Origin of the sequence: Marinobacterium ramblicola (assembly GCF_019084545.1) — a bacterium.
Classification (GTDB): Bacteria; Pseudomonadota; Gammaproteobacteria; order Pseudomonadales; family Balneatricaceae; genus Marinobacterium_D; species Marinobacterium_D ramblicola.
The window spans coordinates 1-55,412 of sequence record NZ_JAHREP010000029.1; the positions used below are offsets into that span (position 1 = coordinate 1).

Below are 55,412 nucleotides of genomic sequence, written 5' to 3' on the forward strand. Positions count from 1 at the left end.
AGTCGGTTTATTGATGCCTCGGTGGAGGGGACATCTCAAGTTGCGATTTTGGGGACTTTAGCAACCGGCACTGACATCGGCTTGGGTAAGCCGATCAGAAAACTCATACAGCAAGCCAGCTTTCACCTGATCCAAGGTGAAGGCCGCTCCCGGCATTCTTTCTCGTGCAGCTTCAGTCAGTTCCTTTCGGAATTCTTCAACATCCATTTTCACTACCCTTTCATTCCTGACTAACAGGTCATACCGAAGCTTTAGATGCTAAGACGGTATCAACAGGCCTCGCCTAACACCCTAAAATGCCATTTTCTCTGTCTCAGGGCCATAGACTGAGCACTTTCCACCCATTTTAGCCGACTGCAACTGCCTTTTCAGGCAGTGTAGGCAGATCCACCCTCTGCTATCAACATCTGATCCACGCGCACTTTGGCCAGAGCGAACAACGGTAAGCGCCGTTAAATCGACACACTTCCCCTAATCGTACTGCGCCACATTTTTTGCAGCTGGCTCCAGCGCCACATTCCACGGCAGGAGGGCTTGAGAAGCACACTTAACGCTGGTCCTGACCGCCGATCAGGCGACGGATACCGAGTGGGTTGCCGTCCTTGATCGATGCGGGCAGCATCGCCTGCGGTAGCTCCTGGTAACACACCGGGCGCAGAAAGCGGTTGATTGCCGCGGAGCCAACCGAGGTAGTGCGGCTGTCGGAGGTGGCCGGTTTCGCCCATCGCCCGCTGTTGAAGCAAGGGTTGTCGGCAGCAGGCATCGACACGTTCCGCATCGAAACCAACGGATCTATGGTTACCCCGTTGGAGGTGAATTATGAATCCAGGTATCAGAGATTTACCCATCGATCAGCGTATCAGGCTGGTTGAAGAGGTGTGGGACAGCATTGCTGCCGACCAGGGTAGTGTCGGACTCACCGAGGCTCAGCGGATTGAGCTGAATCGTCGGCTTGATGCGTATGAAGAGGATGGCCAAGCCGGAGCAGACGTACAATCGGTGCTGGAAGGGATCCGTAAAAGACGGAATTCGGAACTCGGGGGTCAGAAGGGACATGTCACTCGACAAGTTTCTTGGCGACTTCGTTCAAACGATCCAAAGTACCGGCCGCTTCTTTGAGCAGTGAGGCCCAATTGTCTGGTGGATGGCCTGTCTTGAGCATTTTTTCAAAGACGCGATAGGCATCCTTTTTACTGTCATAGGCACGTTTATTTTTTTCGTCATTGACCCAGGCAAATACAATAATTTTTGATGCTGAATCAAAGCGAAAAAACAGCCGGTACTGCTGAAAGAATTTCGCGCGAAACCAATGCTTATGGTCGTTTCCTAATGTATCGCCCTGGCGATATTCCGGAAGTGATGGATCCTGAGGTATGACCTCAAATGCCAACCTGGCAATAGCGGCGAGGCGTTTGGTAGCGTTTTTCTTCCCAAAATTCTGAGGATCTTTTTCTTTAAGCGCTTCGACCTGATCAAGGAGTGAATCAAGCTCATCGAGAAATAGCGGGTGGCAAAAGACCGTCCACCCGTTGATAACGAGACTGGTTTGATCCGGCAAAATCATTCGTCCTCGTCATCTAACGGTGCATCCAGATCGACTTCGATGCCGCCAACGAGACTTTGGATACGGGAGGCGAGTTCAGGTGTTGCAGCCTTCAGTCTTTGGGGGTTGGCTTGAATGTCATTTGCCAGAAAGGTCAGAAAGCTACCCAGTACCGGGTCAGCTTCATCCTGATCAGCGCGTGACAATAGAACATTGCCATCAGGCTGTATGGTGTAGCGAATCTTTTCCCGCTTGCCTAAATGCAATGCTTTGCGAACGGCGTCAGGGACGGTGGTCTGATACCGGTCGGTCAGAGTCGATTCCGTGATGAGTATGGAGTTCGCCATGGTGAACCTCTCTGTACGTAAAATAAAACCTACCCGAATAGTAATGCAATTGCATTACCACATCAAGAATCATCAGACCTCGCTACCTGCGGTAGCTGGGTCACACCCTCTCTGAGCTTATATCCAGACATTCGGGATGAAAAAAACCCCTGCTCCATCGCTGGAGGCAGGGGCCAAACACCAAGCCAAAGGCGAATGGCTTGAGAAGCACACTGGAGAGAACTTAACGCTGGTCCTGACCGTCAACCAGGCGGCGGATGCCGAGCGGATTGCTGTCCTTGATCGCCTCGGGCAGCAGCGCCTGTGGCAGGTCCTGGTAGCACACCGGGCGCAGGAAGCGGTTGATCGCCGCGGAGCCGACCGACGTGGTGCGGCTGTCGGAGGTGGCCGGGAAGGGGCCGCCGTGGACCATGGCGTGGCACACTTCGACGCCGGTCGGGTAGCCGTTGCAGAGGATGCGGCCGGCCTTGCGCTCCAGCACCGGCAGCAGTGCACGCGCGGCTTCGATATCGGCGTCCTCCAGTTGCAGCGTGGCGGTCAGTTGCCCTTCCAGATGCTCCGCCACGCGGACGAAGTCGGCGACGCTCTTGCACTCGATCACCAGCGAGGTGGAGCCGAATACTTCGTCGCCCAGCGACTCATCGGCGATAAAGGCTTCGGCGCTGGTCACGTAGAGACCGGCGCGGCACTGGTTGGGCGCATCGCTGCCCTGCCCGACCGCCACTTCGCGCACACCGGCATTGCCCTTCAGCCGATCCACACCGCTGCAGTACGCGGAGAAGATCCCCGGTGTCAGCATGGTCTGGGTGGCCACCTTGGACAGCTCGGCGGCAGCCACTTCAAGGAAGGTGTCCAGTTCGGCGCCGGACTGGGCGATCACCAGTCCCGGATTGGTACAGAACTGGCCGGCACCCATGGTCAGCGAGCCGACGAAGCCCTTGGCGATCGCTTCGCCGCGCGCGTTCAGCGCTTGCGGCATCAGGAACACCGGGTTGATCGAACACATCTCGGCATAGACCGGAATCGGCTCGGGACGTTTGGCCGCCTGCTCCATCAGCGCGGTACCGCCGGCACGGGAGCCGGTAAAGCCCACCGCCTTGATCCGCGGATGCTTGACCAGCTCAACCCCGACTTCGTTGCCGGAGCCGAACAGCAGGGAGAACACGCCTTCCGGCAGTTGGCACTTGGCCACTGCGGCCTGGATGGCACGGCCGACCAGCTCCGAGGTGCCGGGGTGTGCCGAGTGCGCCTTGACCACCACCGGGCAGCCGGCCGCCAGCGCGGAGGCGGTATCGCCACCGGCGACGGAGAACGCCAGCGGGAAGTTGCTGGCGCCGAACACGGCCACCGGCCCGAGCGGAATCATGCGCAGGCGCAGGTCGTTGCGCGGCAGCGGCTGACGCTCCGGCATCGCCGGATCGATACGCACATCCAGATAGTTGCCGCTGCGTACCACCGAGGCGAACAGGCGCAGCTGGTTCATGGTGCGACCGCGCTCGCCCTCGATACGCGCCTGCGGCAGGCCGGTCTCGGCCATGGCACGCTGCACCAGTTCGTCACCCAGCGCCAGAATCTCGTCGGCGCAGGTTTCCAGGAAGCGGGCACGGGTTTCCGGGTCGGTTTCGCGGAAGCTGTCGAACGCGGCCCAGGCCAACTCGGCCGCCGCGTCGACGTCCTCTTTGCTACCGCCGCCGAACAGCGGTTCCAGATTTTCGTTGGTGGCGGGGTTGATCGCCTGTATCGCTTTGCTCGTGCCCTTGACGGTACGCGAGCCGATCAGCATTTCGCCGAGAATAGTCATCTGCATAATCCTCCAGTAAAGAGTGTCTGGCCCAGGCTACCGTACATCCTGTACATAACCGGGCACCGTTCAAACCAGCAATGTCTTGTGAAGCAGCAGTCGAGCGGCGCAGCTATGCCTTACTCGAACTGCTGACTGGTCCTGTACTTCTCGTACAGGTGATAGGCACGGTAGAGGTGCGTATGCATCGCCTTGCTTGCCTTTTCGGGCTCACCTTCCCGGATCGCGTCAAAGATAGCGCGGTGCTCCTGACGCACCCGCTCGAGATACTCCTCGGTGGCGGGGCGATCCAGGTTGGTGTTGACGATCTTCGCTCTGGGGATAATGTTTTTGTTGAACTGCTCGTAGAACTGTCGGAAGAAGTGGTTGCCGGTCGCGCTTGCAATTGCAAGGTGGAAGGCCAGATCCTCCTCCCGCGCCAGTTCCCCTTTTGCCAACGCCGCATCGAATGCGGACAGGCTCTGTTCGAGACGTTCGATATCCTGCTCGGTGCGGCGCATGGCCGCCATCTCCGCCGCCTTCTCCTCCACGCACATGCGCAGTTCGAGAATATTGAGGATATCTTCCACGGCCGTGGGATTGATGGTGTAGGCAAACAGCGTTTCCGCCGGCTGACTGCGCATCACCGTGGTGCCGACACCGCGCCGTGTCTCGACCAGACCCAGCGACTTGAGCTGAGTGATCGCCTCACGAATGACGGTGCGGCTGACGGCGAACATGTCGCACAGCTGCGCCTCGGTCGGCAGTTTGTCGCCCACCGGGATATGGCCCTGGGTAATCATCTGCTCCAGCTGCTTGGCGACATGAGAGGCGAGGCTCTCCGAGCGCCGAACCGGCTCGACGTTAAAGCTGCCGCCGGCGGCAGAGGGGTTACCCATGGATCGATCCTTTCATCAATTGTTTTTGGCCTGCCACATTATCCCATAAAGCTTGGGTGTTTCTACTTATCTCACCTGCTTACCTAACCTGCTTACCTAATTCGTTTATCTAACCAGGGCCGGACGTTTCGGATCGAAGCGCCAGCCCGGGATCAGGTACTGCATCGCCATGGCATCGTCGCGCCGGCCCAGGGTCAGCGTCTTGTACAGCGCGTGTGCCTCGTCCAGCTTGTCGCGATCCAGTTCGATCCCCAGACCCGGCTTGGTCGGCACTTTCAACTTGCCTTCGCGAATCTTCAACGGATCCTTGGTGATGCGCTGACCGTCCTGCCAGATCCAGTGGGTGTCGATCGCGGTGATCTCACCCGGACAGGCCGCCGCGACATGGGTCATCATCGCCAGCGAGATGTCGAAGTGGTTGTTGGAGTGCGAGCCCCAGGTCATGCCCCACTCGTTGCACAGCTCGCCCACCGCCACCGCGCCCTGCATGGTCCAGAAGTGGCAATCCGCCAGCGGGATGTCGACCGAATCCAGCCGCACCGCGTTGCGCAGTTGCTGCCAGTCGGTGGCGATCATGTTGGTGGCGGTTTTCAGGCCCGTGATGCGCTTGAACTCCGCCAGGGTTTCGCGACCGGACCAGGCGCCCTCCTGGCCGCAGGGATCCTCGGCATAGCTGAGCATATGCTTGATCGGGGTGAGGTACTCCACCGCCTGCTTCAGTGTCCAGGCACCGTTCGGGTCCAGTGTCAGGCGCGCCTCCGGGAAAGCGTCGTAGAGTGCCGCGATACACTCCGCTTCCTGATGGCCATCCAGCACCCCGCCCTTGAGCTTGAAGTCCTTGAAGCCGTAACGCTGGTAAGCGGCTTTCGCCAGGCGCGCGATCGCATCCGGGCTCAAGGCCTCCTGAGTGCGTACCAGATCCCAGTCGTCGACCGGATTAAAGCAGCTCGGATAGGGCAGATCTGTCTTCTTGGGATCACCAAGCTGAAACAGGTAGCCCAGCGCCTCGACCTCGTCACGCTGCTTGCCGAACTGACCGAGCAGTTCCGCCACCGGCAGCCCCAGGTTCTGACCGGCCAGGTCCAGCAGTGCCGATTCGATACCGGTGATCACATGCACCGCGGTGCGCAGATCGAAGGTCTGGTTGCCGCGCACGTCGTCGGCCTGCCCGGAGGTGGTGGCACGGACACGGCTGATGATCGCCTTGTAATGCCCGACGCTCTGCCCCTCCACCAGCTCGCGGCAGCGCTCCAGCGTATCGATGATGGCGGAGGTCGCCGGGATCTCGCCCAAGCCGATATTGCCGTCGTTGTCTTCGAGTACCACGACGACGCGGATGAACCAGGGCGCATGACCGCCGCTGAGGTTCAGCAGGAAGCCGTCATACCCGGCCACCGGCACCACGGTCATTTTCTTTACAGTCGTGAACATGCTCTGACCTCTGGAGAAAAGGGGATCGGACGCTAACCCCTTCGCTTCCGTCCGACCCCAAGGGGTGCTCGTTGCTTATCGGTTGGCGTTGATGATTGCCGCCAGCTCCTCTTTCTCCGCTGCGCTCGGCATGGTCAGCGGCGCACGCACATCACCGGCCGAGCGCCCGACAATGTCGGCACCGGCCTTGATCAGGCTGACCGCGTAGCCCTTCTTGCGATCGCGCAGGCGGCAGAACGGGATGAAGAAGTTCTTGATGATGGCAGTTACGGTGGCCTGATCGCCGCCACGCAGCGCGCTGTAGAACTTCATCGCCATCTCCGGCATGAAGTTGAACACCGCGGATGAGTAGGTGTTGACGCCGATCGACAGGTAGGCCTCGGCAAAGATCTCGGCCGTCGGCACGCCACCGATATAGACCAGACGGTCGCCGACGGTCTTGATGGTGTCGTTCAATGCGGCGATGCTGCCGACGCCGTCCTTCAGGCCGATCAGGTTCGGACAGGCCGCAGCCAGCGCCTTGACACTCTCGGCGTCGAGGATGCCGTTGCCGCGGTTGTAGTAGACCACCTGCAGCGGGGTGCTGTTGATCACCGCCTTGGCGTACTCGACGACGCCGTCGGCCGGACACTCGGTCAGGTAGGGCGGCATCAGCAGAATCGCATCGATACCGGCCTCCTCCGCCGCCGCGCAGTAGGCCCTGGCATCCGGGATGCTCTTGCCGGCGCTGGCGATCACCGGCACACGACCGGCGACGGTCTCCACCGCGATCTTGCAGATCTGCTTGTATTCATCCATCGACAGGGAGAAGAACTCCCCTGTGCCGCCGGCAACGAACACGCTGGAAACGCCCTGCTGCACGAACCACTCGATACGCTCGCGGTAGGTGTCGGCGTTGAACTGGCCATTGGCATCGAAATCGGTGATCGGGAAGGAGAGCAGGCCGTCGCTGAGCGACTGGCGAATACGTTCTACGGAGAGTGCCATCTTTACTTGTCCTCTAGTCAACCTGTCGTTGCGTAGCGATACACCGGCCCGGGACAGGATGATCTGCAGCCGGTTAAGTTGTAATACATCATACAACATACAACTCGACCTGCAACAGTTATATTTCGCATCGCTCAATGCCATAAGCGTTGTTTATGGAAGCGCCCCGGTGCTATTCCCTTGTCACCGGGTTAAAGGCATAGTGCAGCGACAACTCCAACGACACGCCAGCCACCCCCTTCCGCACCCGACAGCGACATAAACAGGGCAATTTCCGGTTCAACGATGCAGCAAGCAAGGCAACAACCCAGGCAAGGCACAGGGCAACGCGTAGGGCAGCAGATAGGTACCGAACTATCGGGATGGTTGCTGATGTGCACCGTTCTGCTTGCGCTGATATCGGCCCTTGGCGACACCCTCCCCGGTTACATGGCGGGCATTCCGATCTGGATATCGGCACTGATGCTGGTCGACCGCGTCAAGCCTTCGCAGCGTCGTCAGATCCTGCTGCTGTTTCTGATCGGGCTGGTCGGACTGGTGTTCGGTACGCTCAACGGCGCCGATCATCATTATCTGCTGCGCGCCCTCTCGGCCAATCAGATGGTGGTGGCGATGCTGATCGGTGTCAGCTTCCTGCGTATCGTCGCCCTGGCCGGGATCCGCTCCGACGAGACACTGCCCAGAGGCAAGCGCGCGCTGTTGAAGACGCTGCTCGGTACCCATCTGTTCGGTTCGGTGATCAACATCTCCTCCACGCTGATCGTCGGCGACCGCCTCAGCGCCCATCGGCCGATGCAGGCGGTGCAGGGGCTGACGCTGCTGCGCAGTTTTGCGGCCTGCGCGTTCTGGTCGCCCTTTTTTGCCGCCATGGGTCTGACGCTGGTCAGCGCCCCCGGTGCCCGCCTCGAGACCCTTGTGCTCTATGGCTTGCCGCTGGCGATTCTGGCGTTGGCATTGAGCGCCTGGGAGATCCATCGCCACCCCGATGCCGACTCGGCCGGCGGTTATCCGATGCATTTGGGCGCTTTATGGATGCCGCTGCTGCTGGCGGCACTGGTGATCGTCAGCCATCTGATCTGGCCTCGTGTCAGCGTACTGACGCTGGTAACGCTGATCTCGCTGCTCTTTACGCTGGCCTGGCTGACGCTGAAGCGGGGAGGCGCAGGGCTGTCGGAGGCGGTGAATCACGTCCGGGTCGGGCTGCCCAACCTCAGCGGCGAAGTGCTGCTGTTCGCGGCGGCGTCGATGCTGGCCGCCGGTGTCGCCGCCACGCTGTCGTCGCTCGATCTCAATCTGGCGCCTGCTCACTTCGGTCCTCTGCAGGCGTGTATCGTGCTGCTGATACTGGTCGCGCTGGCCATGGCGGGGATGCATCCGGTCACCAGCGTGGTGCTGGCCGGCAGCATATTGGCGCCGTCGGTGAACGACCCGAACCTGCTGGGCCTGACCCTGTTGATGGGCTGGTCGCTGGGTGTCGCGCTGTCGCCCTTCTCCGGCATACAGCTAAGCCTGCAATCCCGCTACGGCATCAAGGCGACCGAGCTACTGAAGCTGAACCTGCTGTACGCCCCGGTGATGCTGGTGATCTGCTCTCTGGTGATCTGGCTGTACGGGATGCTGCACCCGCTCGCCTAACAGATCCGCGGTAGCAGCTCACCATTGAGCCAGTCCACCATGCGGTTGCCGCCGAACACCGTCTCCATCTGCACGAAGTGGTGCGGGTCCTCGATCACCCGGCCGATGATCGCCGCCTCCCGCCCCTGCGGGTGGACCCGCATCGTCTCGAGCAGTTGTTCTGCACGGTCCTGTGGGCAGATCGCGATCAGCTTGCCCTCGTTGGCGACGTAGAGCGGATCCAGCCCCAGAAACTCGCAGGCGGCGCGTACCGGCTCGCGCACCGGGATCCGTTTCTCGAACAGCTGCATGCCGACCCCGGATTGTTTGGCCAGTTCGTTCAGCGTATTGGCCAGGCCGCCGCGGGTGGGGTCGCGCATGCAGCGGATCTGCGGCACCACCTCCACCATCGCTGCGACCAGGGTGTGCAGTGCCTGGGAGTCGGACTGGATATCGGCTTCGAAACCCAGGCTTTCGCGCAGCGACAGGATGGTGACGCCGTGATCGCCGATCGGCCCGGAGAGCAGGATCGCATCGCCCGGCTGTGCTTTATCGCCTGAAAGATCCAGCCCCTCGGGCACCACGCCGATACCGGTGGTGTTGATGAACACGCCGTCGCCCTTGCCGCGCTCCACCACCTTGGTGTCGCCGGTGACGATCGGCACGCCTGCGGCTTTCGAGGCTGCCGCCATGGAGTCGACGATGCGCTTCAGATCGGCCAGAGGGAAACCCTCCTCCAGGATAAAGCCCGCCGACAGGTAACAGGGCCGGGCGCCGGACATGGTGATATCGTTGATGGTGCCGTGCACCGAGAGCGAGCCGATATCACCGCCGGGGAAGAACAGCGGCGATACCACATGGCTGTCGGTGGCCATCACCACTCGCCCCGGCGGCAGGCTGAAGCGCGCCTGGTCGTTGCCCTGTGCCAGCCACTCGTTGTCGAACGCCTGGGCAAACAGCCGGTCGATCAACTCGGCCATGGCACGACCGCCGCTGCCGTGGACCATTTCGACGCGGCCGGTTCTCAGGTTTAAGCCAAGGCTCGGACGGCTCATGCGCTGACCTCCTGTGCCGGAATCCGGCTCTCGCCTTTTGTTGAATCGCTGAGACGACCATAGCTGTAGTAGGCGGCGCAGGCGCCCTCCGAGGAGACCATGCAGGAGCCGAGCGGGTTGTCCGGCGTACAGGGGTCGCCGAACAGCGTGCAGTCGCGCGGGTTCTTCACCCCACGCAGGATCGCCGGACACTCGCAGGCCTTATTCTCGCGGCCCTCCAGCTGGGTCAGCGCAAAGCGCTTTTCGGCATCGAACTCGGCGTAGTCGGCGCGGATCTGCAAGGCGCTCTCAGGGATCGCCCCCAGGCCGCGCCACTCAAAGCTCTTACGCAGTTCGAACACCCGCGCCACCAGTGCGTTCGCCTTGGCGTTGCCCTCGCGGGTGACGGCACGGGTGAACTCGTTCTCCACCTCGCAGCGGCCGTCGTTGAGTTGGCGGATCAGCATCAGAATCGCCTGCAGCACGTCGAGCGGTTCGAAGCCGGCGATCACCACCGGCTTGGCATACTGTTCCGGGAAGGGCTCATAAGGCGCGGAACCGATCACGGTGCTGACATGGGCCGGGCCGATAAAGCCATCCAGTTGCAACGCGCCGCTGTCCGCCTCCGGCGTGTTCAGGATCGCGTGCATCGCCGCCGGGGTCAGCACATGGTTGCAGAACACGGAGAAGTTGGTGAGGCCGAGCTTTTTCGCCTGCTCCAGCACCAGCGCCGTCGGCGGCGTGGTGGTCTCGAAACCGATGGCGAAGAACACCACCTGCCTGTCCGGGTTCTGCTGCGCGATCCTGATCGCGTCGGCCGGTGAATAGAGCATCCGCACGTCGGTGCCCTCGGCGCGCACCTTCATCAGGCTGACGCGGCCGGAGCCCGGCACTCGCAGCATATCGCCGTAGGTGCAGAGGATAAGGTCGGGCCGCCGTGCCAGTTCCACCGCCATATCCAGCCGCCCGATCGGCAGCACGCAGACCGGGCAGCCGGGGCCGTGGATCAGCTTGACGTTGTCCGGCAGCAGCCCGGGGATGCCGTAACGGAAGATGGCGTGGGTATGGCCGCCACAGAACTCCATCAGGTGGTAGGTGCGTGCCGGATCCGCTTCGACCCGGATCTGACCGGCGATGGCGCGCGCCTTGTCGCCGTCACGGAACTCGTCGACATATTTCATGCCTTGCCCTCCGATGAAAGCCCCTCTTCCGCCATGATCGCATCGCGTGCCGCCTGCAGCTGACCCAGCTCCTCGAACAGGGCCAGGGTCCTGGCCGCCTCCTCCGGATCCAGCTTGTTCAGTGCGTAGCCGACATGCATGATCACATAGTCGCCGACGGCCAGATCATCCACCAGGGCGGTGTTGATCTCCTTGCGTACGCCGCCGATATCGGCCAGCGCCCGCTCCTCGTCGATCAACGCTTCTATCCTTACCGGGATCGCCAGACACATGGGCTTACCTCTACTTGCTTCTATGTTTTTATTCGTGTGTGCCGGATAGCTTCATCCGCACCGCCCAGACCTGCCCCAGGCTGATCGCTGCATCGTTGGCCGGCATCTCTACCGGCAGCAGCACGTTCAACCCCGCCGCCTGCAGTTGGCGATGCAGGCCATCCCGCAGTGCCAGGTTCAACAGACAGCCACCGGCCAGCGCGACCTGTTTCCGTCTGCTACGTTTGGCAGCCTGGATAATCCAGTCGCTCAACGCCAGGATCAGCTCCTGCTGGAAACGCGCGGCGCCCCGTGCGGGATCGGGCTCATCCAGCAACGAGGCCAGCAACGGCAGCAGATCCAGCTGCAACCCACCGGCTACCTGATCGATCCGGTATCGGCCCTGCGCCTTTGGTGTTACGACTCCGGCAGCCAGTGCCTCCAGGCGCATCGGCGCTTCCGCTTCGTAGGATTGCCGCTGGCAGATCCCCAGCAGCCCGGCGGCGGCATCGAATACCCGACCAAGACTGGAGGTCGGCGGGCAGTTGAAACCCCGCTCCAGCATACCTGCCAGCGCGGCCGCCGCCGGTTTATCGGCAAACCGCGTCTGAATCAGATCACCCCTGCCCATGCGGTGCAGTGCGGCACAGGCCATGCGCCAGGGCTCCTTAGCCGCGGCATCGCCACCGGGCAGAGGCAAGGGTGACAGCTCGCCCAGCGGACTGAAACCCGCGCTATCGACCCGCAACAGTTCGCCGCCGCGCAACTGGCCATCCCAGCCCAGTCCGACGCCATCCAGCGCCACGCCCAGCACCGCCGAGTGGAGCCGATGCTCGGCCATCACCGCAGAGATATGGGCGTGGTGGTGCTGCACCCGATGCAAGGGCAGATCAAGACGCTCAGCCAGTTCGGCAGCCAAACGACTGGCGTGGAAGTCGGGGTGCAGGTCGCAGGCGATATGCTCAGGCTCCACCTTCAGCAGGTCGCACAGTTCGTCAACCGTGCGTTCCAGCGTGCGGCAGTTGTCCGGGTTGTTTAGATCGCCGATGTGGGGCGAGACAAACGCCCTGTCACCGTGGGCCAGGCAAAGGGTGTTTTTCAGGTAGCCGCCCAGCGCCAGTACCGACGGTCCATCATCTGCCAGGCGGACCTCTCGCGGCGCCATGCCACGCCCCAGCCGGATCAGTGCCGGTGGTTCGGAGAGAGCGTTGATCAACGAGTCATCGCAGCGGTGCTCGATCTCGCGATTGTGCAGCAGCAACAGATCGGCGATATCGCCCAGCTTCGCCCGTGCCTCATCATTCGAGGTGATCAGCGGTTCGCCGCTGCGGTTGGCACTGGTCATCACCAGCACGAGCGGATGAGCATTTTCGGTCCAGGCCATGCCCTCGGGTCGTCCCGCCGCCTCATGGAACAGCAACCAGTGCAGCGGACCGTGGGGCAGCATTCCCCCCAGCCGATCCAGCCCCGGTGCCAGGCTCGGTGCCAGCGCGTTATCGGTGGTGGCACGCTTGCGCTGCAGGACGATGGGCGCGCTGCGATCGCTCAACCAGCCGCGCCCGGCGCCGGTCAACTCCATCAGTGGTTCCAGCGAGGCGCTGTTCAACGCCATGACCGCGAAGGGTTTGGCCGGCCTGTTCTTGCGCTGACGCAGACGCGCAACGGCGGCCTCATTGCGAGCATCGCAGACCAGATGGAAACCACCGATACCGCGCACGGCCAGTATCTCGCCACGCTCCAGCGCGCCCACCGCCTGCTGGATGGGATCCAGCTCGATACGCTCACCGGTGCTCGTTTCCAGCCAGAGGGTCGGGCCGCACTCGGCACAGGCGTTGGGCTGAGCATGGAAGCGTCGATCGCTCGGTGCTTCATATTCGGCTTGGCAGGCGGGACACTGAGCAAACTCGGCCATGCTGGTGTTGGCTCGATCATAGGGTAGCGCGCGGATCAGTGTGTAGCGGGGGCCGCAGTGGGTGCAGTTGATAAAGGGGTAGCGATAACGGCGATCCCGCGGATCGAACAGTTCCGCCAGGCAGTGTGGACAGACGGCAGCGTCCAGAGTTAGCGACAGGTCCAACGCCCCCTCGCCCTGCTCGCTGGCGAGGATGCGGAAGTCGACGAACTCAGCTGAGGTGGCCAACGTCTCTTCGGTAAGCCAGTCGATGCGCGCCAGCGGTGGCAGCTCGGTGGTTAGCCGATGACGAAAGTTGGCCAGTTGTTCAGGCTCCCCCTGCAGATCGATCTGCACCCCGCGTCCGGTGTTGCGAACCGCCCCGGTCAGATGCAGTTCGGTCGCCAGCCGGTGGACAAAGGGGCGAAAGCCGACACCCTGTACCAGGCCACTGACCAGCAGCCGCACGGCAGGCATCACATATTCTCCAGCTCATAGCGTTCGATCTTTGCCCTCAGGCCGACCCGGGATAGCCCCAGCTCCTGCGCGGCGCGGCTCTTGTTCCAGCGGTGGCGGATCAGGGTTTCACGCAGAATCTGTTTCTCCAGCTGCTCCACCCGCTCCTTCAGTGTGCCACTCAGGTCCGCCACCTGGGCCAGCATCGGGGCCGGCTCTCCGTCTACGCTGCTGCGCAGTACGCGCGGGTTGAGCAGGTCCGCACCCAGATACGGCTCTTTTGCCATCACCAGCATGCGGCGGATCTCGTTCTGCAGTTCGCGCACGTTACCGGGCCAGGCATAGCTTTGCAGACACTCGATCGCCTCATCGCTGAAACCCTCCACCGGCTTGTCGAACGCTTCGACTGCGCGGTCGAGAAAGGCGTTGGCCAGCACGGGTATGTCCTGCTCACGCTGCGCCAGCGGCGGCAGCTCCAGCGTTACTTCGGCCAGGCGATATTACAGATCCTCGCGGAAGCGACCGGCACGCACCTCATCCTCCAGACTGCGGTTGGTGGAGGCGATCACCCGCACATCGATCGGCCGCCGCTGAGCATCGCCGATACGGCGCACCTCCCGCTCCTGCAACACGCGAAGCAGTTTGACCTGGAACGCCGGCGAGATCTCGCCGATCTCGTCGAGGAAGATGGTGCCACCATCGGCCTGTTCGAACAGGCCGACATGGTCATTGATGGCGCCGGTAAATGCACCCTTGCGGTGACCGAACAGCTCGGACGCAAGCAGCTCGTCCGGCATGGCGCCGCAGTTTTCCACCACGAACGGCTTGTCCGCGCGCAGGCTGTTGTAGTGCAGCGCACGGGCGAACAACTCCTTGCCGCTGCCGGAGGGGCCGGTCACCAGCACCGATATATCGTAGGGGGCCACCTGCGCCACCTGATGGCACAGCGCGTTGAGCGGACTGTCTTTGGCGCGCAGTATCTCGCTGAAATCGAAGCGCTGCCGCAGACGCGCCTTCTTTGCCTGCAGCTGCGATTCGACCTGTGGGGTGGTCAGCCGCATCTCGGTGGCAAGCAGCTCGTTTTCCGATTGCAGCGCCACCATCCGACAGGCGTTGCGCAGTGTCAGCAGCAGATGATCGGGGTGCCAGGGCTTGGTCAGGTACTGGAATATACCCGCCTCGTTGAGGCCGCGGATAATATCCTCCGAGTCGGTATACCCGGACAGGATCAGCCGCGCGGTCTGCGGCCAGCGCTCACGCACACGGATCAGGAACTCGACACCGGTCTCACCCGGCATCCGCTGGTCGCACAGCACCGCATGCACCCGCTGCTGCTCCAGCAGCTGCCAAGCCTGCTCGGTGCTGCTGGCGGTCAGAACGTCGAACTCCTCGTCGAGTGTACGCTCCAGCGTCTCCAGCGAGCGGATCTCGTCATCGATACAGAGTACGGTGGCACGCGGGTAGGACTGCATCATCAATTTCCCTTTCGGCTCCGTTCGATTCTGGACTCAGAGCAGCGCTTCAAGCGCTTGTGCCTGCTGTTTCAACGCCTCGATCCGCTCCCGAATGCGAGCGCTTCTCCGCGTCTCCATCCATGCCAACCAGGCCTCCATCCCCGCACCGGAACGAGCCGACAGCTGGATCACCTCAATATTCGGGTTGACCCGGCGGGCGTACTCGATACAGGCGTCGACATCGAACTCCAGATGGGGCAGTAGGTCGATCTTGTTCAGCAGCATCAGATCGGCAGCATGGAACATATCGGGATACTTGATCGGCTTGTCCTCACCCTCGGTCACCGACAGGATCGCTACCTTGTGCGCTTCGCCCAGATCGAACGCGGCCGGGCAGACCAGGTTGCCCACGTTCTCGATAAACAGCACGCCGCCCTCGAGATCGTCGAGTCGCTCCAGCGCGTGGCCCACCATGTGCGCATCCAGATGACAGCCCTTACCGGTATTGATCTGCACCGCCTGCGCGCCGGTGGCGCGGATACGGTCGGCATCGTTGGCGGTCTGCTGGTCGCCCTCGATCACCGCCAACGGCAGTCGCGTGCCCAACAGCTCGATGGTGCGGGTCAGCAGCGTGGTCTTGCCGGAGCCGGGGCTGGAGACCAGATTCAGGGCAAACAGCGACAGCGCATCGAATCGGGCACGGTTCTGCGCCGCATAGCGGTCGTTCTTGCCCAGGATATCCTGCTCGATCTGCACCATACGGCTCTGGCTCAGGCCCGGCGCATGGGCATGGGCTGGACCCCGACCGTAGTGCAGGTTCTGCCCCTCGGCGAGCAGTGGCGAATGACCCTGCCCTTGGTCATGGTCATGGTCATGGTGATGTGCATGACTATGAGCATGAGGATGATCCTGACCATGGTCATGATGGTGGTGGTGCCCCTCGATATGGGTTTCACCCTCGCCGCAACCGCAAACGGTACACATAACTACTCCACCTCCAGCTCTTTTATTCTCAGTTCGTCGCCCCTGGTCACCTGCAGCTGATAGCTGCCGCATCGGCTACAGCTGTCGTAGCGCTGGGTAATCGGCACCGTCGCCGCACAGGCCAGACACCAGGCTTCGCCCGGCAGCTCGATAATCTCCAGTTGCGCCTGCTCGGCCAGAGTACCGCGGGTCACCGCATCGAAGCAGAAGCGCAGCGACTCCTGCTCCACCGCCGCCAGCGGGCCGATCTCCAACCAGACCCTCTTGACCCGGCTATAGCCCTGAACCAGGGCCTGCTCCTCAAGCGTCTGGACTATACCTTCGGCAATCGACATCTCATGCATCGTGTCGCGTCACTCCAAAGCCAACGCAGGGATCGATCGACAATATCAGATCCCGGGCCAGCGCTTCGGCCCTATTGCGCTCGATTTTGACTCCCATCAGCCGTTGCCGCACTATCCCGTCAGTATGGAAGTTCCAATCGGTGGGGGCCAGTATCTGCCAGCGCCCAACCCGCTCGCCATCCAGCTCAACCCGGTGCAGCAACCAGCCACGGGCGGTCAGCGCCCAGCCGTACCCCACACCATCCTGACCCCGGTTGGCGCTTGGCGTGCTCTCCAGCCCGGGTTCGGCCAGCTGTGCCAATGCCTGGTCGGTCTGCGCCAGCAACGCCCCTAACGCCTTGCCGATCACTTCATCAGCGGCGGTAGCTTCGGCACCCGCTACCGCCGGCCCGCTGTGACGGCTTTGCCCATTGAGCATGGGCGCCGAGCAAAACCCATTCTGCTGTTCATTCCCCAGGGAACCAACCAGCTCAGAGGTCAGCTCAGGCATTAAACCCGGTACGGCAGGACCCAGTTCGATATCCCGCCAACGCTGCACCCTATTCACCAGCCAACGCTGCTCCTGCGCTGGCGTACACCTGAGCGCCTGCGACCAGTTTCGCAGCCCGACAATCGCCTGTTCAACGCCATCAGGGGTTTTATCCGACGGCGACTGCAACAGAGTTAACAAGCGCTGGCAGCGCCTTATGCCCTCGCGTGCATTCTTCTCGGTCGCACCCGGGTAGTGCCAATCCTGCAGTAATCTGAGCAGGCTTTCGCGCAGCCGTTCCACGGCCAATAAGCGCGCACGCCGCCGACATTCATATTCCGGGATCCGTACTCCCCGGGCCTGCTCCAGTGCCCTGGCGCCAGCAATGCGATGGGCTTGGCAACAAACCGAAAACAGCGCTCCGATAATCGCCAGCGCCGCGTCGGGGGCCTGACCGGCAAGCATATGACATATTGCGCCAACGGGCCGTTTCAGCTCGACGCTGACGGCACTGATATGTCCTTGAGCGTAGGTAAGCGCCACCTGCAGCTGTCCGGCCGGCGAGGAGTGCATCCTCAGCCTCGCAGGGCGCGGCGAAACAGCGCACGCCGTCCCGGATTATCCGGCTGATCAGCGCGGCTGTCCGCACTCGCTGGCGTGGTAACGGCGAACAGCAGATCGGCAATCTCGATCGCCAGGGCTCGGGCCTGCTCCTGGGATTCCAGGGCGCTGGTATCGGACAGCAGTGACGCGCTGGCAAAGCGCCCCACCCCCTCGGCTTGGGCAACCAGACCTTCGTACTCCCCCGAGGGGAGTGCCAAGATGCAGATCTCCCCTTTCTCTGGCAACACCTGCGCATCTACCGGCCGCCAGATCAGATTCAGACACCAGGGCGTAATCAGCACCCCCGCTTCCAGATCAAGATCCAGGCAGTGCCAGACCGCCATCTCGACACTAAGCAGGGCGTTGTAGAACGGCAGTCCGGCCATCTGTGGATCCGCAGCCTGATAATGCTGCTGCAGCTGCTGCATGAGTGGCGACATCAGCCCTCCACCACCATGAACTGATCACGCTCGCCATCGCACTGGGGGCAGCGCCAATGCTCGGGCAGTTCGGCAAAGGGGGTACCCGGCGCTATCTGCCATACCTCATCGCCCTCGGCGGGATCGTACTGATACCAACAGATCTTGCATTCAAGCCTGGTCGCGTCCGACAAGCGGGCACTGTCGCCCAGGTAGCTGCCCTCAAACCTTGCCCCATCGGATTGAGTACTCATACCAGCACCTCGCGCATCTCACGCAGCCGCTCCGCGGAGTCTTCCAGATCCTCCTTCGCCGCGCAGGCCACTTGCGGTACCTCGACCACCTCCAGGGTATCCAGTATCAGCTGATCGGTGCTGTTGAAATACTGCACGCGCCAGATCCCCGGTACCGCGGTGGAGCCGATCCGGCAATTACCATAGCCACGGGACAGGATCACCACCGATCCCTGGCCAAGACACCGGGTTAAAAAGGCGTGGTCCTCGGGCGAAAACGGCAGCAACGACAGGTTGATCACATGAGGCAGGTCCAGCGGACTGGCCTGGTGCCGGCGTGCCACATCGAACAGCTCGACCAACACCGGGCCCGCGTTCAATATCCCCTCGGGCAGATCCCCCTCGACGATACTGGGCACCTCGGTCGAGCTGAATGCAGCTCGCCGCGCCGGCTCAGGCAGATCCGCCACCTCCAGCCATTGCCGCTTAAGCTGGCCATTGCTGTCGACCTGCTGCAACCACCAGAGCCCGGCCAGCACCGTCTCCTGCGCCCGCACCCGGATATCCGCGCCGATCTGCAGTGCTACCTCACCCTCGCCCAGCACCTGATGCAGCAGTGCACGGTCGGTTTCGGCAAGTGAATCCAGAGCCAGACTACGGGTGGGCATACCGGGGCGGTATTCATCCAGCGCTTCCTGCAGCTGTCCAAGCAGCGCCAGCACCTGGGGTGCCTGGGCTATCTCATCAGATTCCGGCAGGCTCGGCGGCTCGAAGGTGTGCATCTCTTTCGGCATCGGCATATAGCTGAGGCTGTCCGCTTCCGAGCGGGAACCCGGGCCGACCGCCCCGGTCAGATTGGGCGTCAGGTCAAACAGTGGGATATCCGATTTCATGCTCATTGCTCAGTGTCCACAGGAGGTGGAAGCGGCTGCGGCTACCACCGGGATGCCGATGCCGGGATTGCGCTGCGGCTCGGTGGCGAGGATGCGCTGGATCTCGCGTCGATACTCATCCCAGTTGTGTACCCGCGACAACGCGCCGAGATAGCGGCCCTGCTTCAGGAATACCAGCGTCGGCCAGGCATTGAAGTTGTAGCGTCCCTGTAGCCGGTGTTCGCTCTCCTCGGCGATCAGCGCAGCCGAGAGTTGCGGGAACTGTTTGAGCAGTTCAGGCAGGATCACCGCCACATCGAGCGTTTCGGGGAATCGGTTCGGGTTACCGGCGAAAAAGAGTACGCTGTAGGACTGCGCCTCAACGAAGGCTTCAAAGCCTTGGCTCTCCAGCAGCGGATAGCCGTAGCGGCTGGTCAACTGATCCAGCAGTGGATGGGTCATCTTCCGTTATCCTCTTTTAGTCTGCCATTCAGGCCCGATTGCAGATGCGGGGGCAGCTGCGGCGTACGTTCCACCAGGTCGGCAAAGAGTGCATCGATAGCGGCGCTATCGCCGCGCGCACCGGCGTCCAACGCGGCCAATGCTTGAGCAACCTGGACGGCACGCTCGGCGCTGATCTTTTCCCGTGCGGCTCCCAGAAATACCAGCAGCCACTCTCCCGCCGACGGTGTATCGATCAACCGGATATCGATCCAATGCTGCTCGTCACCGACGGTGCAGAACGCCCGCGCCCCTTCCACTGCCGCCACCTGCATCGGAATGCCGATACACATCTCAGGACTTTTCCGCCGCGGGCGCGTACAGGTTCATGAACCGTACGTCGCCGTGTCGAAACGCCTCGCCACTGTCGGGGCGCCCCTGCTCGTAACGCTCAAGCGCCAGTTGCCGGGGCGATAGCGCCTCATGCGATTCAAGCTCTGACTCGACAGCCAGCGGCACCACACCCAGCGATGCGAGATAGTCGAGCGCTCGTTCGATAGCCGGATCGAGCTGGGCACGCACGCTGCCGGTCAAGCTGCCGCCAAAATCCTCCAGCAGCTCGGGTTGCACACCGATCAGCATCAGTTCGCGGGGATACCGGCCGGTCAATTCCGCCATCGCCAGCACCTCCTGAAAGCCGGTCTGGTGCAGGCTCATCCGCTTGGCGCCCATGAACTTGGGCACCTCATCATCACGTACGATCTTCAGCGTGCCGGGTTTGATGCCGTAATCGATGGCGTCGAATACGATCAAAACATCGGCTTCCTGTACATGCTGCACCAGGTAGATCCCCTGAGTGCCGCCGTCCAGCAGCTTCACCTGTTCAGGAAACCGATAGCGCTGATTCAGCCGTTCGACACAGCGCACGCCGAACCCCTCATCGGCCCAGAGCAGATTGCCTATACCGAGAATCAATATGTTGTCTGCCGCCATTGCTCTTATCCATCGCTAGAATATGCAAGGAACTACAAGTAGCGTGCCAGCGGGTACTCTGTGCGATGATGACTGTTACAGCAGGGGTTACAGCCGATGCCGCCATCAAGGGGATGAAAACCATCCTTCCACTCATAGTCGGATTTGCGCAGTTAATGACCACCTCCCCGACAGCACGGTTAACCTGAATGTAATTACTGGTCCCGACAGGAAGCGCAATCAGCTATAATCGCCCGAACATCATTCGGTTACGCACTGGCGTGTTCATCTTCATCCGACACCGACACCCCTTTATGACAAGATTTTTGCTACCGCTGTTACTGCTGATTCAGAGCCCATTGCTTTACGCGGACCTCTTTGACGTGTTCAAGGATGAACAGGGACGTACCAAATGGCAGTGGGTCGCCAACTTCTCCAGCGGCGTTCTGATCATCCTGCTGACCATTGTCGTCATCATCCTGTTCGTTACCTGGATGCGTGCACGCCGGTATAACCGTGCGCTGGAGGAGATCCGCTCGAGTCTGGAGCAACGCGTACGCGAGCGAACCGCGAAGCTGGAACAGGAGGTTGCAGAGCATGTGGTGACCACGCGCATGCTGAAAGCATCAAAAGCCTATATCCAGAACATCCTGCGCTCGATGCCACTGGTGCTGGTGGGCCTGGACCGTCAGGGCACGATCACTCACTGGAACCAGCGCGCCGAGGAGATCTCGGGCATCAGCGCCGACGATGCCATCGGCCGGAATCTCTGGTCGATCTACTCCGACATCACCGTATCGCCGCGTCATATCGAACAGGCGCTGGACAAGGGCGAAGCGATCACCCTGCGCCACAGTCAACCGGGCAGCTATCACTTCGATATCACCGTCTATCCGCTGCAGGATTATGATGAGCCGGGTGTGGTGATCCTGGTCGACGATGTGACCAAGCGCGTGATCGCCGAGAACATGCTGATCCACCACGACAAGCTCTCCTCCATGGGTGAGCTGGCAACCGCCATGGCCAACGATATCAATACCCCGCTGCAGGCGATCCTGTTCGACCTGCGCAGCTTCCAGGGCATATTGGCATCGGGCAAGCTGCTGCCCGAGGGTAGCCAGCAGAACCCGGAAAGCGAAAAGGTTCAGCAGATATTGGACAACGCGTCGAAAAGCGGCAAACAGGTGGAATCGATCATCCGCAACCTGCTGCAGTTCGCTCGCGGCCGTGCCGACAGGCCGCAACAGGCCAATGTGATCGATATCCTGGAGCACTCGCTGGAACAGTCACGCGAAGTACTGTCGCTGCCGGACACCTTTCCGTTCAGCGCTATTCGAATCGAACGTCACTTCGAAGCAGATCTGCCGCTGATTCCCTGTTACGTCACAGAACTGCAACAGGTGTTCCTCAGCCTGTTCCGCCATGCCTACAAATCGCTGACGGAAAAACAGGCCGCGGGGTATACGCCAACGATTGCACTTTACGTCGCCCGGAGTTACGACGCACTGTCGATCCGGATACAGCACAACGGTGTAGCGCTGACCGATGACGAGCAGATGTTTCTGTTCGAGCCCTTTACCCAGGACAGTGACGCGGGACAGGCAGCCGCCGGTGCCAACAAGCGACTCTCTTTCGCGCACTTCGTCATTACCGAGCAGCACCGGGGCCATATGGCGGTCACGTCGGATCCCGATGCGGGCACCACCTTCCATATCCAGCTGGACCTGGTCTGAACCGACTTTCTCGCTGACTGGAGTGATGGCTGATACCTTCGGCCATCACTCTCGTCACATTAATGCTGCCGCCGGCAACAACCTCGTTCACGGTCCTCAGCCTACAAACAGGCTCTGCCCCCCCTCTTCGACCAAAGACGTATTCGACACCGCTGTTGCGATATGAGAGCCGCAAGATCAGCGGTAAATCTTATTAGACTTATGGCTAGAACGGCCCTAAAACGGCGCTTGATCGCTTAATTTCGGTATATCGGGAGCCTCGCTTTCGGTACAATGCAACGCCAAAAAAAATACTTATAAAGTAGCAGTTCTGTTGATTAGGGCGATCACAAGTCACCTTTTCGAACATCTTCGGCCACATCAGCCATACAACACTGGGGAAAAGAATGACGACATCAAATCAGAAAATCGTTTACACCATTACCGATGAAGCGCCGGCGCTGGCGACGCAGTCTCTGCTGCCGATCGTACGCTCCTTCGCTGCCGCCGCCGGCATCGAAGTCGAAACCAGTGACATCTCCGTAGCAGCGCGTATCCTGGCGACCTTTCCAGAGCGCCTGAGCGAAGATCAGCGCGTAGCGGACGCCTTGGCCGAACTGGGCGCATTGACCCAGGACCCGTCCGCCAACATCATCAAGCTCCCCAACATCAGCGCCTCCGTACCCCAGCTGCGCGCCGCTATCGCCGAGCTGCAGTCCCAGGGCTACGACGTGCCGAGCTTCCCGGACGAAGCCACCACTGATGAAGAGAAAGAGATCAAGGCGCGTTACAGCAAGATCCTCGGCAGTGCGGTAAACCCGGTTCTGCGTGAAGGTAACTCCGACCGTCGCGCTCCGGCCGCGGTCAAGGCTTATGCTCGCAAGTTCCCGCACTCCATGGGCAAGTGGAGCAAGGCCTCCCAGTCTCATGCCGATTACATGCGCGGCGGCGACTTCTTCTCCAGCGAACAGTCGATCACCATGCCGGAAGCGGGCGATGTGCGTATCGAGTTCGTCGGCAAGGATGGCCAGGTCGAGGTCAAAAAAGAGCTGAGCCTGCTGCAGGGTGAAGTGCTCGACAGCATGTTCATGAGCTGCAAGGCGCTGCGTGATTTCTTCGAAGAGACGCTGAACGACTGCAAAGAGACCGGTGTCATGTGGTCCCTGCACGTGAAAGCGACCATGATGAAGGTGTCTCACCCCATCGTGTTCGGTCATGCGGTCACCGTTTACTACAAAGACCTGTTCGAGAAGCACGGCGAACTGTTCCACGAGATCGGCGTCAACCCGAACAACGGCCTGTCCAGCGTATACGACAAGATCAAGAGCCTGCCGGACTCCAAGCAGGAGGAGATCCTGCAGGATATCCATGACTGCTACGCCGAGCGTCCGGAGATGGCGATGGTCGACTCCGTCAAGGGCGTCACCAACCTGCACATCCCCAGCGACGTTATCGTCGACGCCTCCATGCCGGCGATGATCCGCAACTCAGGCCAGATGTGGGGCCGCGATGGCAAACAGAAAGATACCAAGGCGGTGATGCCGGAGAGCACCTACGCCCGTATCTACCAGGAGATGATCAACTTCTGCAAGACCAACGGCGCCTTCGATCCGACCACCATGGGTACGGTGCCCAACGTGGGCCTGATGGCGCAGAAGGCGGAAGAGTACGGTTCTCACGACAAGACCTTCGAGATGAAGGCCGACGGCACCATGCGTGTGGTCAACGCCGCGACCGGCGAAGTGCTGATGCAGCACGAAGTTGAGAAAGGCGATATCTGGCGTGCCTGCCAGACCAAGGATGCGCCGATCCGCGACTGGGTCAAGCTGGCCGTTACCCGTGCCCGCCAGTCCAACACCCCGGCCATCTTCTGGCTGGATCCCGAGCGCGCCCACGACATGCAGCTGAAGGCCAAGGTCGAAGAGTATCTGGAAGAGTATGATACCGACGATCTCGACATCTACATCATGGGCTACAACGAAGCGATCCGCTTCTCCATGGAGCGCCTGATCCGCGGCAAGGATACCATCTCTGTCACCGGCAACGTGCTGCGCGACTACCTGACTGACCTGTTCCCGATCATGGAGCTGGGCACCTCGGCCAAGATGCTCTCCATCGTGCCGCTGATGGCCGGTGGCGGCATGTACGAAACCGGTGCCGGCGGTTCTGCACCCAAGCATGTACAGCAGCTGCTGGAAGAGAACCACCTGCGTTGGGACTCCCTCGGCGAGTTCCTGGCCCTGGCGGTCTCCCTCGACGAGATGGGGATCAAGAACGACAACAAGCGCGCCCGCGTACTGGGTCAGGCGCTGGACAAGGCCACTGGCAAGCTGCTGGAGAACAACAAGTCTCCGTCACGCAAGACCGGCGAGCTGGACAACCGCGGCAGCCACTTCTACCTGGCGATGTACTGGGCTCAGGAGCTGGCAGCGCAGAGCGAAGACGCCGAGCTGGCCGCCATCTTCAAGCCGCTGGCTGAAGCGATGACCGCCAACGAGCAGAAGATCCTCGACGAGCTCTCCAGCGTCCAGGGCAAAGCCGTTGAGATCGGTGGTTACTACCACCCGGATCTCGCCAAGATGGCTGCTGTGATGCGTCCGAGCTCTACGCTGAACGGCCTGCTGGAGTCCCTGGCTGTCTAATCTAAGACCGGTCTATTTCAGACCTCTCGGCTAATCGCTGAAGACAAAACCGGACACTGCAAAGTGTCCGGTTTTTTTATGCCGGTCAGCCGAGTGATACAGCTTAGCAATCTTTTAAGTATTTATAAGCATACTCCTAACAGCACGGGCTTATTGGCGGCGCTACTCTGTGCCTGTCGATCACCGGATCGACACATAAGCATAGACAAACTTGGACGGAGAGGCTCCAGATGAAGGCTCTGATACCACTCGCGATGAGCGTATTGATCCTATCCACCGGTGTCGCCGCGCAGCCGGCAACCGACGAACTTGACCGTGGGCGCTACCTGATCGAGATCGGCGGCTGCAATGATTGCCACACACCCGGTTACTCGCAATCGATGGGTAAAACCGTGGAACAGGATTGGTTGCTGGGCAGTGACGTCGGTTTTGCCGGCCCCTGGGGGGTAAGCTACGCCGCAAACCTGCGCCTTACGGCGGATGCGATGACACTGCAGCAGTGGCTGGATCGCATTTCAGCCGGCGGGCTGCCACCAATGCCCTGGCCCGCACTACAGACGATGACCGAAGAGGATAAGAGCGCCCTCTTCCATTACATCCGGGACCTGGGGGCCAAGGGTACTGCTTCGCCTGCCGCGCTGCCGCCGGGCGCCGCCATCACGACGCCATACGTATCACTGGAGCCGGTCTTCCCGGAAGCGGTGGCGAGTGACCGCTAACCCTCTGCGTGCAGCTCTACGGGGCGACGTAGCTGAAGGCGCACCCGCCCTCGGCCGCTCTTCTCCAGCGAGATAGCAGCACAGCGTTCCTGCAGGCGCCTGGACAACAGCAGCAGGCGCGCATCGAGGTTGTCGGTTATATCCGGCAGCGGGATCTCCTGCGCGAGACGGAGTTCACGGTTACTGAACTCCGTGCGCCCCTGCTCTGCGTGCCTGGCTAGCATGTACCAGAGAATAGCCCCCGCTACCCCTTTGATCAGGTATTCGTTATCGAAGAAGATGCTGTGGTCACGCGGGTAATACCTGACCTGGAGCGTCTCCCCGCCCGCCGCTACCGGCTCAGGATTCGACGTCACCGCCTCCGGTGCCGGATGATCCACGAGCTGAAGGCGCAACCGCCCCATAGCCTCCCCCGCCTGTGCGCAGATCGAGACCAGCACATCTTCGATGTCATAACCAAACTGGCACTCCTGCTCGCTCTCCGCGTAAAGCACACCGAGCAGTTCGTCGTTACAGAGGATCGGTACGGCGATCTGGCTGGCTGGCGCTTCCAGCCCCGGCATTGGGATGCGCTCCTCCAGCTGTCGCGCCAGACCGTCACTGATCGCCTGATCACGCACCGTACGACTATAAACATACTCGGACGCTGCAAACATGATCCGTATCGGCACCTGCTCTCGGGCAGCGACGCCGATGACGCCGACCCCCAGCGGGATCTCCGCACCGACACCTGAGCGGCCGTAACCACGACTGGACAGGGTATACAACTTATTGCCCGGCAGATCCGCCATCAACAGCATGCTGTATTGGATCTGCAGATGGCGATCCAGCGCACCCAACAGGTTATCCACCAGATCCTCCAGCGAGCTGTAGCTGGTGATCGCGCCTACGCAATGGCGCAAAGCAGGTAACAGGGCAGGCCCGTATTGGGCCGGTGGCAACTCGCGCCCCGGCAGGTGCTCGATTTCGAGCACTCGGTAGAGATCGACACCACGCAGGTGGAACACCCCCTCCATCCCTTCGTGGGAGGCGATGCCGGCGAGCTTGGCCCGCATTCTCTCGAACAGAGGCCCCGAGGTTTCGGTTTTCAGATAGTGGATGGTGAGCTGGTAACGCGCTGCCGTGTAGGGATCCATCATCAACACCGATGCTATCGGATTGGCCAGGATGTTTTCCCGCGTCTTGTTGAAGAACTGAAACGATAACGCGATATGGCGACTGTCCACGTACATGGTCTGTGACACGTAGGTCACGTTCGGCATGCCGTCGGCGCCGCAGGTGGCCACGGCACAGGGCACAATGCCCTCCAGACAGTCCCGCATCTTCTCGAGCGTCCAGCTCATGACAGCTTAACTCCCAAGGGAACAGGATCACCGGCCCTATTGCCGGGAGTCTGCTTAAAGGCGGTGACCGGTGTGAAGCTGACCGACACCAGGTCGTCCGGTTCGCAACTGAACAGTGTACGAACAAAGATCTCCTGTACATTAAAGCGCTGAACCTTGGCCGCAAAGGTCTGGACGTAGGGTGCGAGCAATGCCCGATCCTCCTCAGTCGCTTCGGCGATCTCAGCATCGACGCCCTTCAGCTGCAGGGTTTTGTTATCCTCGGGATTACTGAATACTGCGGCGATTAGCGGGTTGCAGGCGAGCGCCCGAAGCAACTGCTCCGACCGGGAAGCCGACAGCAGAATCCTGACCCGCATTCGTTCTTCGTTGACGCTGCAAGCCAACCCTCTGGTCAGGGTCGGACGGGATTGTTCGGTTACCGCTGCCACATGGATCGACTGCCGGCCTGAAATGAATGCGGCCACAGAAGGGTCCAGCTGCGCAGAAGAAAGAGTAGACACCATGGGATACCCGACGGAATAGACACTCTGAATGCCCACATTATCCGTCAAGAATTTCCGGCTGGGAATCACCCCAGCCGGCGCTATGTCAAGCCGCGCTCTCGTCCTGCTCAGCTGTCCCTGTCATCACCAGAGCCACCAAACGATCGAGGCAGGTATCCTCCAGTCGACCACGCAGGGTAAGGAGCAGCTGATTGACCGCGTCGGGCGGTATCTGCCCTGAGAAGGCATGCAGCAACTCGATACGCTCGGAATGAGAGATATAGGTCAACATCCCGATCAACGAATCGAGCTACTCATCGGGTGTCAACGACTCCACCAACTGCTTTTCGATCGCCAGGATCTGCTCGTCGCTGAATTGCTCCCAGAGTATGCATGCATTCAGCGTCTCTTCCACATGCATATGTTGAAGATTTTCGGCGACAAAGATCGCCAGATTGCGATGATGTTGTAACGACCATATTGCATGTCGCACCTCCGCAATAATTTATCGACAGAGGCTAGATTAGGCGGAAGCGACAAACGCCGTTGTGAAGAGAAGGTTCGCGAAGTGCTAAAAGAATATTAAACGGGCAAGCGGTGCGGCGAACTCGATCTGGCCTGCCTTAACGGGCACGCCAGATCGGCGATCACTCCGCCAGGCGGGGATCGATCTTCGATATCTGCTCCGGTGCGCGATAGTGGTGATGACGGTTTAGCCGCCTCTCAAGCACGCGGAAGCCCCCGATCATCAGCGCGCTGATCAGCAGATACAGCATGCCGGCGGCGAAGAAGATCTCCAACGGCGTGTAGGTGCGCGCGATGATCGTACGTGCGGCGCCGGTAATATCGAGCAGGGTGATGGTGGAGGCCAGAGAGCTGCCTTTGAGCATCAATATCAGCTCGTTGCCGTAGGCCGGCAGCACGATGCCAAAGGCACGGGGCAGCACGATGCGCCGCACCTTGAGCCAGTGACTCATGCCAAAGACATCGGCGGCCTCCAGCTCACCCTTGGGTATCGCCTGGATAGCCCCGCGGATCAGCTCGGCCGAATAGGCGGCGGTATTCAGTGTGAAGGCGATGATCGCACACCAGTACGGTTCCCGAAGGATCGGCCAGAGCGCAGACTCGCGCACGGCCTCGAATTGGGATGAGCCGTAGTAGATCAGGAATATCTGCACCAGCAGCGGTGTACCGCGAAAGAAAAAGATATAGGCAAAAGGCAAGGCCCTGAGCCAGATCCTGGTTGATGTGCGCATCAGCGCCAGCGGCACAGCTAACAGCAAGCCCGCGATACCGGAGACAAACACCAACTGCAACGTAACCCAGACGCCATCGAGCAGGCGTGGGAGGTGCTCGATGATGACATCCCAGTTCCAATTCATGCCCGTGCCCCCCGCGCGGCCGGATCGGCCATACGCTCAAGCCAGGTATTGATCGACGTCGACAGTACGGTCAGTCCCAGATAGATCAAAGCGGCCGCCATGTAGAAAGTAAAAGGTTGCTTGGTGGATCCGGTAGCGACATAGGCCTGGCGCATGATATCGCTAAGCCCCACCACCGAAACCAGCGCGGTATCCTTGAGCAGCACCTGAAACAGGTTGCCCAGTCCCGGCAGGGCCAAACGCCACACCTGCGGCAGGATAATGCGGAAAAAGAGTTTCAGCGGCGTCATGCCCAACGCCTGGGCCGACTCCCACTGCCCCTTCGGTATCGCCTGGATCGCGGCCCTGAACACCTCAGTCGAATAGGCACCGAAGGCGATCGACAGTGCCGCCACCCCAGCGCCAAAGGCGCTGATCTCGATATATTCGTCGTAGCCGAAATTGGACGCGACCGCCATCAACACGGCCGAACCACCGAAGTAGATCGTCAACACCAGCAGCAGCTCGGGTATACCGCGCACAAAGGTGGTATAGAGGGTCGCCAGCGTACGGGCGAACCAGAAACCGGAGAGTTTGGCCGACGCCCCGATCAGCCCGAAAATCAGGCCGAAAAAGAGACTGGTCAGCGCCAGCTTAATGGTGACCCAGGTGCCCGACAGCAGAAGATCACCGAATCCGAGAAGATCCATTGAACAGCTTCTCTGCAACCCTGGCCCCGGTATTTACCGAGACCAGGTATACGCATTAATAGATGGAAAACGGGAAGTACTTGGCGTTGATCTCGGCATAGGTGCCGTTATCGACAATCGCCTTGATCGCGGCGCTGAACTTATCCTTCAGCGGGTCGCCCTTGCGCACGGCGATGGCGATCTTGTCATCGATATCGATATCCTCGCCCTTGAACTCGAAGCCTTTGCCATCCGCGCTCTGCAGCCAGTCATACGCCGGGAACTTGTCCGACAGCAGCGCGTCCAGACGGCCGGCGCTCAGATCCAGGTAAGCGTTGTCCTGGGTGTCGTACAGCTTCACATTGACCACGTCGGCCAGGTTATCTTCCAGGTACTGCCCCGCTACAGTGGCACGCTGGGCGCCGACGGTCAGACCTTTCAGCCCCTCTTTGCTTGTATCCAGCGCCTTACCCTCTGGGCCGACAAAGGCCAGCACGTTGGAATAGTAGGGCTCGGTGAAATCCACCACGCGCAGGCGCTCTTCGGTGATCGACATGGAGGCGACGATCGCATCGTATTTGCGCCCCATCAGACCGGGGATGATACCGTCCCAATCCTGAGTCACGATCTCGCAATCCGCTTTCATTTCGGCACACAGAGCCTTGGCGATATCCACATCGAAACCAACGGCTTCACCCTGCTCATTGGTCATATTGAACGGAGCATAAGCGCCCTCTGTCGCGATGCGAATCTTGTCACCGGCGCTGGCCAGCGAGGAACCCAAAGCGGTCAGGGTTACCAACGACAGCGCTGTAATCACTTTGCTTAGCTTCATAGTATTCTCACCGATTGTTGTTTTGGTTGAACGTGGTAGTTAAAGCCATCAGCCCGGCCCGTTAGCCGTGGCTGGCCATGAAATCTCGTACCCGTTGGGATTTCGGATGATCGAACACCTGCTCAGGTGTACCCGCTTCCTCGATCTGTCCCTGATGCAGGAACACCACCTGATTGGACACCTCACGCGCAAACCGCATCTCGTGCGTGACGATCAGCATGGTACGCCCCTCGTCGGCGAGGGAGCGCATGACCGCCAATACTTCATTGACCAGTTCCGGATCGAGCGCAGAGGTGGGTTCATCGAACAGCAGAACCTGAGGTTCCATGGCCAATGCCCGGGCTATGGCGATACGCTGCTGCTGACCGCCGGACAGGTTCGCCGGGTAGACGTTGCGCTTGTCGAGCAGCCCGACTCGGTCAAGCAATTTCTCGGCGCGGGCAACCGCTTCATCCTTGGACTGTTTTAGCACCTGCGTCGGTGCCTCAATGATGTTTTCGATGATCGACTTGTGTGGCCAGAGATTGAAATTCTGAAACACGAAACCGATCTGGGAGCGCATCCGCTCAAGTTGGCGTGTGGATTTGGCGTGCAGGTCACCGTCTTTGCCGGGAGCCAGTTCCAACTCCTCCCCCGAAACAACGATGCGTCCTTTGCTCGGCTTCTCGAGCAGGTTGATGCAGCGAAGCAGTGTACTTTTACCAGAGCCGCTGGACCCCAGGATGGAGATCACCTCTCCATCGCTCGCACTCAGTGAAACTCCCTTAAGCACCTCAAGAGAGCCATACGACTTGTAGATATCAATCAGTTCAAGGGCAGTTCTTTTTTCGGTCATGGGCTCTTATTCTGCACACTTCGTACCATTTTTGACCATGTGATCAGTTAATCTTGCGATTCTGCCACTCTCAGACAATCAGGTCATCCTTTTTATTGCAATTCAGCGACAGCGAAATCCGATCACTCTCGCTTCAGGGATGGATGCCCCTTAAGGTTAATGTTTTACAAATAGTCATGCTGGCTACAAATAGCAACACCATCGAAAACAATTGGTCGCTTTTTCAAAACAAAAGGGCCGGCAATGCCGACCCTTGAGTCCGTTAGCGCAGCGGCACCCGACCGGGTGTCATCAGAGCAAGATCATCAGCACGCAGGCAGCGGTCAGGCTACCCATACCGATATTGAACCAGCGCCAGTGCCGGGGGGTTCTCAGCAGGCGGCCGATCGCCACGCCAAAACCGGCCCAAAGCGCTATCGAGGGCAGATTGGTGATTCCCATCAACAGGATCAACACCGCAGCTGAGCTGATAAAGGCATCGCCGGTCAACGAAAACGATGCAATTCCCGAGACTGCCATCACCCAGGCCTTGGGGTTGGCGAACTGAAATGCCGCCGCCTGCCAGAAGGTAAACGGCTGGCGAACCGCTTTTACGTCGGCCTTTCCCGGTGCCGGCGCACTGGCGATCTTCCAGGCCAGCCAGATCAGATAAACACTGCCGATCACCTTCAGCGATGTTTGCAACACCGGCCATTGCTGGAACAGCGCACCGAGGCCCAGGGCCACGCCACCCATCAGGGCCATACAGCCCACAGTGATGCCCATCATGTGCGGTAATGTGCGGCGAAAGCCATGATTGGCACCGGAGGCGGTCAGCATCATGTTATTGGGACCGGGCGTTGCCGACATACTGAAGGCAAATGCCATGAACGGTCCAACCAGTGCCAGAAGTTCAGTGGTTGTAATCATGATGACCTCCTTAACCCGGAGCACTCGATATGGATGAGACCGATATCCACCTTGCGCATAGCCACCGCTCGCACATTCACCCTTCGCTTCGCCACGACAGAGTTCTGGCGGTTAGCATTCACAGGAGTACGAAACGTAGACATATGCACCTCCATGCATTCGATCACAATTGTATGGATACAATTTGAAAAAAGTTAGTTAATATCAGCCATAACAAGGCATACAATTAACTTTAAAGGCGGATTGTTTGGGTATCAATTGCAACTTTGCACCCCTCACAATCAATTGTCAGGATGACAATTAACTCGACAGCCAGACCCAAGCCCGACACCACGCCTAAAACCGGGAGAACAGCAGGTGAGCATTCAAGACAAAGCCCGTCAGCGCTGCAGCTGGCTTCCCTCTACCGAGGTACCGGAGGGCCCGCGTTACAAGACCCTGGCCAACCAGATCGCCACGGCGATCGCCAGTGGCGAGCTGAAGCCGGGCGAGCGTCTGCCGCCGCAGCGCCTGCTGGCCGATGCGCTCAAGGTAACAGTGGGTACCATCACCCGCGCCTACCGGGAGGCTGAACGTCGTGGCCTGGTAGAAGCACGTGTGGGTAGCGGTACGCGTGTACGTGGAGTCCAGGCGGACACACCGGATTTCCATCACCTGTCACGCGCCACCACCGACAGTATCGACCTGTCGTTGAGCGTGCCGATCCCCAACCCGCTGCGCACCCAGCAGCTCTCGGCAGTACTCGCCCGCGTCAGTGAGCAGGCTATTGAACTGGGCGACTCGCTCGATTACCAGTCCGAGCAGGGTAACCTGCGCCAACGGGAGCAGCTCGCTGCCTGGCTCACCCATCAGGGGCTGGAAACCGATGCAAAGGATCTGATCCTGACCATCGGCGGTCAGCATGCCGATTATCTTGCCCTGCAATCGCTGATCAGGCCGGGCGAGGCGGTCGCCTCCGATGCCCTGACCTATCCCGGTATGATCGCGGCAGCCCGGCAACTCGGACTGAAACACCTGCCGGTCTCGATGGATCGCGAGGGGATGCGCCCTGACGCGCTGGAGCGGTTGTGCCAACGCCAGCGTATCCGCTTGCTGTATCTGATGCCGGAACACAACAACCCGACGGCGGCTCATATGGGTCAGCACCGCCGTGAAGAGATTGTGCGCATCGCGCGCAAGTACGATCTGCTGCTACTGGAAGACGGTGTGCAATTCGTCCGCCCCGAACTGCGCGGCACACCCTTTTATCAGCTGGCGCCGGAACGGTCGCTGTATATTTTCAGCGTGTCCAAGATACTCTCGGGAGGCTTGCGCTTTGGCTGCCTGCGTGCGCCCGGCAACCTGATCCCCCAGCTCTGCGCCGGACTGCGCGCCCAGTGTTGGGCCAGCCCTGGACTGATGGGGTCGGTAGCCTGCGAGTGGCTCAGTTCGGAGGGCTCAAGCATGCTGATAGACTGGCAGTGGCAGGAGCTGAACGCCCGCCATGCGCTGCTGGAAAAGACACTCTCCGGATACGATTTTATCGGCCACCCCTGCGGCTTCTACGCCTGGCTGCACCTGCCCGAGCCCTGGCGTGCCAGCGACTTCATCGATCTGGCAGCACAGCGCGGTGTCACGCTGATCAGCCCAGAACCCTTCTGTGTCGGCAGCCAACCCGCCCCCCAGGCGATCCGAATCTGCCTTACGCCACCGGCTCACATCGAAGCACTGGAGATCGGGCTCAACCGACTGGCTGAACTATTGGCCGAAGGGCCGCGTTTGACGGCACCGCTGGTCTAAAAACCGAATCTACTCAGCTGAACCTGGAAAGAAAGCTGTGCCTAGGCACCTGAGTCCGGATAGCCAAGTCTAAAAACTGGAACCGGGCTGGCTAAGGAACTCGACCTCCTCTGCCGTCGATTCGCGTCCGAGGATCGAGTTTCGATGGGGGTAGCGTCCAAAGCGATCGATGATCGCCTTGTGTTTCAGCTCATAGTCGTAGGCGTCGTCCGAGCCGGCCGAGCGGAACAGCTGTTCGGCCTGGAGATGGATAGTCGCAGACTCCGAGTGCATGTAGGGCATATACAGAAAACGGCGTTGAGGCTTGGACAGTGCCATATCGGCACCTATCGATACCGCCTCCTGCGCCAATACCAACGCCATGCCATCCCAGGCGAACGCCTCGGGCTTGTCGCGATAGATGTTGCGTGAAAACTGATCCAGAAGAATGATCTCGGCAAGCCGCCCGTCGGCACGCTTGCGCCAGGTAAAAAGCTCGCCCATACAGGCTTGCCGGTGCAACTCACCGAACCGTGTCTCGACCGTACGATCGAATGTTTCATCCTTTTTCCACCAACTGGCGGGGTCTATCTCGTCAAACCAGAACGCCAAAACCTCTGAATACATTGCGACTCCCTGTTCCCTGCTGCTACTTCTGTTGGCAGGCTATGCAGAATTACATCCTATTTCAACGCACCGACCGGTATACCTGCTGACTCTCCAGCGGTGCCAGCACCAATTGCCACAACTGCCCACGCTTGGCACGAAAGAAACCGGCGCAACTCATCAGATAGTAGCGCCACATGCGGAAGAAACGCTCATCGTAATGCGCTGACAGCCGGGGCCAAGCGGACTGAAAGTTGCTCCACCAGGCCATCAACGTCCTGTCATAGTCGGTACCGAAGTTGTGCAGGTCCTCTACATGGAACTGCTGCTTGCAGGTAGCAAGCAGTTTATCCAGCGTCGGCAACTCGCCGTTGGGGAATATATAGCGGTCGATCCAGGGGTCGACGCCGCAACGCTCGTTATCGGTACCGATGGTATGAAGCAGGAAAAGGCCATCCGGTTTTACGCAGCGGGCGAGTGTAGAGAAGTAGGTGGCGTAGTTTTTACGCCCCACATGTTCGAACATACCCACCGAGACCACCCGGTCGTAGTGACCCGTTACATCCCGGTAATCGACCAGATCTATCGCCACCGGAAGTCCTGCACAACGCGTTCTGGCCATATTCGCCTGCTCTTTCGAGATCGTAATACCCCGAACTTCAACCCCGTAATGCTGTGACATATAGGCCGCCAGACTGCCCCAACCGCAGCCAACCTCCAGCACCTTCATGCCCGGTTCGAGTTTCAGCTTACGGCAGATCAGATCCAGCTTCGCCACCTGAGCGGCGTCAAGATCCGTCGCATCACGCCAGTAGCCGCAGCTGTAACACCAATGGGGGTCCAGCATCTCTGCGTAGAGATCATTGCCGATATCGTAATGCTGTTCGCCGACCTGAAACGCCCGGCTTGAACTCTGCAGATTTATCATCCGCGCACGCAGGTAGTGCAGGAAAAAGAATACTTTGGCTCTGCCAAGCGGCTTCTCGTCCAGGCGTGCACCCATCACCCGCGCCATCAGACCGGAAAGATCATGCGCTTCCCACAGGCCGTCCATGTAAGCCTCTCCGAAGCCCAATGTGCCGCGGGTCAGCACCGCCGAGTAAAGGCGGTCGTCAAACACCTGGATATCCCAGGGTCGGTCACCGTTGATCCGTACATCGGCCAATGCCAGCAGCTCGACGAGCGCTTTGGGCGGAGCGGTGCTTGCTGTCTCAAACTCTGCTGCAAGCCTTAACTGGCGCTCTTTCTCCATTACGCCCCCTGCTCTGATTACTGTGTATCCATTAAGCGTAGGCAGTGACGGCGAGAAAACTAAATAGCCATTGTTTATGGCATTTATTGATATCGCCAATTTCTGCTTATTGCATCGCAGCATGTGACAGCAACATCGACTCCCGCTAAGGTAGGCAGTCACACCATATAATGTCAGGCGATCAGGAAAGACCCATGTACCTAGCCATGAACCGTTTTCGTATCGCTCCGGGCAAGGAGCAGGATTTCATCGAGATCTGGAAAAGCCGGGAGAGCCATCTGGACGAGGTGCCCGGATTCAAGAGCTTCAACCTGTTGCAGGGACCGAGCACCGAGGAGTACACCCTGTTCGCCTCCCACAGTATCTGGGAGTCGGAAGAGGCGTTTATCAACTGGACCAAATCGGAAGCGTTCCGCAAGGCACACGCCAACGCACGCCCGGCCAAGGATATCTACCTTGGCCCGCCACAGCTGGAGTGCTTCAACAGCGTGATCTGAACCCGAGCTCAGCCCAGGTCATATTTATTGATCTTGCGGTGTAGCGTAGAGCGGCTGATACCGAGCAGTCTGGCGGTCCGGGAAACCACCCAGCGATTCGCCTCCAGCGCCTGTATCAGTTCGCTGCGCTCACGTTCTTCTGCTGCGGAGAGCTGAGGTTGAGGTCTGGAGAGCGATACCATCCGCTCCGGGGGATACTCGGACGGCTCGACCGGCAACAAGGCGTGCCGCTCTGCCGGGGCGGCAAACACCTCCTCCGGCAGATCCTCAAGCGCGACCCTGCCACCATCGCACATGCACAACGCAAACTGCAGTACGTTCTTCAACTGACGGATGTTACCGGGCCAGCGGTACGAATCGAGTAGCTGCTGCACCTCGGACGCGAGTTCCACTGGCGCCTCACTGATCTCCTGCAGAATCTTTTCGATCAATGCGCTGCGGTCCGCCCGCTCCCGAAGCGCCGGCAATTCGATCCGCACCCCACTGATACGATAGTAGAGATCCTCTCGGAATCCGCCCTGCGCAATCAGCTGCTTCAGGTCACGGTGGGTAGCGGTAATCACATGCAGGTCGATGGGCACAGGTTTGATATCGCCCAGCGGGGTGATCTCCCCCTCTGCCAATACGCGCAGCAGACGCGCCTGCAACGCCAGCGGCATATCCCCGATCTCGTCGAGGAACAGCGTGCCACCATTACTGGCCTGGATCTTACCGACCTTGCCCCCTTTCAACGCGCCGGTAAAGGTACCGGCGCTGTAGCCAAACAGCTCGCTCTCGATCAGCGATTCGGGAATCGCCGCGCAGTTCAGAGTGACAAAGGGTTTGTCGCTGCGCTCGCTGGACTCATGGATCGCCCGCGCCCACACCTCTTTACCGGTGCCGGTTTCGCCCTGCAGCAAGATGTTGATACCGCGGTTGATTATCCGGTGGCAGATCTCCGCATTGCGCGCCAGGCGCGGGTCCTGGCCGGCAAGCCTGGCCAGAGGGCTCTCCAGTGCGGGTTGATCCGGTCGTTTGATGCGTAGGTCAGGTTTGACCGACAGCCCCACCCCGGTTGTCGCGGCATCGGCATAGACCAGCCAGAACTCGCGCCGCAGCGGCAGATTGTCGCTCAGGCGAAGTGGTGCGCGTTGCAGCTCCTCAAGCGTCGCACCGAACAGATCCGGCAGCGCGCGTCCAATCATCTGCACGCGCTCCCGGGCACCGAGCTGCATCAAAGCGGCGGATGTGATGCCGATAATGACGCCGCGGTCGTTGGTAGCGATCAGCGCATTACTGCTGGCTGGATCGCACTCCCGCGCCCAGACGAGGGTCAGCAGATGCGCCGAGCGGAAGGTATAACGGAACATGGCCGCTTCTATCTGGTCGGCACTGTCGCACACCAGATTCTGCGCCAGAGCCTGCAGCTGCCTTTCGCCCTGAGCATAGGTGGAAATATCCAGCGCGCCGATCATCTCGCCATGAGGAGAGATAATCGGTGCCGTAGAGCAGCTGAAACGCCTGAGCTCACGGCCGAAGTGTTCATCGGCATAAACCGTCAGTGCTTCCTGTGTCGCCAGGCAGGTCCCCAGACCATTGGTGCCCACCAGCTCCTCGGTCCAGACGGTGCCGACTCGCAGACCGTTATCCGCCAACTCCTGTCCACGCTGGGTATCGATCAGCTGGCGCAACACAACGCCACGGGCATTCGTTACCAGTACGCAGTATCCGGAGTTGTCGCCGATCTGCCGTAAACGTTGGAATACAGGCTCAGCCACATGCAGCAGACTGTCCAGTTCGTTCTGCTCGCGTTTGACTTCACGGTCGGTCAGACGAGGCGGCAGCAGATCGCGGCCCGGCTCAAGGTGATAGCGCTCGATACAACGCTCCCAGGAGCCGCGAATCTGCGTGGGTATCTCCGCCTGGTCTCGCATCGATGGCAGCAATATAGGTTGGTCTTGATTGTAAGTGCCCATAACAACGTCGGGTGCAAGCCCCTCTTTTATAGTTATCGTTAAATCATAGAAGGTTATTAATTCACCTGTCTACCTGTTTATAGCCCCCGCTTAAATCGTCGCATTCTATAAACCAACCTGTTTCATTCAATTGCGACAGAGTGTCGCACCAAATCGAAGAAAAGAAAATTAATCATTAAATTTCAAACAGTTAAAAACTGGCACAGCCCTTGCCCTAATTTAACCAAAGGCGAAACGGGATTATTTCACGTCGCGCTATTCACCCCATCATAAAAATAAGGAGAGGTTTCGCCATGAAGCCGAGCCGGGATCAAAAACTCTGGATGTATGAGCAGATGCACACCAGCCGTTACTTCGAGGAGTGCATCGAAAAGATCTATATGGAGGGTAAATCGCCCGCCTTCAATATGGCCAACGGCCCCATCCCCGGGGAGATGCACCTGTCCAACGGCCAGGAGCCCTGTGCCGTGGGTGTGTGCGCTCACCTCAACGCCGACGACATCGTCACCGCCACTCACCGCCCCCACCACGAAGCAATCGCCAAGGGCGTGGACCTGGACCGCATGGCCGCCGAGATCTTCGGCAAGAAAACTGGTCTTAGCGGCGGCCGCGGCGGCCACATGCATATCTTCGATGCCAGGGTGAACTTCTCCTGCTCCGGCATCATCGCCCAAGGGATGGGACCGGCCGTCGGCGCCGCCCTGTCGCGAAAACTGCAGCACAAAGAGGGGGTCGCCGTTGCCTTCCTCGGTGAAGGGGCGGCCAACCAGGGCGCCTTCCACGAAAGCCTTAACCTGGCTGCAGTATGGAAACTGCCGGTGGTCTTCGTCATCGAGGACAACGCCTGGGGTATCTCCGTGGCCAAGAGCGCCTCCACCGCCATCGAGCGCAACGACAAGCGCGCAGCCGCCTACGGCATACCGGGGCACTACGTTCCCGACAACGATCCGCTGGCGATCTTCGAGGTTGCAGGTGAAGCGATCTCACGCGCACGTCGCGGCGAAGGCCCGACCCTGATCGAGATCGAAACCTACCGCTTGGCCGGTCACTTCATGGGCGATGCCGAAGGCTACCGACCGGAAGGCGAGAAGGAAGCGCTGTTTGCGCGCGATCCGATTCCGAAGATGCGCCGGCACCTGATCGATGAAGAGGAATGGAGCGACGCCCAGGATCAAGAACTGGTTGCTCGCACTCACGCTCGCGTCGACAAGGCGATCCAGTTCGCCCGCGACAGCGAATACCCGGCACCGGAAGAAGCGCTGGAGAAGGTGTTCGTCTGATATCCCGTGCAGGTTAGACCGGTTTACCGACCTTACTGAATAACAAGAAGGAGCAACACCATGACCGTTGCCACTAAAGAGAGAAAGCTGACCATCGCCCGCGCCATGGCCGAGGCGATTGCACAGGAGATGCGCGTGGATGAGCGCGTGTTCGTGATGGGCGAGGATATCGGCCCGCTGGGCGGCGTGTTCGGCAACACCCGAGGACTGCATGAGGAGTTCGGCAGTGAGCGGGTGCGCGACACGCCGATCTCGGAAACCGCGTTTATGGGTGCTGCCGTCGGCGCCGCTGCCGACGGCATGCGACCCATCGTCGAGCTGATGTTCGTCGACTTCTTTGGCGTCTGCTTCGATGCCATCTATAACCTGATGGCCAAAAACACCTACTTCTCCGGCGGTGAGGTTCAGGTGCCGGTGGTGCTGATGACCTCCACCGGCGGCGGCTACTCGGACGCCGGCCAGCACTCCCAGTGCCTGCACGCCACCTTTGCCCACCTGCCGGGGATGAAGGTGGTGGCACCATCCAACGCCTACGACGCCAAGGGGCTGATGACCGCCGCTATCCGTGACAACAACCCGGTGATCTTCATGTTCCACAAGGCGCTACAGGGGATGGGCTGGCTCGGCACCGAGAAGGACGCCATCGTCCACGTCCCTGAAGAGAGCTACGAAGTACCGATCGGCAAGGCCGCCGTGGTGCGCGAAGGCAGTGATGTCACCATCGTCGGCATCACCTCCGGCGTACACCACGGTCTCAAGGCGGCCCGCCAGCTGGCCGAGCGCGGCATCAGCGCCGAAGTGGTCGATCTGCGCTCGTTGGTTCCGCTTGACCGCGCCATGGTAATCGAATCGGTACGCAAGACCGGCCGCCTGATCGTGGTGGACGAGGACTACCACAGCTACGGCGTCAGCGGCGAGGTCATCTGCTCCGTCGTGGAACAGGGTGTACCGCTCAAGGCCGCGCCACAACGGGTCGCCTACCCCGATATTCCGATCCCCTTTACCCGCCCGATGGAGCAGTGGGCCCTGCCCAATGCCGACAAGATCGTCGCCGCCTTTGAAACGATGGAGAAAAACGCATGAGCACCGAAGTACGTGTACCGGAAAACCTCTGGGAAGAGGATAGCGAAGCCGTGATCACCAGCTGGCTGGCCAGTGACGGCGGCAGCGTCAGCGAGGGCGAGATGATCGCCGAACTGATGGTGCAGAAGATCCAGTACGAGCTGCAGGCACCGGCCAGCGGCACGCTGAAGATCGTCAAGGATATCGACGACGTGGTGGAAAAGGGCGAGCTGGTCGCCACTATCGGTTGAGGAGTGAGTTATGACCGCAAAACCCAACCTTTCAACGGATCCGGGCAAGATCATCCCGCTGCGCGGTATGCGCGGCATGATCGCCGACAACATGCGACGCAGCCTGGATGAGGCCGCACAGCTGACCCACCACGCCGAGTGCGATGCCAGCGAGCTGTTCGCCACCAAGGAGCGGCTGGCCAGTCAGGGGATCAAGGTCTCGATCGAAGACCTGATCGCCCAGGCGGTGGTCACCACCCTGGCCAACCACCCTGACCTCAACGGCCGGGTCGAGGGCAAGGAGATCCGGCTCTACGATCAGATTCATCTGAGCTACGCCATGGCACTGCCCGGCAATCTGTTGGCCGCCCCCACTCTGTTCAATGCGGGCGAGTTGTCGCTGATGGATCGCAGCAGCGCACGCCGCGAACTGGCCGAACGAGCCAAAACCGGAAAGTTGACAGTACCCGAGATGACCGGCGGTACCTTTACGCTGAGCAACCTCGGCCTGTCACGGGTTCAGCTCTTCACCCCCATCGTCAATCTGCCGCAGATTGCCATACTGGGTATAGGGGAGACCCGCTTGCGTCCCTGGGTGATGCCGGACCACAGCATCGAGCCGCGGCGCATCATGGGCCTTTCACTGAGTTTCGATCACCGCGCGGTTGACGGAGCCCCCGCCGCCGCCTTTCTGACCGAACTCTGCACACTGATCGAGAAAGGGTGAGCCGCATGAACGCACCTGCTATCGACTTTATCCATCCATCCACCGGTTCCTCGGCACAGGAGATCCTGCCACCCGCGGAGGGACTGGCACGTGAGATGGCACTGCTCTCATCCGTCACCCAGGGTGAGATCCGCGCCGGATTCCTGATCTGGCGCTGCAGCCGTTCGCTGGTCGTACCCCAGCGTCTGACCCGCAGGCCTCAGTACGCCATGGCCGCCGGGCGGATGATCCTGGATGGCTGGCCGGTGCAGGTGCGTGCTACCGGAGGCGACCTGACCCCGCAGTCGCCGGGATTGATCAATATCGCCCTCGCCTTTCGCAGCAAACGCCACAAGCAGGCGATCAGAGACAGCTACATGACCCTGTGTCAGCCGCTGATCGACTACCTGGCCGACCTGGGTATAGCGGCGCACTGCTCGGCAGTGGACGGCGCCTTCTGCGACGGTGATTACAACCTGGTGGTAGGAGATCGAAAACTGGCGGGTACTGCACAGCGCTGGCGTCAGTTGGAGTCGGGGATATCCGACAGCAACGACGAGTTCGCCGTGCTCTGCCACGCCGTGCTGCTCTGCGACGAGCAACTCGATTGGCTATGGCAGGCGGGCAACAGCTTCTATCACCACTGCGGTATCGAGCCGTTCATACAGGCGGAGCGTCATGTATCGATGGCCGAGCTGCTCCCGGCACGACAAGCGCTGCTGCAGGAGACCATCGAACAACTGGAGATCCGCCTGACCGAGTACATACGCACTCTCTGACATATAGCCCGCTAACGGGCGCTTATGCCGGAAAACCTCCGCGACATCCAATAACAAGTAGAAATGGAGTCACCATGAAAAACCGTAAAAGAGACGATCAATCACCCGACCTGACCCGTCGGCGCTTCCTGACCCACTCGGGTACCGCCGTCGTCGGTCTCGGCATGCTCAGCAGCGGCCTGCTCTCCGCCAGGACCTGGGCCGCCGCTGCCGTCGGCGAACATGCCAGCGCCACGCTGATGCGTATGGCACGCGATATCTACCCGCACGACACCCTGGACGATAAGTACTACGCAGCGGTATTGACCCCGCTGGCGGAGAAGGCAAACAGCGATGCCGAGCTTAAGAAGCTGCTCAGCGATGGCGTCCGGGAGCTGGACAGCCGTTGCGACAAACTGTTCGCCCGTACCTATCTCGAGCTGGAGAGCGAGCCAGACCGCGTACTCGTGCTGCGTGCCATGGAGGACGGCGCCTTCTTCCAGCGTATCAAGGGCGATCTGATGATGGGGATCTACAACAATCCCGAACTCTGGCCCCGCTTCGGCTACGGCGGTTCCGCCTGGGAAAAGGGCGGCTATATCAACCGCGGTTACGACAAGATCGACTGGCTTTGAGAGGGAGTGAACAATAATGACAACAAAATTTGATCTCAACGATGACAGCCTGGTGGTGATCGTCGGCTCCGGCGCCGGTGGTGGTACCCTGGCCAACGAGCTGGCACAGAAAGGTATCAAGTCGGTAGTACTGGAAGCGGGCAAACGCTTCAAGATGGAGGATATCGAGAACGACGAGTGGAAGATGTTCGGCAAGATCTCCTGGCTCGACAAGCGTTATGTCGAGGGTCCGGCCCGTCTGGCCAAGGACTTCCCCAACCTGCCGGCCTGGATCGTCAAGGGTGTCGGCGGTGCGACCATGCACTGGGCCGGCGTCGCCATGCGCTTCCAGGAACACGAATTCCGCATGCGCAGCGAGAACGGTGTTATCCCCGGCGCCAACGTGCTCGACTGGCCAGTCACGCTGAAGGAGCTGGAACCCTACTACTACAAGGCCGAGCAGAAGATGGGCGTGTGCGGTACCGAGGCCACCGGCATGCCGTTCCATGGCCAGAGCAGCCACTACAAGGTCGTAGCCGAGGGCGCCCGCCGTATCGGAGCCAAGTGCGAGCAAGCCACGCTGGCGATCAATACCGAAGTGCGCGACGGTCGCCCCTCCTGCCAGGTCAACGGTTTCTGTATGCAGGGCTGCCGCATCGGCGCCAAGTGGTCCACCATGTACACCGAGATTCCGAAAGCGGAAGCCACCGGTAACGTGGAGGTGCGCCCGCAGTCGATGGCGCTGCGCATCGAACACGACAAGAACGGCAAGGTGACCGGCGTGCTCTACGCCGACAAGGATGGTAACCACCTGTTTCAGAAAGCGCGCCTGGTGGCGGTCGCCGCCAACTCTATCGAGTCACCCCGCCTGCTGCTGAACTCAGCGTCCTCCATGTTCCCCGACGGCCTGGCCAACGGCTCAGGTCAGGTGGGCCAGAACTACATGACCCACACCACCGCCGGGGTCTATGGCGAGTTCGAGAAGCCGGTGCATATGTACAAGAGCACCGTCGTGCCCGGTATCGTCCACGAGTGGAAGGACAACGACCCCAGCCGCGGCCATTACGCCGGTTACGAACTGGAGATCCTCCACCTGGGTCTGCCGTTCATGTCCGCCTTCCTCAATCCGGGCAGATCCGGCTGGGGTCGTGAACTGGCCGACTCTCTGGAGAATTATGACAAGATGGCCGGGTTCTGGGTCTGCGGTGAGGATATGCCGGTGGAGTCCAACAACATCACCCTGCACCCCACCGAGAAAGATCAGTACGGTCTGCCGGTGCCGGTGGTGTACAAGACCGACCATATCAACGATACCCGCATGCGCAACCACGCCTACGACAAGGCCACCGAACTGCTGGAGGCGGTCGGCGCCAGGAAGGTGAACTACCTGCCGCCCTACCCGGCCAGCCACAACATGGGCACCAACCGCATGAGCGCCCACGCCCGTGACGGTGTGGTCAACAAGTGGGGGCAGAGCCACGAGATCAAGAACCTGTTCGTCTCCGACGGCAGCCAGTTCACCACCAGCGGTACCGAGAACCCGACCCTGACCATCGTCGCGCTGGCAATTCGGCAGGCGGACTATATTGCCGACCAGATGAAGCGCAACGCGATCTGACGACTACATCTCCCCTAACCCGCGGATAGCTATTCGGTTGTCCGCACCACTCCCCCAGGCCTGAATGGCACCTGATGTTGGGCGCGTAGTCTCTACGCGCCCCTTTTTATGTTCAGGATGAACGGTATGCCGCGGGCGCATGGATGCGCAGGAGCAGCGATCTTTCTATTGCCGCCGATGAATGGAAATAGATCGACCAACCGCAGGGGTTTGTCATGCTGACCCGTCGCGACAGTCTGCATGACACACTCTGTGTCAGTGACACACAAGCCTAACAAGCACCAACCAGACAAATTATAAAATACTTATTTATCAACAATTTAAAATCAAATCCCTCACACATAACGGGATCAATACTGGCACGCAGGTTGCGTTATCGGGTTCGGCACTTTCGCCAGAATAAAAACAATTAGGACCTGAGCACTGATGAAAATAATGACCTGCCTAACCCGCAACGCGATCAGCCTGTACTCGACGGCAATCAACAAACCCATTCAGCAGCTGGCACTGCTGTGCCTGCTAACCAGCCTTCCCGCTCTCACCCAGGCCGCCACGCCTGGCATGCGCGGTACCGATCACTTCGGCTTTACCGTGCCGAATGCTGAGGAAGCTGTCGGCTTTCTGGTCGACGTGATGGGCTGTGAAGCCTTCTTCACCATCGGTCCCTTTGGCCCGTTCGAAGATGACTGGATGAGCGAGAATCTTGACGTTAACCCGCGTGCAACGATTCCGGTCGCCCATCTGGTGCGCTGTGGTAACGGCACCAATTTCGAGATCTTCGAATACACCTCCCCGGACCAGCGTACGCAAAAGCCGAAGAACAGCGATATCGGCGGTCACCATATTGCGTTCTACGTTGACGATCTGGACGAAGCGATGACCTACATGAAGGGCAAGGGCGTGAAGTTCCTGGGTGCTCCGCACCCGTTCACCAGCGGTCCGCTGCAGGGGCTGACCTGGATCTACTTCTTGGCGCCCTGGGGGATGCAGATGGAGCTGGTATCCGCCCCCGATGGCAAGGGGTACGAAAAGAGCACTGACTCCCGCCTCTGGGATCCACGCGACTGAGCGGTAACCGCCCGCCCCATCCGGGGCGGGCTTCCCGGGAGAAAAGACCATGAAACTTGTTTACCGAGCGCTGCTGATTCTCGGCATCTGCCTGTTTCCGCTATCGGCCGAGGCCCATTTTCAGAACTTCCTGGCCCGCATCATCTACCTCACAGAGGCGTCCGGCGATACGCTGATATATGCCCGCATTCCTCTTGCCTCGCTGCTGCTGGAGCAGGATTGGCAGCAGGGTATGAATTCCGATCTGCCGCCCTATACCCGGGCCGATGCCGAGCAAAGGCCGGTGCTGAACCTGGCTGCGCTCGCCGCCGATGATGCCCTACTGCGCCGGCAGGCAAGCCACTACCTGCAGATCACGCTGAACTCGGGCGGTTCCGTGGAGGTTCGGCTGGAGGCCGCGCGCATTCAACCGATCGCTTCCCGCTCCCCCTTTGGCTATCTGCCCAGTATCGCGCAGGCGCTGACAGAGCCGCTGCAATTGCCGGAAACATCGCTACTGCTGGAGCAGGCGGTTATCGACCTGAAGCTGAGGCTGCCCAATGTAGCACCAGGTCAGATCAAACGGATAGCCACACCGGAGGAGGAGTGGCCTCCCATCCGCAACCGCTCGATCAATATCGTCACCACACCAAGCGACAAGATAACCTCAACCGGCCCGCTTGACCTGCTGCTCTCCACACCACCAAGCCTTTTGAGCATTCTGTCGGGTCAGATCGAATCCGGTATCCACCATGTACTGCTCGGCATCGACCACCTGCTGTTCATGTGCGTGCTGGTGATCGGCGCCGCCACCTGGAGAAGAGTGATCCATAACTCGCTGATGTTTACCCTCGGCCACTCACTGACACTGGGTCTGGTGGCGTTTGGCTGGCTCAGCCTGCCGACACTGAGCATTCCGCTGATCGAAACCCTTATTGCGCTGTCGATCCTGTACGGTTTTGCCTGCTTGCTGATACGCCCTGCCGGCCACGGACTGCCGCTCTGGCAGGTGGGCCTGATCGGCCTGCTCCACGGCCTTGGCTTTGCCAACGTACTGGAGCAGGCCACCGGCTTCAGCGTATCGCAGCTGACCCTGCACTGGCTGGGTTTCAATCTCGGCATTGAAGCGGGCCAGCTACTGGTCTTCACCCTGCTGGCCTCTGCCCTGTTGGCGATCAAACGTTGGAGACTGCTCACACCACAGCAACTGACCACGGCGCTGGCCCTGCCTGCACTGACGCTGGCGGCATTCTGGACCCTGGAGCGAGGTTGGCAGTGGATCGAGACCCTGAACAGCGTATGAGTGATTTACCGATCAAGAAGTGGCGCCAGAGTTGCCGCCAGAGCCACCACTCCCCGCGCCAGGGAGTCCGCTCCCTGAGCGGCGAAGCCAAGCACCAGCCCAGGCTCGCACTGCTCGTCATAGAGGGAGATCGCCCTGACCTTAACCCCTCTGGATTCAAGCCGGGTCATGATCTCCCGGTCATCGCAGTGAGATGGCAGTTGTAAACACAGATGCATGCCGCCGCCGGCATCCACGATGGGCAGACGAGCCAGCGCACTTTGCGCCAGCAGCTGTTCCAGGAGCGCACGGCGCTGGGAGTAGAGGCGTTTCATCCGTCGCAGATGACGGCTGTAATCACCGCAAGCCATAAACTCGGCCAGCGCCCGTTGCGGCAGCGTCGACAGTCCACCGTCAACCACCCGCCTCGCCTTCACAAAGCCCGGCACCAGCGCCTTGGGCAGCACCAGATAACCGATGCGCAAGCCGGGAAACAGCGTGCGGCTGAAGGTGCCGGCGTAGATCACCTGTTGCCGTCGATCAAGCGAGTACATCGCTGACAGCGCAGGTCCGGCGGCAAATTCGGAATCGTAGTCATCCTCGATCAGCCAGACCTGTCGCTCATAAGCCCAGTTCAACAAGGTCAGGCGACGGTCGGCCGGCAGTGTATGGCCGAGCGGAAAGTTACGTGACGGGGTCAGTACCATCAGTTTCGCCTGCGGTAATGCCTCGATCCGATCCAGTTGCTGCTGATGAAAACGGCTGACGCGCGCTCCCACCGCCCGCATGGCGTCTTCGGTGCCGGAAAAGCCCGGACGCTCCAGCAGCACCGGGTCCCCTGCCATCACCAGCTGGCTGGCAATCAGATAAAGCCCCTGCTGTGATCCCGAGGTGATCAACACCTGTTCGATGTCGACCTGCATCCCGCGCTGAGCACCCAGCCAACGCGCAATTTCGGCCCTTAACTGCCAATCCCCCTGAGGGTCGCCGGCCAGCAGACCTGCACCTGTCGAGGCGTGCTGCAATGCGCGTTGCCAGCGCCTGTGCGGGAACTGATCCAGTGCCGGGATCGCGGTTTGCAACAACCCGGGGCTATCACGATGACGCGGCTCGACCACCGCGATCTCAGTCTGGCTCTGCCCAGCTTGTAAACCGGTGTTAGGTCGATCGAGCACAGGTAGCTCGACGACAAAACAACCCGCGCCCTGGCGCCCCTGCAGATAGCCCTCCGCCTGCAGCAGCTCATAGGCATTCTTGACCGTATTGCGGGCGATGCCCAGTGCCGCCGCCAGCGCCCTGGTTGAGGGCAGCCGAGAACCGCCCTCTAGGCGGCGCTCCAGGATCGCCTGCCGCAACGCCTGAAACAGCCGCCGGTAATCGGGTAGCGCGGGATCGGTTGCACGCAGGTCCAGAAACAGACCGAGATCGGTTCGACTTAGTCCAGACTCATCCATATTGGGCCTAATATTTTAGTCTTTATTGGATCTTATCTAGACCCATTTTCAGAGCTAGTCTAAACCCAGCATCTGACGGAGTAAAAACTGATGACCGAATACAGGAAGACCGAACGCACCCGCGTCAAACGCTTGCCCAAGAGAGCCGAGTACGATGTCGAGACGGTTAACGCGATTATCGACGAAGCGCTTATCTGTCATGTGGCGACGCAGTTGAATGGACAACCGCTGCTGCAGCCCACCATCCACTGGCGCGACGGCAATCAGCTGTACATACACGGTTCGAGCAAGAACGGCCTGTTCAAGGCACTGCTGGAGGGCGCCGAGGCGTGTATCGCGATCCCCCATCTCGACGGCATCGTGTTTGCCCGCTCCGCCTTTCACCACTCGGTCAACTACCGCAGCGTGGTGATCTACAGCCGCGCCCGGCTGGTAGAGGATATCGACGAGAAGCGCCATGCCCTGGACCAGCTGTTGGAAAAGTTTCACCAAGGGCGCTCCAAACAGGCTCGACCGGCCAATGAGATTGAGCTGAAAGCCACCAGCGTGCTGGCGTTCGAGCTCGACGAACTGTCAGCCAAGATACGCACCGGCGGCCCGGTGGACGATGCGGAGGATATGACACTGCCGGTCTGGGCCGGGGTGCAGCCGGTAATCACCCAGCTGGGCGAGATCGAGCTGGATGGACAGATACCGCGTTGATTCCCAGCCCCTTACCCCTATGACGGGAAAGGTCAGGCCGATACGCGGCTACGCTCCGCCGCATCGGCCTTGAGGCTGCCGACCAAGATGGCGCTCAACAAAGAGCCGAGCCCGATCGCCAGCAGATAGTAGAAGGGGTGTTCGACCAGCGGGATAACAAAGATCCCGCCGTGCGGTGCCGGCAACTGGCATCCGAACAGCATCGACAGCCCGCCGGCCAGCGCCGATCCGGCGATACAGGCGGGTAGTACGCGCAGCGGGTCGGCGGCGGCGAAGGGGATCGCGCCCTCGGTGATGAACGAGGCACCGAGGACGAAGCAGCTCTTGCCCGCTCGCCGCTCGCTGGCGTTAAAACGATGGCGGAACATGACGGTGGCCAGCGCCATGGCCAGAGGTGGTACCATGCCACCGGCCATGACCGCCGCCTGAGGTAGATTATTGCCCGAAGCAAGAGCCGCGATACCGAAGGTATAGGCCGCCTTATTGACCGGCCCACCCAGATCCACCGCCATCAAGCCACCGAGCAGAGCGCCCAGCAGAATCAGGTTGCCGATACCGAGCGACCCCAACCAGCCCACCAACGCCGTGTTGATGTTCGACAGGGGCATCAGCAGCAGATACATCAATCCGCCGGTCAGCAACAGGCCGAGTACCGGGTAGATCAACACCGTTTCCACCCCTTGCAAGGTGCGCGGCAGATTACGGCACAGGTGCACGATCCCCAGCATGATATAGCCGCCGAGCAGACCCGCGATCATGCCGCCGATAAAGCCGCCGCCGTACTGCACCGACAGGAAACCACCCACCATGGCGGGCATGAAGCCAGGGCGGTCGGCGATGCTCATGCCGATGAATCCGGCCAGTACCGGCACCATCAGGCCAAACGCCCCCTCCGGTCCGCCCAGTGTCATCAGCGCCTGGGCAACGGGATGAAAATCGGTGCTGTCCGGGCTAAAGGCATCGATGCCGAACATGAAGGAGATGGCGATCAGAATGCCGCCACCGACGACAAAGGGCAGCATATTGGAAACGCCAGTCATCAGGTGCTGGTAGATGCCTGGGCGCAGGCTAACTCCGGGCGTTTCCGCGGTCGTTACGCTACTACCTTGATAGACGGGAATATCATCGTCCATGACACGCTTAAGCAACGATAGAGGATCGCGAATCGCCTCGCGTACCGGCACCCGAAGCAGCCGTTTGCCGATAAAGCGCTCCATCTCCACCTGAGTATCGGAGGCGATGATGATCACCTCGGCAGCGGCGATCTCCTCTGCACTCAGCCGGTCACGGGCACCGATGGCGCCGCGGGTCTCGACCCGGATCGGCAGCTCCAGCTTTTCCGCACACACCTTCAGTGCATCGGCGGCCATGTAGGTATGGGCGATACCGGTAGGACAGCCGGTCACAGCCAACACCTGCGGTGTCTGGGTGACAGACTCGGTGACTGCGGCCGGTGACGCCTCGCTGTCCACCTCATCGGCGAGCAGATGGATCAGCTCGTTGGCGCTGCCCGCCTGCAGCAGCCCCTTGATGTAGTCCGACTCCTGCATATGCCGGGTCAGCGCCGCCAGGATCTCCAGATGCTCTTCGGCAACCGACTCGGTTTCTGCAATCAGAAAGAAGATCTGGCTGGGCTTGTTGTCGAGGGAGCCATACTCGACGCCGCCCGGCGCGATGCCCAGCGCTATCGCGGGTGCGCCCACGGCGTTGGAGCGGGCGTGTGGTATCGCAATACCGTTTTCGAGCCCGGTGGGAAACTCCGCCTCACGCTTGAGGATTGCAGCCTTGAACGCGGCCGGATCGATCAGCTTACCCGCCCTGGCCAGCACATCGATCAGTTCATCGAGTATTTCGGTTTTGCTGTGCCCATGCAGGCGCAGGCAGACCGTATCGGGGCTTAGCAGGCTGGTGAGTTCCATGGGCGTAGTTCTTCTTGTCGTTGGCCACTCTATCCGATAGAAAGCATAGTCGCTTTTTGCCTACGCAACGCCGTTCAGCGGCCAGGATTGGAGGCCATCAAGCGACTGAGCCGCTCAGCCAACATAGCGGCCAGTCAACGCCGCCAGGGTACGCCCGGCCAGATGACTCGCGCCCACCCCCTCGCCGCCATATCCGCCGGCCAGCGCTATCCCCTGCTCGCGATCACAGAGCATATCGCCGCGCCATACCCAGGTTACCGCCCCAGCCATGGCTGATCTTGGCCGACGCCAGTTGCGGGAACATCGACAGCATCAGGGCGCGGTGGCGGCCCCGCTCCTGATCATTGAGATCGAAGTTCTGCCGCAGCTGGCCGCCAAAGCGGTAGCCGCCACGGGCGCCGAACACCAGCCGGTCATCCCGCGTGCGATGGAAATAGGTCACCAGCCGGCTGTGCTCGCCCACCGCCCTTGTGGTAACCACAGTCTATCCCCTCCTCCGCCAGTACCTGGGCAACCTGATCGGGAATCTGCTTGATCAGATTCTGGTAGGCGGTGCGCTCGGTGCGGGGCAGCCGTTGCAGCAGCACCTCCTCCCCCAGCATCTGCCCAAGCAGCCAGCCGCCGTTGCGCCCGGACGCGCCGTAGCCCACGCAGCGTTGTTCGAACAGCGCTATGCGCAGATCCGGCTTCAACTTTTTCAGGTAGTAGGCGGTCCATAACCCGGTAAAGCCGGCACCGATGATGGCGATGTCGGTTTCCATATCGTCCATCAGGCGAGCACGCTCGACCCGCAGCTCATCAGCCTGCTCCATCCACAGACTGATGTTTTCCGTTTTCATGCTTTTATTCCTTACGACCGATAGCGAACACACCGGGGAAGTTCTACCCGATATGGCGGACGACTGCTGTACCTCCTGCGCAGTATCTGCTGCTGGATCTCGCTTAACGCCGAGATCTGAGCGCCACAGCGTAAGCCTGGTTGGCCCAGTCGCGCATCTGCTCCACCGATTCCAGAAGCTCCTCCGGCGCCTGGTAGTAGGAGAGCGAGCAGGGTTTGCCCTGACGCAGGTAGGTAAAGGGGCCAAGGCCCAGGTCTATAAATGCCTGCCGGGTCTGGTCGTCCGCCTTGAGATAGAGTTCTTTGTCGATGATGATGGCGAACATCAGCCCGTCCAGGAACAGGCCGTGGCCACCGAACATGCGTCGCGACGTGACAGGGCCAATACACTGCATCAGTTCCACCACCCAGTCGACGAACTCGTCCCGTTTTGCCGCTCGCATGGCGATGCCCCCTTAACTGCCGATCACCGACAGCGCCTTGAACTCGTCCAGCGCGAACTGATCGGTCATGCCGCTGATCATATCCTGCAGCAGTCGACAGCGGCAGTAGCGCTCCCATACCTCGGCATTGAACGGCTCTCCGTCGGTCAGTAGCGGAGCTTGTTCCAGCAGCGCCAGGTACGCCTTCACATGCTTGGGCGGTAGACGATTGAACAGGCGACTCTCGATCAGCAGCCCCTTGCCGTGGCCGCTTCGCAGACGTTCGAACTGCTCCATCGTCAGCATCAGCAGCGGCTTGTAGTGCTCCAGCAGGCCGGAGATGATGCGGTAGCCCTGCAGCTCCAGCGTCTCCACCTCGGCGACCGAGAACACGTGGCGAATCGCCACCCGCTTCAGTGTTTCGACCACCGCGTGGCAGGGCGAGCGATCCTCCAGCAGGGCACAGTTCAGGCTGCCGTCGAAAACGGTATCGATATTGTCGATAAAGCGCGTTGCCGCATGTTTTACCAGCGGATGGATCAACCCCACCCGTAGCGAGACGAAAAACTCATGCTCCTTGTTGATCGGCTCGGCATCGGCACGCTCATGCGCGTAATCGACAATTCCGGCAAAGCTGTTGCGGCCGAAGTGCGCTCCATCCGCATCGCCGGCCGTGGCCCGCTGCCGCGAGAACTCATCCTTCAGCAACTGCGCCAGTTGCGGATACTCCAGAATCCCCTTGTCGACGCCATCCTCCAGATCGGCCAGGCAGTAGGCGATATCGTCCGCCGCCTCCATCAGGTAGGTGAGCGGAAAACGGTGGCCCGGCGCCATCTCCAGCGCCGCCTGCATGCCGGCCACGAACTCGCGTTCCGAAAAGTAGTAGCCCGGTTTCTTCTTCAGATAACCCAGTACACCGCCCTTGTCGGGTTTGGCTTCGGTGGCGCAGCGGGTGTATTTGAAGATACAGGCGGTCTGCAGATAGGTGAGGTTGAGCTTCTGCAACTGGCTGATCAGGCGGATCGCCTGGGCATTGCCCTCGAAGCTGCTCAACTCGCGCAGCAACTCGCTACGCAACGCGACCTGTTCAGGTCCGAGATGTTCGTTCGAGAAGGGTGTCAGCTCCGGCAGCACCCGCTCGAACCAGCGCGAGATCGCGGCTTCGCCGAAATGCCCGAACGGAGGGTTGCCGATATCGTGCATCAGGCAGGCCATCTCCACCAGCGACTCGGTGGCCCGCTCCAGCCCCGCCAGTCCATAGTCGGCGGCACGCTCGTCCAACAGCTCGAAGATGGTGCGCACGATAAAGCGTCCGGTCTGCTGCACCTCAAGCGAATGGGTCAGACGGCTGCGTACCGCAGCGTTGTGTTCCAGCGGAAACACCTGCGTCTTCTGCTGCAGGCGGCGCACGGCGGCGGAGTTGATGATGCGACCGCGATCGCTCTCGAGGCTGCGCTCCAGCGATCGTATGCCACGGCTAGCGACAAGATAGTTCTGCGGCGCTCTGTCGCCATTGCGGTCGTAGGGGCGTTGAGTCGAAAAACGGCTGGAAAAATCGGGCATGTCCTTTACCTGAACTGATGGCATGGCTCAAGCGACTATACCAGAGGTCAGGCCACGAACCAGACCGACATCACCGCTCTGCGCCTCCGCCCGTCAACGCTTTCTCCATCACCCAGTTGCTCAGCACCACCCCATTCCGCTCCACCCGGTTTTCGCGTAACGATACAAAGCCCCGCTGCTCGAAAAAGGGTTTGGCGACGTGAGAGGCGTGTACCGTCAGACAGGTCAGTCCCCGGTCGAGCGACTGCCGCTCGAGGAAAGTGTAGAGTGCAGCGGCGACACCGCGGCGCTGAAAGTCGCTGTGGGTATAGATCCAGTCGATATAGCCGTCGGGTTCCATGGCGGCAAACCCCACCACCTCGCCGTCGATCTCGGCGACATGCACGCAGTGGGCATCCAGACGCTGACGCCAGCCCAGGTAGTCAACCGGCAGTTGTGCCCAGGCGTTGATCTCCTGCAACGAATAGAAGCGCTCATCGATCGCATGCACGCTGTTGTAAAAGATATCGGTCACGCGCCAGGCATCAAGCGGTTTGTAGGGCCTGATCTTGATCTCCATTCGAACTCCCTGCTACGGAATGGAGGCACTTTATCGCCGATGCGACCGAATTGCACCGGCTTCGTCCCTGCCGGGTTCAGATCCCGCCCCGGATATGCTCGCGCACGCGGTCGTAGTAGAAACTCTTTAACTCCTCATGCAGGGATTGCGGCAGGGGTTCGAGCCCACTGGCCGCCGCGTTGGCCGCCACCTGCGACGCACGGGTGGTACCGGCAATAATGGTGGACACCTGCGGCTGGTCGAGGATCCAGCGCAGCGCGAGCTGCAGCATCGTCATCCCCTCGGGCAACAGTTCGCGCAACTCCTCCACCAGATCCAGCCCGGTCTCATAGGGAATACCGTTGAAGGTTTCACCGACATGGAACAGTTGGCCGTCACGATTGGCCAGACGGTGATCGCCGGCCTCGAAGCGGCGCTCACGGCTCATCCTGCCGCTCAGCAGGCCGCTGGCCAGCGGTAGCCGCACGATGATACCGATATCCCGCTCGGCCGCCTTCGGCAGCAGGGTTTCCACCGCGTCCTGACGGAACAGATTGAAGATGATCTGCAAGGTGGCCAACTTCGGATGCTCGCAACAGAACAGTGCATCGTCGATCGTCTCGACGCTGGCGCCGAAGTGACGGATCAACCCCTGCTGCTGAAACTCCTCCATCCAGCCCAGCAGTTCACCACCCCTGAGCACCTCGGAAGGCACGCAGTGCAGCTGCGCCAGATCCAGGCACTCTACACCCAGGCGCCGCGCCGAGCCCTCAAGACTCCTGCGTACTTTCTCCCTGGTGTATCCATCGGGATAGAGTTCCGCATTGCGCCCTACCTTGGTCACAACGACCGGCGGTTGCGCTTGCCCCTTGAGCCAACGCCCTATCCGCTCCTCGCTGAGCCCGGCACCGTACACATCGGCGGTATCGAAAAAGTCGATACCCTGCGCTTGAGCGGTATCCAGAATCTTTCTGGCCTCAAGCTCCTCCACCGGACCGAAGTCGTTGCCCAGTTGCCAGCAGCCCAGGCCGATCTCTGACACCTCGAAACCGGTTCGTCCCAAACGTCTGTGTTTCATCGCTCGCCTCTCCGCTCATTCTGGTTTGCGAGCCAGTGTAAGCGCCGCGACATTGGTTATAATCACTCAATTATTTAACTTATTGATAAGTCATATTAACCAATGTTCACACCTCAAGATCTACAGGGAATCCCCGAGTTTCTGACCCTGATCGAAAAGGGTAGCTTCACCGCGGCCGCCGAGGCACTGGGCATCTCCCGCTCGCGCGTATCCCAGGTGATCGCTCGCCTGGAGAGTCGCCTCGGCGTCCAACTGATCCAGCGCTCCACCCGCTCCATGCATCTGACCGAGGTGGGCGAGCAGTTCCACGAAAGCTGCCGACGCAGTTTTGCATTGATCGACCAGGCGATCGATCGCGCGCAGGAGGAGCAACAACGGATCAGCGGCACCCTCCGCATCAACTCCGTCGGCGGCTGGTTCGGCGAACGGATACTGGCACCGCAACTACTCGAGTTCATGCAACGGCACCCCGAAGTGAACATCGAACTGGATTTCGCC

60 protein-coding genes and 1 pseudogene (1 of these 61 running past the window's edge) are annotated in these 55,412 nt (G+C 60.4%); 19 read left to right on the forward strand and 42 right to left on the reverse strand.

Annotated elements, in window-relative coordinates:
- Positions 1-234: hypothetical protein (locus KQ940_RS18885; RefSeq protein WP_217415471.1), on the forward strand; the 234-nt coding region annotated here is incomplete at its 5' end.
- A gap of 313 nt (positions 235-547) precedes the next feature.
- Here the strand turns inward: KQ940_RS18885 and KQ940_RS18890 are convergent.
- Positions 548-715, reverse strand: a pseudogene (locus KQ940_RS18890) (aldehyde dehydrogenase (NADP(+))); the annotation flags it as partial.
- Between the two features lie 104 nt (positions 716-819).
- Between KQ940_RS18890 and KQ940_RS18895 the strand changes: the two are divergent.
- A complete protein-coding gene (locus KQ940_RS18895; RefSeq protein ID WP_217415473.1) occupies positions 820-1,119 on the forward strand; it encodes an addiction module protein in 300 nt (99 codons plus the stop codon).
- Here KQ940_RS18895 and KQ940_RS18900 read toward each other — a convergent pair.
- The 6 genes from KQ940_RS18900 to kdgD form a co-directional block, all read right to left on the reverse strand.
- Entirely contained in the window at positions 1,058-1,558 is a 501-nt protein-coding gene (locus tag KQ940_RS18900) for a type II toxin-antitoxin system YhaV family toxin (protein ID WP_246590196.1), read from the reverse strand. The two genes, KQ940_RS18895 and KQ940_RS18900, sit on opposite strands and share 62 nt — an antisense overlap.
- Positions 1,559-1,560: 2 nt before the next feature.
- Entirely contained in the window at positions 1,561-1,890 is a 330-nt protein-coding gene (locus tag KQ940_RS18905; protein WP_217415475.1) for a type II toxin-antitoxin system PrlF family antitoxin, read from the reverse strand.
- Positions 1,891-2,113: 223 nt separating this feature from the next.
- The gene (locus tag KQ940_RS18910; RefSeq protein WP_217415476.1) at positions 2,114-3,691 is read right to left on the reverse strand and encodes an aldehyde dehydrogenase (NADP(+)); all 1,578 of its coding nucleotides are present in this window, start codon (positions 3,689-3,691) and stop codon (positions 2,114-2,116) included.
- 119 nt (positions 3,692-3,810) lie between these two features.
- The gene (locus KQ940_RS18915; protein ID WP_217415479.1) at positions 3,811-4,569 is read right to left on the reverse strand and encodes a FadR/GntR family transcriptional regulator; all 759 of its coding nucleotides are present in this window, start codon (positions 4,567-4,569) and stop codon (positions 3,811-3,813) included.
- Between the two features lie 105 nt (positions 4,570-4,674).
- Positions 4,675-6,000: a glucarate dehydratase family protein gene (locus KQ940_RS18920; RefSeq protein ID WP_217415481.1), complete on the reverse strand. Its 1,326-nt coding sequence runs from the start codon at positions 5,998-6,000 to the stop codon at positions 4,675-4,677.
- 75 nt (positions 6,001-6,075) lie between these two features.
- On the reverse strand, positions 6,076-6,987 hold the full coding sequence (kdgD, locus tag KQ940_RS18925; protein ID WP_217415483.1) for a 5-dehydro-4-deoxyglucarate dehydratase: 912 nt from the start codon (positions 6,985-6,987) through the stop codon (positions 6,076-6,078).
- A 372-nt stretch (positions 6,988-7,359) separates the two neighbouring features.
- On the opposite strand from kdgD, the gene KQ940_RS18930 reads away from it, so the two are divergent.
- Positions 7,360-8,622: a hypothetical protein gene (locus tag KQ940_RS18930; RefSeq protein ID WP_217415484.1), complete on the forward strand. Its 1,263-nt coding sequence runs from the start codon at positions 7,360-7,362 to the stop codon at positions 8,620-8,622.
- On the opposite strand, the gene hypE is transcribed toward KQ940_RS18930, so the two are convergent.
- The 15 genes from hypE to KQ940_RS19005 are packed head-to-tail and all read right to left on the reverse strand — an operon-like array spanning position 8,619 to position 20,226.
- Entirely contained in the window at positions 8,619-9,656 is a 1,038-nt protein-coding gene (hypE, locus tag KQ940_RS18935; RefSeq protein WP_217415485.1) for a hydrogenase expression/formation protein HypE, read from the reverse strand. The genes KQ940_RS18930 and hypE overlap by 4 nt on opposite strands.
- On the reverse strand, positions 9,653-10,816 hold the full coding sequence (hypD, locus tag KQ940_RS18940) for a hydrogenase formation protein HypD (RefSeq protein ID WP_217415486.1): 1,164 nt from the start codon (positions 10,814-10,816) through the stop codon (positions 9,653-9,655). The genes hypE and hypD overlap by 4 nt, the downstream gene beginning before the upstream one ends.
- Entirely contained in the window at positions 10,813-11,088 is a 276-nt protein-coding gene (locus KQ940_RS18945; protein WP_217415487.1) for a HypC/HybG/HupF family hydrogenase formation chaperone, read from the reverse strand. Before KQ940_RS18945 ends, hypD begins: the two co-directional genes overlap by 4 nt.
- 28 nt (positions 11,089-11,116) lie before the next feature.
- Positions 11,117-13,435, reverse strand: a complete 2,319-nt coding sequence (gene hypF, locus KQ940_RS18950; protein WP_217415488.1) for a carbamoyltransferase HypF — start codon at positions 13,433-13,435, stop codon at positions 11,117-11,119.
- Positions 13,435-13,908 (reverse strand): AAA-type ATPase lid domain-containing protein, encoded by a 474-nt coding sequence (locus KQ940_RS18955; RefSeq protein WP_485020580.1) that lies wholly within the window; start codon positions 13,906-13,908, stop codon positions 13,435-13,437. The genes hypF and KQ940_RS18955 overlap by 1 nt, the downstream gene beginning before the upstream one ends.
- 6 nt (positions 13,909-13,914) lie before the next feature.
- Positions 13,915-14,889 (reverse strand): sigma-54-dependent transcriptional regulator, encoded by a 975-nt coding sequence (locus KQ940_RS18960; RefSeq protein ID WP_217415491.1) that lies wholly within the window; start codon positions 14,887-14,889, stop codon positions 13,915-13,917.
- Positions 14,890-14,922: 33 nt separating this feature from the next.
- The gene (gene hypB, locus KQ940_RS18965; RefSeq protein WP_217415492.1) at positions 14,923-15,852 is read right to left on the reverse strand and encodes a hydrogenase nickel incorporation protein HypB; all 930 of its coding nucleotides are present in this window, start codon (positions 15,850-15,852) and stop codon (positions 14,923-14,925) included.
- A 2-nt stretch (positions 15,853-15,854) separates the two neighbouring features.
- Positions 15,855-16,187 carry a hydrogenase maturation nickel metallochaperone HypA gene (gene hypA, locus KQ940_RS18970; protein WP_246590197.1) on the reverse strand — a complete coding sequence of 111 codons (333 nt, stop codon included), beginning with the start codon at positions 16,185-16,187 and terminating at the stop codon, positions 15,855-15,857.
- 1 nt (position 16,188) lies between these two features.
- On the reverse strand, positions 16,189-17,208 hold the full coding sequence (locus KQ940_RS23115) for a nickel-dependent hydrogenase large subunit (protein WP_217415495.1): 1,020 nt from the start codon (positions 17,206-17,208) through the stop codon (positions 16,189-16,191).
- A 32-nt stretch (positions 17,209-17,240) separates the two neighbouring features.
- Positions 17,241-17,708 (reverse strand): [NiFe]-hydrogenase assembly chaperone HybE, encoded by a 468-nt coding sequence (gene hybE, locus KQ940_RS18980; protein ID WP_217415497.1) that lies wholly within the window; start codon positions 17,706-17,708, stop codon positions 17,241-17,243.
- The gene (locus tag KQ940_RS18985) at positions 17,708-17,941 is read right to left on the reverse strand and encodes a rubredoxin (protein WP_217415499.1); all 234 of its coding nucleotides are present in this window, start codon (positions 17,939-17,941) and stop codon (positions 17,708-17,710) included. Before KQ940_RS18985 ends, hybE begins: the two co-directional genes overlap by 1 nt.
- Entirely contained in the window at positions 17,938-18,813 is an 876-nt protein-coding gene (locus tag KQ940_RS18990) for a hydrogenase expression/formation protein (protein ID WP_217415503.1), read from the reverse strand. Before KQ940_RS18990 ends, KQ940_RS18985 begins: the two co-directional genes overlap by 4 nt.
- A gap of 9 nt (positions 18,814-18,822) precedes the next feature.
- Positions 18,823-19,254 carry a thioredoxin domain-containing protein gene (locus KQ940_RS18995; RefSeq protein ID WP_217415504.1) on the reverse strand — a complete coding sequence of 144 codons (432 nt, stop codon included), beginning with the start codon at positions 19,252-19,254 and terminating at the stop codon, positions 18,823-18,825.
- Positions 19,251-19,586 (reverse strand): HypC/HybG/HupF family hydrogenase formation chaperone, encoded by a 336-nt coding sequence (hypC, locus tag KQ940_RS19000; protein WP_217415505.1) that lies wholly within the window; start codon positions 19,584-19,586, stop codon positions 19,251-19,253. The genes KQ940_RS18995 and hypC overlap by 4 nt, the downstream gene beginning before the upstream one ends.
- Position 19,587: 1 nt before the next feature.
- Positions 19,588-20,226, reverse strand: coding sequence for a HyaD/HybD family hydrogenase maturation endopeptidase (locus tag KQ940_RS19005; protein WP_217415506.1), 639 nt, complete (start codon positions 20,224-20,226; stop codon positions 19,588-19,590).
- Positions 20,227-20,519: 293 nt separating this feature from the next.
- Between KQ940_RS19005 and KQ940_RS19010 the strand changes: the two genes are divergently transcribed.
- From KQ940_RS19010 to KQ940_RS19020, 3 genes are all read left to right on the forward strand, one after another.
- Complete coding sequence (locus tag KQ940_RS19010) at positions 20,520-21,938, forward strand: two-component system sensor histidine kinase NtrB (RefSeq protein WP_217415507.1); 1,419 nt, start codon at positions 20,520-20,522, stop codon at positions 21,936-21,938.
- A 386-nt stretch (positions 21,939-22,324) separates the two neighbouring features.
- The gene (locus KQ940_RS19015; RefSeq protein WP_217415509.1) at positions 22,325-24,559 is read left to right on the forward strand and encodes an NADP-dependent isocitrate dehydrogenase; all 2,235 of its coding nucleotides are present in this window, start codon (positions 22,325-22,327) and stop codon (positions 24,557-24,559) included.
- A gap of 230 nt (positions 24,560-24,789) precedes the next feature.
- Entirely contained in the window at positions 24,790-25,278 is a 489-nt protein-coding gene (locus tag KQ940_RS19020; RefSeq protein ID WP_217415511.1) for a hypothetical protein, read from the forward strand.
- Here the strand turns inward: KQ940_RS19020 and KQ940_RS19025 are convergent.
- The 9 genes from KQ940_RS19025 to KQ940_RS19065 form a co-directional block, all read right to left on the reverse strand.
- Positions 25,275-26,621: a pyridoxamine 5'-phosphate oxidase family protein gene (locus KQ940_RS19025; protein WP_217415513.1), complete on the reverse strand. Its 1,347-nt coding sequence runs from the start codon at positions 26,619-26,621 to the stop codon at positions 25,275-25,277. The genes KQ940_RS19020 and KQ940_RS19025 overlap by 4 nt on opposite strands.
- A complete protein-coding gene (locus tag KQ940_RS19030) occupies positions 26,618-27,088 on the reverse strand; it encodes a hypothetical protein (RefSeq protein ID WP_217415515.1) in 471 nt (156 codons plus the stop codon). Before KQ940_RS19030 ends, KQ940_RS19025 begins: the two co-directional genes overlap by 4 nt.
- A 124-nt stretch (positions 27,089-27,212) precedes the next feature.
- Positions 27,213-27,398, reverse strand: a complete 186-nt coding sequence (locus KQ940_RS19035; RefSeq protein WP_217415516.1) for a hypothetical protein — start codon at positions 27,396-27,398, stop codon at positions 27,213-27,215.
- Positions 27,399-27,416: 18 nt separating this feature from the next.
- Positions 27,417-27,599 carry a hemerythrin domain-containing protein gene (locus KQ940_RS19040; RefSeq protein WP_217415517.1) on the reverse strand — a complete coding sequence of 61 codons (183 nt, stop codon included), beginning with the start codon at positions 27,597-27,599 and terminating at the stop codon, positions 27,417-27,419.
- Positions 27,600-27,753: 154 nt separating this feature from the next.
- The gene (locus tag KQ940_RS19045; protein WP_217415519.1) at positions 27,754-28,488 is read right to left on the reverse strand and encodes an ABC transporter permease; all 735 of its coding nucleotides are present in this window, start codon (positions 28,486-28,488) and stop codon (positions 27,754-27,756) included.
- Positions 28,485-29,177 carry an ABC transporter permease gene (locus KQ940_RS19050; RefSeq protein ID WP_217415520.1) on the reverse strand — a complete coding sequence of 231 codons (693 nt, stop codon included), beginning with the start codon at positions 29,175-29,177 and terminating at the stop codon, positions 28,485-28,487. Before KQ940_RS19050 ends, KQ940_RS19045 begins: the two co-directional genes overlap by 4 nt.
- A gap of 55 nt (positions 29,178-29,232) precedes the next feature.
- Positions 29,233-29,991: an ABC transporter substrate-binding protein gene (locus KQ940_RS19055; RefSeq protein ID WP_217415522.1), complete on the reverse strand. Its 759-nt coding sequence runs from the start codon at positions 29,989-29,991 to the stop codon at positions 29,233-29,235.
- 61 nt (positions 29,992-30,052) lie between these two features.
- A complete protein-coding gene (locus KQ940_RS19060) occupies positions 30,053-30,826 on the reverse strand; it encodes an ABC transporter ATP-binding protein (protein WP_217415524.1) in 774 nt (257 codons plus the stop codon).
- A 291-nt stretch (positions 30,827-31,117) separates the two neighbouring features.
- Positions 31,118-31,735: a LysE family translocator gene (locus KQ940_RS19065; protein ID WP_217415526.1), complete on the reverse strand. Its 618-nt coding sequence runs from the start codon at positions 31,733-31,735 to the stop codon at positions 31,118-31,120.
- Positions 31,736-32,092: 357 nt separating this feature from the next.
- Here KQ940_RS19065 and KQ940_RS19070 point away from each other — a divergent pair, with 357 nt between their 5' ends.
- Positions 32,093-33,514 carry an aminotransferase-like domain-containing protein gene (locus KQ940_RS19070; RefSeq protein WP_343222693.1) on the forward strand — a complete coding sequence of 474 codons (1,422 nt, stop codon included), beginning with the start codon at positions 32,093-32,095 and terminating at the stop codon, positions 33,512-33,514.
- A gap of 69 nt (positions 33,515-33,583) precedes the next feature.
- On the opposite strand, the gene KQ940_RS19075 is transcribed toward KQ940_RS19070, so the two are convergent.
- Entirely contained in the window at positions 33,584-34,120 is a 537-nt protein-coding gene (locus tag KQ940_RS19075) for a DUF924 family protein (RefSeq protein WP_217415527.1), read from the reverse strand.
- Positions 34,121-34,181: 61 nt separating this feature from the next.
- Positions 34,182-35,351 carry a cyclopropane fatty acyl phospholipid synthase gene (gene cfa, locus KQ940_RS19080; protein ID WP_217415528.1) on the reverse strand — a complete coding sequence of 390 codons (1,170 nt, stop codon included), beginning with the start codon at positions 35,349-35,351 and terminating at the stop codon, positions 34,182-34,184.
- Positions 35,352-35,545: 194 nt separating this feature from the next.
- Between cfa and hmuQ the strand changes: the two genes are divergently transcribed.
- A complete protein-coding gene (gene hmuQ / locus KQ940_RS19085) occupies positions 35,546-35,848 on the forward strand; it encodes a heme-degrading protein HmuQ (RefSeq protein ID WP_217415530.1) in 303 nt (100 codons plus the stop codon).
- A gap of 8 nt (positions 35,849-35,856) precedes the next feature.
- Here hmuQ and KQ940_RS19090 read toward each other — a convergent pair whose 3' ends face one another.
- Complete coding sequence (locus tag KQ940_RS19090) at positions 35,857-37,761, reverse strand: sigma-54-dependent Fis family transcriptional regulator (protein ID WP_217415532.1); 1,905 nt, start codon at positions 37,759-37,761, stop codon at positions 35,857-35,859.
- Between the two features lie 335 nt (positions 37,762-38,096).
- Between KQ940_RS19090 and KQ940_RS19095 the strand changes: the two genes are divergently transcribed.
- The 9 genes from KQ940_RS19095 (at position 38,097) to KQ940_RS19135 (ending at position 46,421) form a co-directional block, all read left to right on the forward strand.
- Complete coding sequence (locus tag KQ940_RS19095; RefSeq protein ID WP_217415533.1) at positions 38,097-39,083, forward strand: thiamine pyrophosphate-dependent dehydrogenase E1 component subunit alpha; 987 nt, start codon at positions 38,097-38,099, stop codon at positions 39,081-39,083.
- 60 nt (positions 39,084-39,143) lie between these two features.
- Positions 39,144-40,166, forward strand: a complete 1,023-nt coding sequence (locus KQ940_RS19100; protein ID WP_217415534.1) for an alpha-ketoacid dehydrogenase subunit beta — start codon at positions 39,144-39,146, stop codon at positions 40,164-40,166.
- The gene (locus tag KQ940_RS19105) at positions 40,163-40,396 is read left to right on the forward strand and encodes a biotin/lipoyl-containing protein (RefSeq protein WP_217415535.1); all 234 of its coding nucleotides are present in this window, start codon (positions 40,163-40,165) and stop codon (positions 40,394-40,396) included. Before KQ940_RS19100 ends, KQ940_RS19105 begins: the two co-directional genes overlap by 4 nt.
- A gap of 10 nt (positions 40,397-40,406) precedes the next feature.
- Complete coding sequence (locus KQ940_RS19110; RefSeq protein ID WP_217415537.1) at positions 40,407-41,102, forward strand: 2-oxo acid dehydrogenase subunit E2; 696 nt, start codon at positions 40,407-40,409, stop codon at positions 41,100-41,102.
- 5 nt (positions 41,103-41,107) lie between these two features.
- Positions 41,108-41,860, forward strand: coding sequence for a lipoyl protein ligase domain-containing protein (locus tag KQ940_RS19115; protein ID WP_217415539.1), 753 nt, complete (start codon positions 41,108-41,110; stop codon positions 41,858-41,860).
- A gap of 74 nt (positions 41,861-41,934) precedes the next feature.
- Complete coding sequence (locus KQ940_RS19120; protein WP_217415540.1) at positions 41,935-42,474, forward strand: twin-arginine translocation signal domain-containing protein; 540 nt, start codon at positions 41,935-41,937, stop codon at positions 42,472-42,474.
- 16 nt (positions 42,475-42,490) lie between these two features.
- Positions 42,491-44,071 carry a GMC family oxidoreductase gene (locus KQ940_RS19125; RefSeq protein ID WP_217415542.1) on the forward strand — a complete coding sequence of 527 codons (1,581 nt, stop codon included), beginning with the start codon at positions 42,491-42,493 and terminating at the stop codon, positions 44,069-44,071.
- Between the two features lie 435 nt (positions 44,072-44,506).
- Positions 44,507-45,139 carry a VOC family protein gene (locus KQ940_RS19130; RefSeq protein ID WP_217415544.1) on the forward strand — a complete coding sequence of 211 codons (633 nt, stop codon included), beginning with the start codon at positions 44,507-44,509 and terminating at the stop codon, positions 45,137-45,139.
- Positions 45,140-45,188: 49 nt separating this feature from the next.
- Positions 45,189-46,421 carry a HupE/UreJ family protein gene (locus KQ940_RS19135; protein ID WP_217415548.1) on the forward strand — a complete coding sequence of 411 codons (1,233 nt, stop codon included), beginning with the start codon at positions 45,189-45,191 and terminating at the stop codon, positions 46,419-46,421.
- 5 nt (positions 46,422-46,426) lie between these two features.
- Here the strand turns inward: KQ940_RS19135 and pdxR are convergent, their stop codons facing one another.
- A complete protein-coding gene (gene pdxR, locus KQ940_RS19140; RefSeq protein ID WP_217415550.1) occupies positions 46,427-47,854 on the reverse strand; it encodes a MocR-like pyridoxine biosynthesis transcription factor PdxR in 1,428 nt (475 codons plus the stop codon).
- A gap of 90 nt (positions 47,855-47,944) precedes the next feature.
- On the opposite strand from pdxR, the gene KQ940_RS19145 reads away from it, so the two are divergent.
- On the forward strand, positions 47,945-48,556 hold the full coding sequence (locus tag KQ940_RS19145; protein ID WP_217415551.1) for a pyridoxamine 5'-phosphate oxidase family protein: 612 nt from the start codon (positions 47,945-47,947) through the stop codon (positions 48,554-48,556).
- Between the two features lie 32 nt (positions 48,557-48,588).
- On the opposite strand, the gene KQ940_RS19150 is transcribed toward KQ940_RS19145, so the two are convergent.
- The 7 genes from KQ940_RS19150 to KQ940_RS19180 all read right to left on the reverse strand — a co-directional run bounded on the left by KQ940_RS19150 (position 48,589) and on the right by KQ940_RS19180 (position 54,914).
- The gene (locus KQ940_RS19150) at positions 48,589-50,475 is read right to left on the reverse strand and encodes a PTS fructose transporter subunit IIABC (RefSeq protein WP_217415552.1); all 1,887 of its coding nucleotides are present in this window, start codon (positions 50,473-50,475) and stop codon (positions 48,589-48,591) included.
- Between the two features lie 223 nt (positions 50,476-50,698).
- Positions 50,699-50,917, reverse strand: coding sequence for a hypothetical protein (locus KQ940_RS19155; protein WP_217415553.1), 219 nt, complete (start codon positions 50,915-50,917; stop codon positions 50,699-50,701).
- Entirely contained in the window at positions 50,889-51,314 is a 426-nt protein-coding gene (locus KQ940_RS19160; RefSeq protein ID WP_217415555.1) for an NAD(P)/FAD-dependent oxidoreductase, read from the reverse strand. Before KQ940_RS19160 ends, KQ940_RS19155 begins: the two co-directional genes overlap by 29 nt.
- A gap of 103 nt (positions 51,315-51,417) precedes the next feature.
- Positions 51,418-51,756, reverse strand: a complete 339-nt coding sequence (locus KQ940_RS19165) for a TfoX/Sxy family protein (protein WP_217415556.1) — start codon at positions 51,754-51,756, stop codon at positions 51,418-51,420.
- Between the two features lie 12 nt (positions 51,757-51,768).
- On the reverse strand, positions 51,769-53,298 hold the full coding sequence (gene dgt / locus KQ940_RS19170; RefSeq protein WP_217415558.1) for a dGTPase: 1,530 nt from the start codon (positions 53,296-53,298) through the stop codon (positions 51,769-51,771).
- A 70-nt stretch (positions 53,299-53,368) separates the two neighbouring features.
- Positions 53,369-53,857, reverse strand: coding sequence for a GNAT family N-acetyltransferase (locus tag KQ940_RS19175; protein ID WP_217415559.1), 489 nt, complete (start codon positions 53,855-53,857; stop codon positions 53,369-53,371).
- Positions 53,858-53,933: 76 nt separating this feature from the next.
- A complete protein-coding gene (locus tag KQ940_RS19180) occupies positions 53,934-54,914 on the reverse strand; it encodes an aldo/keto reductase (protein WP_217415560.1) in 981 nt (326 codons plus the stop codon).
- A gap of 102 nt (positions 54,915-55,016) precedes the next feature.
- Between KQ940_RS19180 and KQ940_RS19185 the strand changes: the two genes are divergently transcribed.
- Positions 55,017-55,412, forward strand: partial view of a LysR family transcriptional regulator gene (locus KQ940_RS19185; protein WP_217415562.1) — the start only. Its footprint extends 537 nt past the window's final position; 396 of the gene's 933 nt are visible here — the first part of the coding sequence; it begins with the start codon at positions 55,017-55,019; the stop codon falls past the right edge of the window.

What these genes read in the sequence shown, in the direction of transcription:
- KQ940_RS18895 (WP_217415473.1), top strand. Translation starts at nt 820, where the DNA reads ATGAATCCAGGTATCAGAGATTTACCCATCGATCAGCGTATCAGGCTG.
- KQ940_RS18905 (WP_217415475.1), bottom strand. Translation starts at nt 1,890, where the DNA reads ATGGCGAACTCCATACTCATCACGGAATCGACTCTGACCGACCGGTAT.
- KQ940_RS18910 (WP_217415476.1), bottom strand. Translation starts at nt 3,691, where the DNA reads ATGACTATTCTCGGCGAAATGCTGATCGGCTCGCGTACCGTCAAGGGC.
- KQ940_RS18915 (WP_217415479.1), bottom strand. Translation starts at nt 4,569, where the DNA reads ATGGGTAACCCCTCTGCCGCCGGCGGCAGCTTTAACGTCGAGCCGGTT.
- KQ940_RS18920 (WP_217415481.1), bottom strand. Translation starts at nt 6,000, where the DNA reads ATGTTCACGACTGTAAAGAAAATGACCGTGGTGCCGGTGGCCGGGTAT.
- kdgD (WP_217415483.1), bottom strand. Translation starts at nt 6,987, where the DNA reads ATGGCACTCTCCGTAGAACGTATTCGCCAGTCGCTCAGCGACGGCCTG.
- KQ940_RS18930 (WP_217415484.1), top strand. Translation starts at nt 7,360, where the DNA reads ATGTGCACCGTTCTGCTTGCGCTGATATCGGCCCTTGGCGACACCCTC.
- hypE (WP_217415485.1), bottom strand. Translation starts at nt 9,656, where the DNA reads ATGAGCCGTCCGAGCCTTGGCTTAAACCTGAGAACCGGCCGCGTCGAA.
- hypD (WP_217415486.1), bottom strand. Translation starts at nt 10,816, where the DNA reads ATGAAATATGTCGACGAGTTCCGTGACGGCGACAAGGCGCGCGCCATC.
- KQ940_RS18945 (WP_217415487.1), bottom strand. Translation starts at nt 11,088, where the DNA reads ATGTGTCTGGCGATCCCGGTAAGGATAGAAGCGTTGATCGACGAGGAG.
- hypF (WP_217415488.1), bottom strand. Translation starts at nt 13,435, where the DNA reads ATGCCTGCCGTGCGGCTGCTGGTCAGTGGCCTGGTACAGGGTGTCGGC.
- KQ940_RS18960 (WP_217415491.1), bottom strand. Translation starts at nt 14,889, where the DNA reads ATGATGCAGTCCTACCCGCGTGCCACCGTACTCTGTATCGATGACGAG.
- hypB (WP_217415492.1), bottom strand. Translation starts at nt 15,852, where the DNA reads ATGTGTACCGTTTGCGGTTGCGGCGAGGGTGAAACCCATATCGAGGGG.
- hypA (WP_246590197.1), bottom strand. Translation starts at nt 16,187, where the DNA reads ATGTCGATTGCCGAAGGTATAGTCCAGACGCTTGAGGAGCAGGCCCTG.
- hybE (WP_217415497.1), bottom strand. Translation starts at nt 17,708, where the DNA reads ATGTCGCCACTCATGCAGCAGCTGCAGCAGCATTATCAGGCTGCGGAT.
- KQ940_RS18985 (WP_217415499.1), bottom strand. Translation starts at nt 17,941, where the DNA reads ATGAGTACTCAATCCGATGGGGCAAGGTTTGAGGGCAGCTACCTGGGC.
- KQ940_RS18990 (WP_217415503.1), bottom strand. Translation starts at nt 18,813, where the DNA reads ATGAAATCGGATATCCCACTGTTTGACCTGACGCCCAATCTGACCGGG.
- KQ940_RS18995 (WP_217415504.1), bottom strand. Translation starts at nt 19,254, where the DNA reads ATGACCCATCCACTGCTGGATCAGTTGACCAGCCGCTACGGCTATCCG.
- hypC (WP_217415505.1), bottom strand. Translation starts at nt 19,586, where the DNA reads ATGTGTATCGGCATTCCGATGCAGGTGGCGGCAGTGGAAGGGGCGCGG.
- KQ940_RS19005 (WP_217415506.1), bottom strand. Translation starts at nt 20,226, where the DNA reads ATGGCGGCAGACAACATATTGATTCTCGGTATAGGCAATCTGCTCTGG.
- KQ940_RS19010 (WP_217415507.1), top strand. Translation starts at nt 20,520, where the DNA reads ATGACAAGATTTTTGCTACCGCTGTTACTGCTGATTCAGAGCCCATTG.
- KQ940_RS19015 (WP_217415509.1), top strand. Translation starts at nt 22,325, where the DNA reads ATGACGACATCAAATCAGAAAATCGTTTACACCATTACCGATGAAGCG.
- KQ940_RS19020 (WP_217415511.1), top strand. Translation starts at nt 24,790, where the DNA reads ATGAAGGCTCTGATACCACTCGCGATGAGCGTATTGATCCTATCCACC.
- KQ940_RS19025 (WP_217415513.1), bottom strand. Translation starts at nt 26,621, where the DNA reads ATGAGCTGGACGCTCGAGAAGATGCGGGACTGTCTGGAGGGCATTGTG.
- KQ940_RS19035 (WP_217415516.1), bottom strand. Translation starts at nt 27,398, where the DNA reads ATGTTGACCTATATCTCTCATTCCGAGCGTATCGAGTTGCTGCATGCC.
- KQ940_RS19045 (WP_217415519.1), bottom strand. Translation starts at nt 28,488, where the DNA reads ATGAATTGGAACTGGGATGTCATCATCGAGCACCTCCCACGCCTGCTC.
- KQ940_RS19050 (WP_217415520.1), bottom strand. Translation starts at nt 29,177, where the DNA reads ATGGATCTTCTCGGATTCGGTGATCTTCTGCTGTCGGGCACCTGGGTC.
- KQ940_RS19055 (WP_217415522.1), bottom strand. Translation starts at nt 29,991, where the DNA reads ATGAAGCTAAGCAAAGTGATTACAGCGCTGTCGTTGGTAACCCTGACC.
- KQ940_RS19060 (WP_217415524.1), bottom strand. Translation starts at nt 30,826, where the DNA reads ATGACCGAAAAAAGAACTGCCCTTGAACTGATTGATATCTACAAGTCG.
- KQ940_RS19065 (WP_217415526.1), bottom strand. Translation starts at nt 31,735, where the DNA reads ATGATTACAACCACTGAACTTCTGGCACTGGTTGGACCGTTCATGGCA.
- KQ940_RS19075 (WP_217415527.1), bottom strand. Translation starts at nt 34,120, where the DNA reads ATGTATTCAGAGGTTTTGGCGTTCTGGTTTGACGAGATAGACCCCGCC.
- cfa (WP_217415528.1), bottom strand. Translation starts at nt 35,351, where the DNA reads ATGGAGAAAGAGCGCCAGTTAAGGCTTGCAGCAGAGTTTGAGACAGCA.
- hmuQ (WP_217415530.1), top strand. Translation starts at nt 35,546, where the DNA reads ATGTACCTAGCCATGAACCGTTTTCGTATCGCTCCGGGCAAGGAGCAG.
- KQ940_RS19090 (WP_217415532.1), bottom strand. Translation starts at nt 37,761, where the DNA reads ATGCGAGACCAGGCGGAGATACCCACGCAGATTCGCGGCTCCTGGGAG.
- KQ940_RS19095 (WP_217415533.1), top strand. Translation starts at nt 38,097, where the DNA reads ATGAAGCCGAGCCGGGATCAAAAACTCTGGATGTATGAGCAGATGCAC.
- KQ940_RS19100 (WP_217415534.1), top strand. Translation starts at nt 39,144, where the DNA reads ATGACCGTTGCCACTAAAGAGAGAAAGCTGACCATCGCCCGCGCCATG.
- KQ940_RS19105 (WP_217415535.1), top strand. Translation starts at nt 40,163, where the DNA reads ATGAGCACCGAAGTACGTGTACCGGAAAACCTCTGGGAAGAGGATAGC.
- KQ940_RS19110 (WP_217415537.1), top strand. Translation starts at nt 40,407, where the DNA reads ATGACCGCAAAACCCAACCTTTCAACGGATCCGGGCAAGATCATCCCG.
- KQ940_RS19115 (WP_217415539.1), top strand. Translation starts at nt 41,108, where the DNA reads ATGAACGCACCTGCTATCGACTTTATCCATCCATCCACCGGTTCCTCG.
- KQ940_RS19120 (WP_217415540.1), top strand. Translation starts at nt 41,935, where the DNA reads ATGAAAAACCGTAAAAGAGACGATCAATCACCCGACCTGACCCGTCGG.
- KQ940_RS19125 (WP_217415542.1), top strand. Translation starts at nt 42,491, where the DNA reads ATGACAACAAAATTTGATCTCAACGATGACAGCCTGGTGGTGATCGTC.
- KQ940_RS19130 (WP_217415544.1), top strand. Translation starts at nt 44,507, where the DNA reads ATGACCTGCCTAACCCGCAACGCGATCAGCCTGTACTCGACGGCAATC.
- KQ940_RS19135 (WP_217415548.1), top strand. Translation starts at nt 45,189, where the DNA reads ATGAAACTTGTTTACCGAGCGCTGCTGATTCTCGGCATCTGCCTGTTT.
- pdxR (WP_217415550.1), bottom strand. Translation starts at nt 47,854, where the DNA reads ATGGATGAGTCTGGACTAAGTCGAACCGATCTCGGTCTGTTTCTGGAC.
- KQ940_RS19145 (WP_217415551.1), top strand. Translation starts at nt 47,945, where the DNA reads ATGACCGAATACAGGAAGACCGAACGCACCCGCGTCAAACGCTTGCCC.
- KQ940_RS19150 (WP_217415552.1), bottom strand. Translation starts at nt 50,475, where the DNA reads ATGGAACTCACCAGCCTGCTAAGCCCCGATACGGTCTGCCTGCGCCTG.
- KQ940_RS19160 (WP_217415555.1), bottom strand. Translation starts at nt 51,314, where the DNA reads ATGAAAACGGAAAACATCAGTCTGTGGATGGAGCAGGCTGATGAGCTG.
- KQ940_RS19165 (WP_217415556.1), bottom strand. Translation starts at nt 51,756, where the DNA reads ATGCGAGCGGCAAAACGGGACGAGTTCGTCGACTGGGTGGTGGAACTG.
- dgt (WP_217415558.1), bottom strand. Translation starts at nt 53,298, where the DNA reads ATGCCCGATTTTTCCAGCCGTTTTTCGACTCAACGCCCCTACGACCGC.
- KQ940_RS19175 (WP_217415559.1), bottom strand. Translation starts at nt 53,857, where the DNA reads ATGGAGATCAAGATCAGGCCCTACAAACCGCTTGATGCCTGGCGCGTG.
- KQ940_RS19180 (WP_217415560.1), bottom strand. Translation starts at nt 54,914, where the DNA reads ATGAAACACAGACGTTTGGGACGAACCGGTTTCGAGGTGTCAGAGATC.